The sequence below is a fragment of the Daeguia caeni genome (assembly GCF_042653845.1).
Classification (GTDB): domain Bacteria; phylum Pseudomonadota; class Alphaproteobacteria; order Rhizobiales; family Rhizobiaceae; genus Brucella; species Brucella caeni.
Genome location: NZ_JBHSEL010000017.1, coordinates 1 through 57,671, shown reverse-complemented (window position 1 = coordinate 57,671; position 57,671 = coordinate 1). Strand labels below are relative to the sequence as shown.

Sequence of the window (57,671 nt, the reverse complement as noted above, 5' to 3'; positions counted from 1 at the left end):
ACGCGACGAGCGAGCGCGCCGACGATCTCGCCTTCTCCGATCGCTGCAAGGACGACCGGCATCATTTCCGCTTCATCGTCTCGCCCGAAGACGCCGGCGACATGACCGACCTGCGCGAATTCACCCGCGACCTCGTCTGCCAGATGGAATCTGATCTCGACACGAAGCTCGACTGGGTGGCCGTCGATCACTGGAACACCGACAATCCCCATGTTCATTTGCTGGTGCGCGGCGTCGATCAGACCGGCGCCGATCTGGTGATCTCCCGCGACTATATCAGCCGAGGCCTGCGCTCGCGCGCCGAGGACCTGGTCTCGCTCGAACTCGGTCGCAAGCCCGAGCAGGAAATCCGCAACGCGCTGGAGAAGGAGGTCACAGCCGAACGCTGGACGCGCCTCGATGTCGAGATCCGCATCGCTGCCGACGAGACCGGCTTCATCGACCTGCGCCCCGAGGCCAATGGCAAATCCGATCCTTCACTCCGCCGCCTGATGGTCGGTCGGCTCCAGCATCTCGAAAAGATGGAGCTGGCTGCACAAGGCGCCCCCGGCGAATGGACCGTCGGGCTCCAGGCCGAACGCACGCTCCGCGATCTCGGCATGCGCGGCGACATCATCAAGACCATGCACCGCGCCTTCACCGAACGCGGGCAGGACCGCGGCTTCAGCGACTATGTGATCGACAGCGGCGGCGCGGGCTCTCCCATCATCGGCCGTCTTGTTGATCGAGGCCTGCACGATGAGCTGACCGGCGAGGCCTATGCCGTGATCGATGGCACGGACGGCCGCGCCCATCACGTCCGCTTCCGCGGCATCGAGGCCTTCGAGCATTCCCCGCCGATCGGCGGCATCGTCGAGGTGCGGCGGTTTGGCGGCGAGGACGACAAGCGCCCGACGCTCGTGCTCGCCAATCGATCCGATTTTGATCTCAACCGGCAGGCCACGGCGCCGGGCGCGACCTGGCTAGATCATCGCCTTGTCGAGCGCGAGGCGATGCCCATGTCGAGCGGTGGCTTCGGCGCAGAGGTGCGTGACGCCATGAAGGCCCGCGCCGAACATTTGGCTGAAGAAGGTCTCGCACGCCGGCAGGGCCAGCGCATCATTCTGCAGCGCGATCTCCTCAACACCCTGCGACAGCGTGAGCTCGATGCAGTCGGCGTAAAGCTACAGGCAGAAACCGGTCTTCCTTTCCAGAAGGCGCAGGCCGGCGAACATGTCGCCGGTCTCTATCGCCAGCGCGTCACGCTGACCTCTGGCCGCTTCGCCATGATCGACAACGGGCTGGGCTTCCAACTCGTGCCCTGGACCCCGCCACTCGAGAAGAAACTCGGCCAACACATTGCCGGCGTCACCAAGGGCAACGGCGGCATCGAGTGGAGCCTCGGCCGCCAGCGGGGACTCGGCCTGTGACCACCCCAATCAACAAGAAAGGACCTTGATAATGTCCGCGACCAAAATCCTCTGGGGGCAGATCCTCACCGTCTTCCTGATCGTTCTGTTCACGACATGGGGTGCGACCCAGTATGTAGCCTGGAGCCTCGGCTTTCAGGCACAGCTCGGCGCCCCCTGGTTCGTGCTTGGCGGCATGCCGATTTACTACCCGCCCTCGATCTTCTGGTGGTGGTATTTCTTCGACGCCTATGCCCCCGGCATCTTCGCAAAGGGCGGAATGATCGCCGCATCCGGAGGCTTCATCGCTATCGCAGTAGCCATCGGCATGTCGGTCTGGCGGGCTCGTGAAGCGAAGAACATTGCGACCTATGGCTCAGCCCGCTGGGCAAAGCCACAGGAGGTCAAAGCCGCGGGCCTGCTCAATCCAGATGGCGTGGTGCTTGGCAAGCTCGACCAGGATTATCTTCGCCACGATGGGCCGGAGCATGTCCTGTGCTTCGCGCCGACCCGATCCGGCAAGGGCGTCGGGCTCGTCGTTCCGACCCTGTTGACCTGGCCCGGCTCCGTCGTCGTTCACGACATCAAAGGCGAGAACTGGCAGCTCACCGCCGGCTTCCGCTCAAAGTACGGCCGCGTGCTCCTCTTCGATCCGACCAATCCGAAATCGGCGGCCTACAACCCGCTGCTTGAGGTGCGCCGCGGCGAATGGGAAGTGCGTGACGTCCAGAACGTCGCCGACGTGCTCGTCGATCCCGAAGGCTCGCTGGAGAAACGCAATCACTGGGAGAAGACCAGCCACTCCCTGCTGGTCGGTGCGATCCTGCACGTCCTCTATGCCGAGAAGCACAAGACGCTCGCCGGTGTCGCCAGTTTCCTATCCGATCCGAAACGCCCGATTGAAACGACGCTTGCGGCGATGATGACCACGCCACATCTGGGCGAAGCCGGTCCGCATCCCGTCATCGCCTCGACCGCGCGCGAGCTCCTCAACAAATCCGACAATGAACGCTCGGGCGTGCTTTCAACCGCCATGTCGTTCCTCGGTCTCTATCGTGATCCCGTCGTCGCCGAAGTGACCCGGCGCTGCGACTGGCGCATCGCCGATCTCATTGAAGACCAGCAGCCGGCGACGCTATACCTCGTGGTGCCGCCTTCGGACATCTCCCGCACCAAGCCACTGATCCGGCTTGTGCTGAACCAGATCGGCCGACGTCTCACGGAGGACCTGCACACAAAGAGCCGCCGTCATCGCGTCCTGATGATGCTTGACGAGTTTCCGGCGCTCGGCCGCCTCGACTTCTTCGAGAGCGCGCTCGCCTTCATGGCCGGCTACGGCATGAAGGCCTTTCTCATCGCCCAGTCGCTCAATCAGATCGAGAAGGCCTACGGCGCCAACAACTCCATCCTCGACAACTGCCATGTGCGCGTGAGCTTCGCCACGAACGACGAACGCACCGCCAAACGTGTCTCCGACGCCCTCGGCACCGCCACCGAGATGAAGGCGATGAAGAACTATGCCGGGCATCGACTGTCACCTTGGTTGGGTCACCTCATGGTCTCGCGCTCCGAGACCGCGCGTCCGCTGCTGACGCCCGGCGAAATCATGCAGCTTCCGCCCAACGACGAAATCGTCATGCTTGCCGCCACCCCGCCCATCAGGGCCAACAAGGCGCGCTATTTCGAGGACAAGCGTTTCAACGAGCGCGTGCTGCCGCCGCCCGATCCGACCAAGACCAGCCTGACCAAGCGGAAGGACGCCTGGACTGAACTGGAACCAAAAGGCCCAGACACCGCATTGCTGGCCGAGATCCAGAAGGCGGAACAGGACGCCGCCAATAGCGGCCTGCGCCGCGAGCCCGAACTTCCCGACCACGTCGCCATCGTCAAGGAAACAAGCGACCCGAACCCGGCCGAAGAGTTCGCCGCACTGCTCAATGATGAACCGGAAGATGCAGCGCGGCAGCGACAGGCGCTTCGCCGCCGGATGAGCGGCATCGCCCGTCAGGTCTCCATGAACCCCAACGACAATATGGATCTTTAAGCCATGCGCGACCGGATGAATGTATATTTCCCACCCGACATGCTGCGCCAGATCGCTGATCTCGCCGACCGAAAGAAAATCTCGCGCTCGGCGATCGTGGAGGCGGCCGTTGCATCCTTTCTCTCACCCGATGGGGCCGACAAGCGCGAGGCTGCGCTGACCCGGCGTCTCGACCGGATGACGAGGCAGATCCAGCGGATTGAACGCGACCTCGGCATCACCGCCGAGACACTCGCACTGTTCGTCCGCTTCTGGCTATCCGTTACGCCGCCGCTCCCCGGCGATGCCAATGCCGCTGCACAGGCCAAGGGCCGCGAGCGCTACGAAGGTTTCATCGAGACGGTCGGGCGTCGCCTGCAGCAGGGACAGAGCTTCCTGCGCGAGATTCCTGATGATGTGGTTCCCGCCCCAGATATCGGTACAGCTGATTCGTCTGAAGTTGATCGATAGTTATTGCCCTGCCCAGATCAAGCGGAAGCCCCCACCGCCGTTCTCCTGTATTTGCACGCCACGCTACTACTACGACAAAGACTTGTTGAATCAGCCCAATTTCGGGCTCTTTTAATCGTCCCCGATCCAGGGCCGGCTGAACGGTCCCTGACCGCAAGGGGACGACATGGCGGCATCTCACCAGAAAACAGAAGCAATAACACGCGGCGCGCGCATGCTGCGCACGGCCCTTGGGCCGGCGATCGCCCGCTTTCTGGAAGACCCGTCGATCGTCGAGGTGATGCTCAATCCCGACGGCCGGCTCTGGATCGACCGGTTATCCGAAGGACTCTCCGATACAGGTGAGCTTCTGTCCCCAGCCGATGGCGAGCGCATCGTTCGGCTGGTCGCCCACCATGTCGGGGCCGAAGTCCATCCTGGAAGCCCGCGCGTCTCGGCAGAACTGCCCGAGACGGGGGAGCGATTTGAAGGATTGCTGCCGCCCGTTGTCGCTGCGCCGGCTTTCGCGATCCGCAAGCCCGCCGTCGCTGTGTTCACGCTCGACGACTATGTCGCGGCCGGCATCATGTCGGCGGACCAGGCCGAGACGCTGCGCACAGCCGTCGCCTCGCGTGCCAACATTCTCGTCGCCGGTGGCACCTCGACCGGCAAGACCACGCTCACCAACGCCCTTCTCGCCGAGGTCTCCAAGACCACGGATCGCGTCGTCATCATCGAGGACACGCGCGAGCTGCAATGCACCGCGCCCAACCTCGTCGCCATGCGCACCAAGGACGGCGTCGCGACGCTCTCCGATCTCGTGCGCTCCTCGCTGCGCCTTCGCCCTGACCGAATCCCCATTGGCGAGGTGCGCGGCGCCGAAGCGCTCGACCTGCTCAAAGCCTGGGGCACCGGCCATCCCGGCGGCATCGGCACCATTCACGCCGGCACCGGCATCGGGGCGCTGCGCCGCCTCGAGCAACTGATCCAGGAAGCCGTCATCACCGTCCCCCGAGCATTGATCGCCGAGACCATCGATCTCGTCGCCGTCCTCGCCGGGCGCGGATCACAACGCCGGCTCGCCGAACTCGCCCGCGTCGAGGGCCTCGGCGCCGATGGCGACTATCGCACCACCCCCGCCACCACAGAACCCAACCCCACAGGAGCCCCCTCATGATTCGCCTTCTATCCCGCGGCCGCCAACGCATTACGACCGCTGTAACCGCCGCCACCATCAGTCTCATGCTTACGCCGGCCGCACATGCTTCCGGTTCGTCCATGCCCTGGGAAGCGCCGCTGCAATCGATCCTTCAGTCGATCGAGGGGCCCGTCGCCAAGATCGTCGCCGTCATCATCATCATCGTCACCGGTCTGACGCTCGCCTTCGGCGACAGCTCCGGCGGCTTCCGACGCCTGATCCAGATCGTATTTGGTCTCAGCATCGCCTTCGCGGCCAGCTCGTTCTTCCTGAGCTTCTTCTCGTTCGGCGGCGGGGCGCTCGTCTGATGGCGGGCAGTTTCGAACAGCTCGACGCGGTGCCTGGTTTCACCGTTCAGGTCCACAGGGCGTTGACCGAGCACATCCTGCTCGGCGGCGCCCCGCGCTCCATCGCCATCATGAACGGAACGCTGGCCGGGGCCGTCGGTCTCGGTCTGCGCCTCTGGCTGGTAGGCCTCGCCATCTGGGTCATCGGCCACTTTGCCGCCGTCTGGGCCGCCAAGCGCGACCCGCTCTTCGTCGAGGTCGGCCGCAGGCATCTGCGCATCCCGGCGTTCCTGTCGGTCTGAGGGCGCAAAACATGATGAACCTTGCCGAATATCGCCGCACCGCCGCTCGTCTCGCCGATTACCTGCCTTGGGTCGCCTTGGTCGGACAGGGCGCCGTGCTCAACAAGGACGGCTCGTTCCAGCGCACAGCGAAATTCCGGGGGCCGGATCTCGACAGCGCCGTCGCCGCCGAGCTGGTCGCCGTCGCCGGCCGCCTCAATAACGCCTTCCGTCGTCTCGGCTCTGGCTGGGCGATCTTCGTCGAGGCGCAGCGCCATGAAGCCTCGACCTACCCCGAGAGCCGTTTTCCCGATCCGGCCTCGGCTTTGCTTGATGCCGAGCGCAAGGCCGCCTTCGAGGAGGCCGACGCGCATTACATCTCCAGCTATTTCCTGACCTTCGCCTTCCTGCCCCCGGCGGAAGAAGCTGCACGCACCGAAACCTGGCTCTACGAAGGGCGAGACCGTACCGGCGTCGATCCGCACGAGGTTCTGCGCGGCTTCATCGACCGTACCGATCGCGTGCTGGCGCTGCTTGATGGCTTCATGCCGGAATGCGCCTGGCTCGATGACGCCGAAACGCTGACCTATCTGCATTCGACCGTCTCGACCAACCGGCATCGCGTTCGCGTTCCGGAAACCCCGATCTATCTCGACGCGCTGCTCGCCGACCAGCCGCTCACCGGCGGGCTTGAGCCGCGTCTCGGCAACGCGCATCTGCGCATCCTCACGATCGTCGGCTTCCCGACCGCGACCACTCCAGGAATCCTCGACGATCTCAACCGCCTGGCCTTTCCCTACCGCTGGTCGACACGGGCGATCCTGCTCGACAAGACCGACGCCACCAAACTGCTCACCAAGATCAGGCGGCAATGGTTCGCCAAGCGCAAGTCGATCGGCGCGATCATCAAGGAGGTGATGACCAACGAGGCCTCGGCCCTCGTCGACACCGACGCCGCCAACAAGGCCGCCGATGCCGATATGGCGCTTCAGGAGCTGGGCGCCGATTATGCCGGACAGGCCTATGTGACGGCGACTATCGCGGTTTGGGACGCCGATCCCCGCATCGCCGACGAAAAGCTTCGCCTCGTCGAGAAGGTCATTCAGGGCCGCGACTTCACGGCAATGGCCGAGACCATCAATGCGGTGGATGCCTGGCTCGGCTCCTTGCCGGGCCATGTGTACGCCAATGTCCGGCAACCGCCGATCTCCACGCTCAATCTCGCCCACATGATCCCGCTTTCAGCGGTGTGGGCGGGGCCGGAACGGGATGAGCACTTCGGGTCGCCCCCCTTGCTTTACGGCAAGACCGAGGGAAGCACCCCGTTCCGGTTTTCCCTTCATGTCGGCGACGTCGGCCATACCCTCGTTGTGGGGCCGACCGGCGCCGGCAAATCCGTGCTGCTCGCCCTCATGGCCTTGCAGTTCCGGCGCTATGAGAATTCCCAGGTCTTCGCCTTCGATTTCGGCGGCTCGATCCGAGCAGCGGCACTCGCCATGGGTGGCGACTGGCACGATCTCGGCGGTGACCTGACCGAAGGTTCGGACGTCTCCGTCTCCCTCCAGCCGCTCGCGCGCATCCATGACGTACCCGAGCGCGCCTGGGCGGCCGACTGGCTCGTCGCCATCCTGATGCGCGAAGGCATCCAGATCACGCCGGAGGTGAAGGAACATCTCTGGTCGGCGCTGACTTCGCTCGCTTCCGCGCCGGTCGAGGAACGGACCATCACCGGCCTCTGCGTCCTCCTCCAGTCCAACGATCTGAAGCAGGCGCTGCGTTCTTATTGCGTCGGCGGCCCTTATGGCCGGCTGCTCGACGCCGAGACCGAGCATCTTGGTCACAGTTCGGTGCAGGCATTCGAGATCGAGGGCCTTGTCGGCACGGGTTCCGCACCGGCCGTGCTCGCCTATCTCTTCCATCGCATCGGTGATCGCCTCGACGGCTCGCCCACGCTGCTCATCATTGACGAGGGATGGCTGGCGCTGGACGACGAAGGGTTCGCCGGCCAGCTCCGTGAATGGCTGAAGACGCTGCGCAAGAAGAACGCCAGCGTCATCTTCGCTACCCAGTCGCTCAGCGACATCGATGGATCAGCGATCGCGCCGGCCATCATCGAAAGCTGCCCGACACGGCTTCTGCTACCGAACGAGCGCGCCATCGAGCCGCAGATCACCGCGATCTATCGCCGCTTCGGTCTCAACGACCGGCAGATCGAGATCCTCGCGCGGGCGACGCCCAAGCGCGACTATTACTGTCAGTCGCGGCGTGGCAATCGCCTGTTCGAGCTAGGGCTGTCCGAAGTCGGCCTCGCCCTCACCGCCGCATCCTCGAAGTCCGATCAGGCGGCAATCGCCCGCATCTGCGCCGAGCACGGCCCAGAGGGCTTTCTCGACGCCTGGCTGCGCCTGCGCGGCGTCGATTGGGCGGCCGATCTGATCCCCGATCTCTCCAACCTCACCCCCCAGGCCACCAAGGAGGCTAAGTCATGACTATCCATCGTTCCCGTACGCGAGCGGTTTTGCTCGCCGCCACCATGCTGGCGGCTCCGCTGGCGCTATCGCCGATCCTCACCGCACCTGCCTACGCGCAGTTCGGTTTCGGCCGGATCGTTTTCGACCCCTCCAACTACGCCGAAAACGTGCTCACGGCCGCGCGCACGCTGGAGCAGATCAACAATCAGATCACCTCGCTCCAGAACGAGGCCCAGATGCTGATCAACCAGGCGCGCAATCTTGCGAGCCTGCCGCATTCCTCGCTCCAGCAAATCCAGCAGAGCGTCCAGCGAACGCAGCAGCTTCTCGGCCAGGCCCAGAACATCGCTTTCGACGTTCAGCGCATCGACCAGATCTTTCAGCAACAATACGGCAACGTCTCACTGTCGACGACCGATCAGCAGCTCGTCGCCGACGCACGCTCGCGCTGGCAAAACACCGTCGGCGGATTGCAGGATGCCATGCGCGTCCAAGCCGGCGTGGTTGGCAACATCGACACGAACCGTGCCGAGATGTCGGCGCTGGTGGGCCAGAGCCAGGGCGCGACGGGTGCACTTCAAGCGACGCAGGCCGGCAACCAGCTCCTCGCCCTGCAATCCCAGCAGCTCTCCGACCTGATCGCGCTGATGTCAGCAAACGGCCGCGCCGGTGCGCTCACGGAAGCCGAACGCGCTGCTGCGGCCGAACAGGGGCGCGAACAGCGGCGCCGCTTCCTGACGCCCGGCTCCGGCTACCAGCCGGGCAACGCGCAGATGTTCAACAACGGCAACTGACAAAGCGGGAGGGGGCCATGGACGGCAAGATGCTGGCCCGGCTGGGCGCGGTCGTTTTCGTCGCCATCGCGATCACCGCGACGGCGATCGAAATGACCCGCAAAGAAGAAGCTCCGAGAACGGAGCCGGTGCGCCTGACGGAGCCCGTGCGCGATCCGCTGCGCGAGGCGCAGCGCCAGTGCCAGCAGCTTGGACAGACCGCGGCCAGCGACCCCGACTGCATGCGCGTCTGGGCCGAAACCCGTGACCGCTTCCTCGGCCGCCCTCCCGCGCCCGCCGTGCCACCCGTGAACGAGGGACAGTAATCATGGGCGGCACCGGCGTCATAGATACATTCCTCGGCACCTTCACCCGTTACATCGACTCAGGCTTCGGCCTGCTCGGCGGCGAGGTCGCCTTCATCGCCACCACGCTGATCGTCATCGATGTGACGCTCGCAGCTCTCTTCTGGTCCTGGGGCGCTGACGACGACATCATCGCGCGCCTCGTGAAGAAAACGCTGTTCGTCGGCGTCTTCGCCTACATCATCGGCAACTGGAACAATCTGGCCAATATTGTCTTCGACAGCTTTGCCGGCCTCGGCCTGAAAGGCTCCGGCACCAGCTTTACCGTTCAGGACCTTCTGCGTCCCGGCAAGGTCGCACAGACCGGCCTCGACGCCGCGCGTCCATTGCTGGAATCCATTTCCGATCTCATGGGCTGGATCGCCTTCTTCGAGAACTTCATCCAGATCGCCTGCCTGCTCTTCGCCTGGGCGCTCGTCCTGCTCGCCTTCTTCATCCTGGCCGTGCAGCTCTTCGTAACGCTCATAGAATTCAAGCTCACGACGCTCGCCGGTTTCGTGCTGATCCCCTTTGGCCTCTTCGGCAAGACCGCCTTCATGGCCGAGCGCGTGCTGGGCAATGTCGTCTCCTCTGGCATCAAGGTGCTGGTGCTCGCCGTCATCATCGGCATCGGCTCGACCCTGTTCTCGCAGTTCACGGCAGGTTTCGGTGGCCAGACACCCTCCATCGATGACGCCATGGCTGTCGTTCTGGCGGCGCTTTCCCTGCTCGGTCTTGGCATCTTCGGACCCGGCATCGCCAGCGGCCTCGTCTCAGGCGGACCGCAACTGGGCGCCGGCGCTGCTGTCGGGACCGGCCTCGCGGTCGGTGGCGCCGCACTTGCCGCCGGCGGGGCTGCCAGTCTTGCCGTGAAGGGAGGAGGAGCGGCTCTTTCCGGTGGTGCTGCCGCTGTTCGCGGTGGCGCGGCCGCAGCGGGCGCTGCTTCGTCAGCCTACAGCCTTGGCTCGCTGGGTCAGTCCGGCGCCGTTGGCGTCGCATCCGGTCTCGGCGGTGTCGCGCGCGCCGCAGGATCTGCCGCCGTATCGCCGCTCAAGCGCGCAGCCTCAAAAGCCGGCGAAAGCGTCAAATCGAGCTTCTCCGATGGCGCAAAGGCCGGCTTCGGCGTGACCGGCGGTTCCTCGACCATGGGAACCATTGGCGGCGGAGATGCCGCCGAGGCCGCCACCAGTACGCAGCGCGACGGTGCTCCCGACTGGGCAAAGCGCATGAAACGCAGCCAGGCCCTCAGCCACGGCGTTTCCGCCGCCGGCCACGCGGTCCGCTCCGGCGACAGCCATGGCGGCGGCTCCTCCGTCAACCTTTCTGAAAGTGATCGCTCATGAGCCTCTTCAAGAGACCCGCAACCCACTACGGCAAGACGCCGGAACCCGAAACACCCTACCAGAAAGCCGCGCAGATCTGGGACGAACGCATCGGATCGGCCCGCGTGCAGGCCAAGAACTGGCGTTACATGGCCTTCGGCAGCCTGATCCTGTCCGCAGGATTTGCCGCCGCTCTGGTATGGCAATCGGCCACAGGGACGGTCGTTCCATGGGTGGTGCAGGTCGACAATCTCGGCCAGGCGCAGACGGTTGCACCAGCTTCCGCCGACTACCAGCCGACCGACCCACAGGTCGCCTGGCATCTCGCGCGCTTCATCGAGCAGACGCGCTCGATCCCGGCCGATCCCATCATCGTGCGTCAGAACTGGCTCAGGGCCTATGAATGGACCACCGATCGTGGCGCGGCGGCGCTCAATGACCATGCCCGCGCCAATGATCCGTTCACGCGCGTTGGCCGTCAGCAGATCGCCGTGGAGGTGTCGAGTGTCATCCGCGCATCGCCCGACTCGTTCCGCGTCGCCTGGACCGAGCGCCATTACGAAAACGGCCAGCTCTCCCGAACAGAACGGTGGACCGCTATCCTGACCATTGTGATCCAGACGCCGCGCGACGCGGAGCGTCTGCGCGCCAATCCGCTGGGCATCTACGTCAATGCGATCAACTGGTCGCGGGAGATGAGCCAATGAGCCCCGCGATGATCAGCAAAGCCGCGTTTCAGGGTTTCCGTAAACCCGCCTTGGCGATTGTCCTGCTTTCCGCGACCATGCTGGCCGGCTGCGCGACCAATCGGCCGCCCCAGATCAGCTATGATGCCGATGTCCCGCCACTCCCGGCCGTGCCGGCTATCGTAACCGATCAGGCGCCCCGTCCCTTGCACGTGCCGCCGGCCTGGACGCCGGCGCGCGGAGGCACCGCTGCCAGTACCCCAGAAGGGCGTGTCGAGAACGCCAACGCCGCCGCCCGCGTACAGCCGCGCCGTGAAGGCTATTTCAACTCAATTCAGATCTACCCCTGGAGCGAAGGCGCCCTTTATCAGGTCTACGCCGCGCCCGGTCAGATCACCAACATTGCGCTCGAACCCGGAGAAAGCCTCACCGGCGCCGGGCCCATCGCCGCAGGAGACACCGCACGATGGATCATCGGCGACACCGAAAGCGGCAGCGGTGCGACGCGTCGCGTCCATATCCTCGTCAAACCCAGCCGCGCCGACATCACGACCAATCTCGTTATTACGACCGACCGCCGCGTCTACATGATCGAGCTGCGGTCTGGCGAAGCGCCCTACATGCCCGCAGTCGCCTGGGCCTACCCCCAGCCACCAGCAAGCCAACGCCAAAGCGTTCCGGCCACCCCTGTCATTCCCGTCGCTTCGGCGCGCAACTATCGTTACGGCTTGACGGGCGACACGCCGCCCTGGCGGCCGGTCTCCGTTTATGACGATGGTCGCCGGGTCTATGTCGAATTCCCGCGCGGCATCGTCCAAGGCGAAATGCCGCCGCTCTTTGTCATTGGATCGGATGGCGAACCTCAGATCGTCAACAGCCGCATCTACCAGAACATCCTGATCGTCGATCGTCTCTTCGGCGCGGCCGAACTTCGCCTCGGTGGCGGCAATCGCCAGCAGACCGTCAGGATTGTCCGTACCGACGGGAGACCCGCGTCATGAGCAATCACGAAGACAATAAAGAGGACCGCGAAGATGGCGCTCCGCTCACCGGCGCTCCTGCCGATTCCGTATCCACCATGCGGCTGCGCGCCGACGCGCCGCGCGTCACCCGGCTGTCCCGCAAGGTGCTGGCCAGCGTCGGCCTCGTCGCCAGTATCGGTATCGGCGGCGCACTGATCTACGCTCTCCAGACCCGCGACGGCGGTACGGGAAACGAAGAGCTCTATTCCACGGATAACCGGGCGACCGCCGATGGGCTTGCCGGCTTGCCGCGCGACTATACCGGCCCCGTGCTCGGCCCGCCGCTGCCCGGTGACCTTGGCGGTCCCATACTTGACGCCCAAAACCGCGGTCAGCCGGTCGTGCCGCCAACGATGGCGACACCCCAGGTCGATCCCGAGGAGCAACGCCGCCTTGCCGAGGAGGAAGCCGCACGCACAAGCCGCGTCTTTTTCCAGTCCGGGCCGGGAGCGGGAGGAGCCGCAGGAGGGTCTCCGGGCAGCGCCGGTCCAAATCTCGCCGGCCTCGGCCTGCCGGGACAGACAGGAACGCCGACGGCTCAGGATCGGCAGAATGCCTTCCTCAACGCCGGTGTCGATCGCCGCACCGTCGCCTCGGATCGTGTCATGGCTCCCGCGTCGCCATATGTGCTTCAGGCCGGCGCAGTCATCTCCGCCGCGCTCATCACCGGCATCCGCTCCGATCTGCCCGGCCAGATCACTGCGCAGGTCACCGAGCATATCTATGACAGCCCGACTGGCCGAATCCTTCTCGTACCCCAGGGCACCCGCATTATCGGCGAATACAGCAACGATGTCGGCTTCGGACAGCGCCGCGTGCTGCTGGTCTGGAACCGCCTGATCCTGCCGAACGGCCGCTCGATCGTGCTCGAACGCCAGCCTGGCGCTGACACGCAAGGCTATGCCGGCCTCGAAGACGGCGTGGATTATCACTGGTGGGATATCGCCAAGGCCGCCGGTCTCTCGACCCTTCTCGCCGTCGGCACGGAACTGGCCGTCGATGACGAGGACCGCCTGGTGAGCGCTATTCGCGATGGAGCCCAGGACACCATCAACGACGCCGGCCAGCAGATCATCCGCCGTCAGTTGCAGGTCGCGCCGACGTTGACGATCCGGCCGGGGTTCCCGGTCCGCGTCATCGTCACCCGCGATCTCGTCCTCGAGCCTTACGGAGCTACCCAATGACAAAACTGAAGCTTGGCCCAATCATCGAGGATAAGTCGGTGAAGATAACGCTGGATCTACCCGGCGCTCTGCACCGCGACCTCAGTTCGTACGCAGAGGCGCTCGCCCGTGAATCCGGCCAGCCAGTCGACGACCCCAAGAAGCTCATTGTTCCGATGCTTGAACGGTTCATGGCAACCGACCGAGGGTTCGCCAAGGCGCGCCGAAATCGCGAATGAGCGAGATCCCGACTGCCGTCCGGCACGATCAGATGGACCGATGCAGACGCCCTCTAGCGCCTTTGGCCGCCAGACTCGACGCCAGCGAAAGAAAACGCCGAAGTGACGGGTTATCCCGGCCGGGCGCCCAAACCGCGCTGAACGGTACTATGTCTTCGTCCTCGACCAGAGGTCGGAGCATGAGCCGAGGGACGGAGACAGAGCGCCAGCCGGCCGACACAACGGTTATGCCTCGGCCGATCGCTACCATGTTCATCAAGGTTTCCTGGTTGCATGGCATGATTTTGACGGTGGGATACGTACTGTAATCCGCTAGTCGGCGAACGATATAATGGTGGACTTCGAGGCCAGGCGCGCATTTCGTCACCAGAAATTTCTGATCGCGAAGCCATGGCCATTCAATCGCTTCTCGTTCGGCCAAAGGATGGTCTGCCGATAGCGCTACATGAACCCGCTCCTGCCAGAGCTCAGCCGTCTCAAATCCCGCGATCGCACCACTGCCTGTGAAGAAAGCGATATCCAGTTGACGGGACCGTAGCGCGGCGATGTGCTCTATCCGTCCTCCATTCCTGATCTCTATGGCCACCTTTGGATGTAGAAGCGCATACTTTTCGATCAGCTCTCTAAGAAACCCGCCCGCAAGCGATGTGAGAACTCCAATACTCAAACTACCGTTTTCGCCGCGGCCGGCCGCTCCCGCAGTTCGCGTCGCCTGCATGATCAAGTCGATGGCTGGGCGGACGGTGGCGACAAATTGCTCTCCCGCATTTGTAAGGCGGATACCCGACGGGCAGCGCTCGAAAAACGAAACCCCCACCACATCCTCAACGCGCTGCACGCCTCGGCTCACGGTCGCCGGATACTGACCGAGGGCATCCGCAGCACGCCGAAAACTGCGATGCTCAGCCGCCGCTACGACAAACTGGAGCGAACTCAAATCAAAAGGGATCTTCGTGGGCCCTGGAGGAGAAGTTGGGTCCTCACAGTGCAAATTCTCCTCATCCATCCGCTCGCCTCAATCAATCGGCGGAGGAAGTGATAATTGCCTCAAGATCAATACGTTATGGCAACTACAGAACTGGCATGATGCTGGGATGGTCAGCCCGGCCAATCCCATCCCAGAAATGCATTCAGCCTCTACGACTTCTGCAGCCGCACGTACGAGACCCCTCATCCCGGCTGCTCAACCAAAATAGAATAAGCGGCATGCTCTGACTTGGCGCCGCGCAAGATTTTCATGACCTGCTCATCGCGCATCCTACGGGCAACTGCTGCGAGTATCTTCAGATACTCGTTACTGCTTTCGGGGGACGACAGAAGCAAAAAGACAACGTCGACCGGAAGGTCGTCCACTGCCTCGAAATCGATCGGCTTCTTCAGCACCATCAGCGCCGCAAAGGATGTCTCGAGCCCCGGAACTGGCGCATGAGGCATGGCGACCCCATGTCCGATGCCCGTCGACCCAAGCCGCTCCCGGCCTAGCAGAGCTGTGAGTATCGATTCCTCGGTTAGGCCCGTCCGAGCGGCCGCATGTGCAGCCAGCTTCTTGATCAAGACGGCTTTTGTCGAGATTGATAGATCAAGGATCACGTCCTCTGGTGCGATAGCAGATGACAAGTTCATAGGGATACTCACGTTAAGTCGCCCGCCCGTAGACGAGCGCGCGCAGTCACTGCTCCGGCTCACGGAGGCGGTAACCGACACCTGTTTCAGTCAGGATATATTGCGGCTGATCGGGTGTGGCCTCGATCTTCTGCCGCAACTGGCGGACATAAACCCGCAGATATTGGACATCGGTAGCGCCGCCCCACACATGCTTCAGAATGTGCTGGTGCGTGATGACCTTGCCCGCGTGCTGCACGAGGACGCGCAGAATGTCGTATTCCTTGGGTGAGAGCTTCACCTCCTTGTCTGCGACCTTCACGATCCGCTTCACCAGGTCGACCGAGAGATCGCCGACCTGGAAAATCGGGCGTTCGCCCTGTTGCTGAAGCTTGTGCCTCAGCGCCACCCGAATGCGCGCCGCCAACTCGCGCATCCCGAATGGTTTGGTGAGATAATCGTCGGCGCCCAGTTCCAGCGCCTTTACGATGCCCATTTCATCGGTCCGGCTGGAGAGGACGACGATCGGCAGCTCGATGAGTTCGGCACGCCACCTCTCAAGAAGGTCATGGCCCGAGATGTCGGGCAGTCCAAGATCGAGCAGAATCAGATCGGGCTTCTCCTCGGCAATGAGCGCGACGGCTTCCTCGCCATTTGCGGCCTCGACCATGGCGTAGCCCTCGGCCGTCAGCCCAACGCGCAGGAGTTTCCTGATCGGCGGCTCGTCGTCGACGACGAGAATCTTGACTACGGACGTACTCATATCCTTCCTTCCAAAGTCGAGGGCTCCGGTCCGATCGGAAACCGCAGCGTGAAAATGGCGCCATGTCTGTCGGCCCGATTGGTTGCGAAAATCGTCCCGCCCATCGCCTCGACAAATCCCTTGCAGATAGACAGACCAAGCCCCGTCCCAGCCTGGACGTGGTCCTTCTTCCGGACGCGATAGAAGCTGTCGAAAATCCTTGCCAGATCGTCGGGCGGAATACCGGGCCCCTGATCGACGATTTGCAGCACAACTTGACTGTCTTCGGCCCATGCCCTGATCGAAATCAGCGAGCCAGGCGGCGCGTACTTGCGAGCATTATCGAGAAGATTGAAGAGCACCTGCTCGAACAGGACCGGATCGAGCCGGACCATCGGCAGATCGGACGGCACCGCAAGGTCGACCTTGTGGAGAGCCAGTATCTTCTCAGCTCGCCGCAGGGCGCTGCCGACACTATCGCCTATGAAAAGCGGCGTCAGCGAAACAGCCGCAGCGCCGGATTCCAGCCGCGTCATATCGAGAAGATTGGCGATGAAACGGTTGAGTCGCTCGGCCTCTTCGACGATCGTCGTCAGCAGTTCGACCCGTCCGGACTCCGTCAAGGAAGTCGTGTAATCCCGTAGCGCTCCCGCAGATCCGAGTATTGACGCTAGAGGTGTCTTGAGATCATGCGACAGCGACGTCAGCAGCGCAGATCGCAGCTTGTCTGCTTCGGCAGCCAGACGGGCGTTATCGACGTCCGCCACAAGCTGAATTCGTTCGATCGCTAGAGCCGCCTGATCGGCGAGCGAGTCGAAAAGTCGCTGTTCAACCGGCGTCAGAACCGGCCCCTGTTTGTCATTGTCCAGCCCAATGACGCCGACCTGCGTTCGGCCGGTTTTCAACGGCAGGTAAAGGCGCTTGGCGCCCGGCAGCGTATCCGCCCCGCGTCCTGCGGGCTTGTCATGCTCCCAGGCCCATTGGGCCGCGGCAATGTCGGCATCGTCCAGCGTGTCATCGGGCGGAAAACCCGCCTGGACCGCGATGCGGCCATTCTCCGGCAACAGGGCGACGACCCTGACCTGCAACATGGATGCGATCTGGTACACCGTTGCCCAAAGCACGTCGCCCAGCGTACCGGCACCGGCGAGTTTCTTGCTGAAGAGATACAGGCCCTCGGTCGTTTTGGCCCGCTGGCGCGCCGTCACGGCTTGCCGTTGAACCCGGCCCGCCAGATTGCTGGCGATAACTGCGACGCCGAGAAAAAATGCAAAGGCGACGACGCTTTCCGGATCGCCGATATCCAGCGTGTAGCGAGGTTCGAGGAAGAAGAAGTTAAAGACCAGCGCGCCGACCACGGATGCGAACAAAGCTGGCCAAAGGCCGCCGCCCATCGCCGAGGCCAGCACGGCCATCAGAAAGACGAGGGCGATGTTGCGTACATCCAAAAAGCGCGAAAGCGCCATTCCGATGCCCAACGCCATGGCGACGTAAAGCGAACTCCACAGATAGTGGCCGAAGTCGATACGTCGTTTGGGCCGCGCGCTGACTGTCGCTGGAGATCGCGTTTCCTCGCCATTGCCCGGCGAGATGACATGCACGCTGACATCCGTTTTAGCGCGGATCAGGTCATGCGAAACGGAGCCTACGAAAATCTCCCGCCACCTCGGCGAGGTCGGCATGCCGACGATGACGTGTGTGTAGTTGTTGGTGGATGCGTAGGTCAGAATTTCTTGCGCAACATTCTCGCCGGGTAAGGTGATCGCTTCGGCCCCGAGCTGTTCAGCGAGACGCAGGGCGCTGGCAATCTTGTCCTTATCCTGCTCAGAGAGTCGGGCATCCTTGCTCGTCTCGACGTGAACCGCAGCCCATGGCGCACGAAAGCGGTCCGCCTGACGGCGGCCATAGCGGACAAGCGCCATCGCTCCGGGGCGTTCGTTGATGCAAACCAAGACGCGTTCGCCGGCCGACCACGGCCCGGCGATCGCATGCGCCTGCATATGAGTGACCAACTGGTCATCGACCCGTTGCGCTGTGCGCCGCAGCGCTAACTCACGAAGGGCCGTCAGGTTGCTCGGCGAAAAGTAGTTCTGTGTCGCGCGCTTGGCTGTCTTGGGCAGGTAGACCTTGCCCTCGTTCAAGCGCTTGATCAGGTCGCCCGGCGTGATGTCGATGATCTCTATGTCGTCAGCGCGGTCGATGATGGAGTCCGGAACGGTCTCCCGCACCCGGATCCGTGTGATCTGGGCCACAACGTCGTTGAGGCTCTCGACGTGTTGGATGTTGAGCGTGCTGTAGACGTCTATGCCGTTGGCAAGCAGTTCCTCGACATCGAGATAGCGCTTGGGGTGGCGACTGCCGGGGGCGTTGGTATGGGCGAGTTCATCCACCAGAACGAGCGCCGGCTTACGCGCCAGGATCGCGTCAATGTCCATTTCATCGAGCACATGCCCTCGATAGGGCACCGTTCGGCGCGGAATGATCTCGAACCCTTCCACCAGAGCTTCGGTCTCGGCCCGCCCGTGGGTCTCGACAACCCCGATGACCACGTCGACGCCATCGGCCCGCTGAGCCCGGCCCGACATGAGCATCTCATATGTCTTGCCCACACCCGGCGCCGCCCCCAGAAAGATCTTGAGGTGGCCGCGCGTCTCACGCTGCGCGCTTTCCAGCAACGCATCGGGCGATGGTCGGCTCTGCTCTCGTATTGGGTCGTCAGACACTTATTGGCTCCAGATCAACGGTCAGGACGGCTATTATAGCCGTCCTGACATCTTCATTCAGCCTCTATTGGCGCCGTCGAGCGCCAGATTCAGCTTGAGAACATTGACCACGGGTTCGCCCAGGAAGCCGAGTATGCGCGGCTCGACGTGCTGATCGACCAGTGCGCGCACCGCGGCCTGATCGATGCCGCGCGCTCTGGCGACACGGCCCACCTGGAAGTAGGCGGCCTCAGGCGTAATATGGGGATCGAGGCCACTACCAGAGGCCGTAACAAGGTCCATGGGGACCGCTGCGCCACCGTTCTCCGCGCGTGATGCCTCGGTATCCGCAGCGACACGATCGCGAAGCGCCTGGCTGGTGGGACCAAGATTGGAGCCGCTGGAGGCGCCAGCATCGTAGCCATCTGAACCGGCTGCAGAGGGACGGGGGTGGAAGTAACGCTCGCTGGCAAAATTCTGGCCGATCAGTTCGGAGCCTATGACCACGCCTTCACGTTCGATCAGGCTCCCATTTGCCTGTTGGGGAAAAATAGCTTGCGCGATACCGGTCACGGTAAGGGGGTAGATGAGTCCGGTAATGACGGTTAGTGCGACAATAAAGAAAATCGCGGGTCTGATTTGCTTGAGCATCGTTTCTGTCCTGAATGGTCCGCTGCTGGTAGATGTCGCTTCGCGGATTGTGTCTCTGGTGACCGCTTTCGACTAAACGAGGCCAGCGGCTGTGATGGCCATGTCAATGAGCTTGATGCCGGCGAAGGGCACGAGAATGCCGCCCAGTCCGTAAATCAGAAGATTCCGGGACAGCAGCGACCCGGCTCCGATCGCTCGATATTTCACGCCTTTCAGCGACAGCGGGATCAGCGCCACGATGATGAGGGCATTGAAGATGATCGCGGACAGGATAGCACTCTGCGGCGAAGCTAGGCCCATGATGTTGAGCGCACCAAGCTGCGGATAGAACGCCAGGAACATCGCCGGGATGATCGCGAAGTACTTCGCGATATCGTTGGCGATCGAGAAGGTCGTCAGCGCGCCGCGGGTCATCAGCAGTTGCTTGCCGATTTCCACGATCTCGATCAGCTTGGTCGGATCGCTGTCGAGATCCACCATATTGCCGGCCTCGCGGGCTGCGACCGTGCCGGTGTTCATGGCCACACCCACATCCGCCTGGGCAAGCGCCGGAGCGTCGTTGGTGCCGTCGCCGCACATGGCGACCAGCTTGCCCTTGGCCTGTTCCTCGCGGATCAGCGCCAGCTTGTTCTCCGGCGTCGCCTGCGCCAGGAAGTCATCGACCCCAGCCTCGGCGGCGATAGCAGCCGCGGTCATCGGATTGTCGCCGGTGATCATCACCGTACGAATGCCCATGCGGCGCAGCTCGGCAAAGCGCTCCTTGATGCCGCCCTTGACGATGTCCTTGAGATAGATGACGCCGAGGAGGCGGCCATCCTTCACCACGGCGAGCGGCGTGCCGCCTGCCTTAGCGATCTCGTCGGCGATGCCCTGGAGCTCACGGACGCTTTCAGCGGAAGCACGCGGGCTGCCGGTCGCGACCGTGGCGAGTTCCACATGCTTCAAGACCGCATCGACCGCGCCTTTACGGACTGACGAGCCCTCCAGGTCGACACCGCTCATACGGGTCTGCGCTGTGAACGGGACGAAAGTCGCGTTCAGGCTGGCCATGTCGCGTGCGCGAATGCCGTATTTTTCCTTGGCGAGCACGACGATCGAACGACCTTCCGGCGTTTCGTCGGCAAGCGAAGCAAGCTGAGCTGCATCGGCGAGCTCCTTTTCAGTGACGCCCCGGATCGGCCGGAACTCGCTCGCCTGACGGTTGCCGAGCGTGATCGTGCCGGTCTTGTCGAGTAGCAGCGTGTCGACGTCGCCGGCGGCTTCAACGGCACGGCCGGACATGGCGAGTACATTGAAGCGGACCAGCCGGTCCATACCGGCAATGCCGATGGCCGACAGCAGCGCGCCAATGGTCGTCGGAATCAGCGTGACGAACAGGGCGACCAGAACGATGATGGGAACATACCCACCCGCATAGGTCGCGAAGCTCGGGATGGTCACCACGGCCAATACGAAGATCAACGTCATCCCTGCAAGCAGGATGTTGAGCGCGATCTCGTTCGGCGTCTTCTGGCGTTCGGCGCCTTCGACCAGAGCGATCATCTTGTCGATGAAGGTCGAGCCGGCCGCAGCCGTGATCCGGACCTTGATCCAGTCGGAAAGGACCTGGGTGCCACCAGTGACGGCAGAGCGATCCCCGCCAGACTCGCGGATGACCGGAGCTGACTCGCCCGTAATCGCCGCTTCGTTCACCGAGGCCACACCCTCGATGACTTCGCCATCAGAGGGGATGATGTCGCCCGGTTCGACGAGAACAACGTCACCGACCTTTAGCGTGGCGCCCGGCACCATTTTGTAGTCGGAGCCGCCGTTCGAGAGCAGCTTGGCCTGGGTCTCCGTGCGGGTACGCCGAAGCGATTCAGCCTGCGCCTTGCCGCGCCCTTCGGCCACGGCCTCTGCGAAATTGGCAAACAGCACGGTGAACCATAGCCACAACACGATCTGCAGAGAGAAGCCGACGCTTTCGGCTCCTGTAGCAATGTCCTTGAGTAGAAGCACCGTCGTCAGGACCGACACGACGGCGACGACGAACATGACCGGGTTTTTAGCGAGGCTTTTCGGATTCAGTTTCCGAAACGCATCCCCTATGGCCGGAACGAGTATGCGAGCGTCCAGCATGCTCGCGGATTTGGACTGGTTCATAAGAAACTCCAGCGAGTTTGTTCTTGGGGGCCAACCACTCGGTCACGCCGCCGCGAGCAATTCAGTGATAAGTTTGGCGAGGAGCACCACGCCCCCCAAAGCCAGTGTCATGCCGAGAATGATCGTCGATGCTCTAAGCGGTCTGGCCGCCCCTCGCTCCTGAAACAAGGAGCGAGGGTTCACGACAAACCGGATCGATCTCAGCCATTTGGCCGTCATCGCGGTTCTCAGAAAGTCTGGCCCGCCAACATGGCGAAGTGCTCGACGATCGGACCCAGCGCCAAGGCAGGGAAGAACGTCAGGCCGCCGACGATCAGGATCACGCCCACCAGAAGACCGACAAACAGAGGCCCGGTCGTAGGTAGGGTGCCGCTGGACTCGGGAACCGTTTTCTTGGCGGCCAAGGAGCCAGCGATAGCCAGCGCCGGAACGATCACCATGAAGCGTCCCATCAACATCGCCAGGCCAATGGTGATGTTGTACCAGGGCGTGTTGGCGGAAAGACCTGCAAAGGCCGATCCATTGTTCGCGGTGCCGGAAGTGTAGGCGTAAAGGACCTCGGAGAATCCGTGTGGACCTGCGTTCGCCATCGAGGCCACGCCCGTGTCGAGCACTACGGCAATCGCGGTGAAACCAAGTATCGAAAGAGGCAGGCACAAGACGGCCAGCATGGCCATCTTCACTTCCTTCGCCTCAATCTTCTTGCCGAGATACTCGGGTGTACGCCCGACCATGAGCCCTGCAACGAAGATCGCGACGACGACGAACAGGATGATGCCGTAGAAACCTGCGCCGACACCGCCAATAATGATCTCGCCGAGCATCATGTTGATGATCGGGATCATCCCGCCCAGCGGCATAAAGCTGTCGTGCATGGCTATGACCGCGCCGCACGACGCAGCGGTCGTAACGACTGCAAAGAGCGCCGACGTGACGATACCGAAACGGGTTTCCTTTCCTTCCATGTTGCCGCCCTCAAGGCCAAGCGAATGGAGAATCGGATTGCCGGCAGCCTCGGCCCAATAGGTAATTGCGACACCGGCGAGGAACAGGACGCCCATGGCGGTGAAGATAGCCCAGCCTTTCTTCTCACTGCCGACCATGCGACCAAACACGTTGGTCAGAGCAGCGCCGATAGCAAAGATCGAGACCATGTGGATGAGGTTGGTGAAGGCATTCGGGTTTTCGAACGGGTGCGAAGCGTTGACGTTGAAGAAGCCGCCGCCGTTCGTTCCCAGATGCTTGATCATCATCTGCGACGCGACCGGACCCTGAGCGATGGTTTGCTGCGCGCCCTCGACGGTTGTTGCGATGGTGTATGGGTTGAGGTTCTGCGGAACGCCCTGCCAGACCAGAACCAGGCTGCCGACAAAGCAGATCGGCAACAAGACGTAGAGCGTGATGCGGGTTAGATCGACCCAGAAATTGCCCACCGTTTTGCCGGATGCCCGAGAGAACCCGCGGATCAACGCGACCGCAATCGCAATGCCTGTCGCTGCCGACACGAAGTTCTGCACGGTAAGCCCCGCCATCTGGGTCAAATAGCTCATGGTGGTTTCGCCGCCATAGCCCTGCCAGTTGGTATTGGTCATGAAGCTGACAGCGGTATTGAAAGCGCTGGTCGGCTCAATCGCTCCCAGTCCCTGAGGGTTGAACGGCAACCCTCCCTGGAGGCGTTGAACGAGGTAGAGAACCGTGAAGCCCGCGAGGTTGAAGAGCAGCATGGCCAGCGCATAGGTCGTCCAATGCTGCTCCTCTTTCTCATTCGTTCCAGCGACACGGTACAGTCCCCGTTCGAGTGGCCCCATAATGGCCGAAAGGATTGTACGCTCGCCGTTCAAGACGCGGGTGAGATAGCCGCCGAGCGGCTTCACCAGCGCGATGATGATCCCGGCAAAGACCAGGATCTGTATCCATCCATTTATTGTCATCGGTGGTTTCTTTCCGAGCTACTATCTTGATCAGAACCGCTCGGGACGAGCGAGGGCATAGAGCAGATAGCCAGTCACAAAGACCGCAACGGCTGCTCCGAGGAAGTATTCTAAGATCATGATTGATTTCTCCCGGTCAGAGCTTTTCGCAAATTCTGATGTATCCAAACATCAGAGCGAAAAATCCAACACCTATTGCCAGCACAATAACGTCCATTGCTTTCGCCTCCGGCGCCGAAGTTGATACGAATGGCCAGCCAAGACGGAAAACCTGGCAAGCCACAGCTATAATTCTTCCAGCGCTCCCGTGCGTAGGCGCGGGTGCCGGAGGAGGAATTTGGCGGGAATATGGACGCGAACCGCATATAGGTTCGAGAGAGGGCAAGGCCCCAAGAAATATGAATCTAATAGTAATTTCGGCCCAGGATATAAAAAATCCATAGGATCTAGTCGATATCTAGTCGTGAACCGTCGCTGACCAAAAAGTTAGCCCGCCGACTCAGCCCAGTCGGCGGGCTTTGCATCCTTCGTTTCGAGACGCTGTTATTGAAGCCTGATTGGCCCGCTAACGCGACACCATCGGGTGAGCAATGCGGGGCAACGCGGCCCCCGTCGGCTAAGCGGCAGCGCGGTGCCCAAACAGTGGATCAAGGCTCAGGCGCTGGTTGTCGCTCATGCAGATCACGGCGCCTGGCACATTGTTGCTTTCCTGGCGGGCGAAATGAATCGCTGCATCCTTGCTGACGAAGCAGCCGCCGACGAGGTTGCGCTCATCGCGGACGGTCCAGCATCCTCGTTTGTCCTGCCCGACAAAGAAATGATTCAGAGGTTGAGGAGGCTCTTTCGGTTGAATGGCGCTTGCCATGGTGGATGATCCTGATTGTTCGTTGAAGACGGAGCTGTGGGCGTCGTGGCGCGTTAGCCGGACAGTGAGGTCACCATGGCGACAGCCGCGATCACGACCGCCATCACGGCTCCGAGCCGCAGGAACATTCCGACATCCGCCATCGGCTCATCCGAGCGCACGATGGCCTTGACCTCGCCATCCGCTTGACGAGCGCCCGGCTTGTTCAGTTGTTGCATTGCATAGAAATAGTAGCCACGAGGGTACATCGCAAAGATCCTTTCTTGGTATCGGCAGGCGCTCCAATTTGTTGAGTCAGAGACTATCTTTGCCGATACGTTGAATTTAGCGATCTCGGTATTTGTTCTCCATTTTACGGAAAGCTGAATTCCATAGTATTTTCATTGGAGAACACAGCATCGTCATGCTGTTGGTATAGGGGAAGCCTGCCTAGGCCGAGAGGGGGCGAGAGACCGCTCGGCGACCAGAGAGGTATCGATCGTCAGAGCGTCGATATCGGCCATAGCAGCGCGAATTCTCTCTGCCGTACTTTCGCTCACTTCCACCAATGGTAGTCGGACAGCAGGAGAATAGCCTCGCGCGCAGTGCAACGCGAGCTTGACCGGGCATGGATTGGTTTCAAGCTCCAGCGCCTCGAACAACGGGTAGAGATGGGCGTTGATCCGCCGAGCTTCGAGGTAATCACCACGTCGTACCGCGCCGATCATCGCCGCGGTCAGCATCGGAGCGACGTTCGAAACGACCGAAATCGCGCCATCGCCGCCAGTCGTCATGAAAGCCAGCATCGATCGATCATGTCCGGAAAGTTGGGTGAAACGATCGCCAAAGCGGAGGGCCATCGTGCTTACCCGCGTCGGATCTCCGCTTGCGTCCTTGATGCCGACAAGACCGGCCAGGTGCGCAAGGCGGTCAAGCGTTTCGATCCTGATATCGACGGCCGTCCGGGAAGGCACGTTATAGATGATGATCGGCAGCTCCGCGGATTGCGCGACGCTTTCGAAATGCCGGAACAGGCCTTCCTGGCTCGGCCGACTATAGTAAGGCGTTACCACCAAAGCACCGTCTGCGCCAAGACGACCTGCCTCGTGGGTCAACTCCACGGTACGCCGGGTGTCGTTTGTCCCCGAGCCGGCGATCACCGGCACACGGCCATTGGAGACCTCGACGCATAACCGGATCACCGCCGCCCATTCCGAATGAGACAGTGTCGGCGACTCGCCCGTGGTGCCGCACGCGACAAGGCCCCGCGCGCCCTGGTCAATCTGCCAGTTGGCAAGCTCGGCCAAAGCCTCAAAATCGATAGCTTCGCCTTTATATGGGGTGACAAGTGCGGTCATCAGACCGCCGAATAGCGGAGGGTCGCCATTGGGCCTCATGCTGCCTCTTCTCCACCTTTCGAGAGTTCTTTTGGGCGGCGCTGGCGACGATCGAGGGAGCCCAGCAAGGCGATCAGCATGGCAGCCGCCAGATCGTCGTGTCGGCCCATGCACCTGCGCAAATTACCTCGGTCGTTCCACGCCACGCGACAGCACCAACGATCTCCCGAGCGGCCCATCGACCAGGGGCGCCGTGTTGGCTGCAGATGAGTTCCAAGTTCGATAACCGTTTCAAGCAAGGCATCTGCTTCGAGCAGATCACGGAGCCTGCGGTACCGTCGAAACTGCGGCTGGTCTTCGCGCTCCTCGATAATCCTCACAGCCAGCCAGATGTGGTGTTCCTTGAGAACTCGAGCCATCGCCAATTGAGTCCTCAGGCTTGCCAGCGCATTCAGAGGACTTTCGCCCAAACCAAGTCTTGGGTCGTCGGGTTGGAAAGCGGGAGCAGCAGGGCGTGTCATCATGCCGCTCTCAGAAAAACTATGGCTACGACCTGCACCGCGGCACAGCTCGCAGCAAACATCAGGAGCAGGTATTCTGATCTACGGCGTCGCTCGCGTTTGCTGAACTTCGGTTTCGACCGCCGCAATCTGGGGTGAGCGGGACGACCTGCAAATCTGCATTCAGCCGCCATTGCTGAGCACCAGATAGATGCTGGGGCCTGCGGCAGCAAAAACAGCGCAACCGGCGATTACCACCAGAACGATGATTTCCACACCGCAGCGGATGAGGTGACGGGAGACTTGGCGCTTGCTTAGTACAGCCTGACTCAATTTTCGCCCTCACGTGTGTCAACCTGGCGCGGTTCGCGCCGTCGACTGAGGTTCATCATCTCCTGGCAGAAGCGGCCGTCTGACAGCTGCAGATAGAGACGATAGCAGCCGTAACTCTCGCCTATCAGCCTTGCTGCACCGACCGCATCATTGCGCGTGGGGTGGCACCATTCGGAGTCTTCGCCTTCAAGATGCACAGTCCAGCGATCATCATAGTTCCGATAGACCCAGAGAACGGGCAGGACCGGATACACAGTCGCTGCGGCCTGAGGCGCCTCCAGTTTCGAGTTGATCTGTTCCAAACCCATATTTCACCTACGCAAGCAGAGCGTTTGCGGAGCCGATGGCTCCGCATTTCCGCCCGCGCCCGTCCTAGAAAAGCACCCCAGTCTCGAACATCCCGCGAACCTGGTCGCGCTTGTCGAAATTGGACCCAAAGCCATAGCCCTCGGCGACCCGATCAATGCGGGTGTACGAGAGCTCTGTGCGCGCGAAGAAGATCCCGCGCTGGTAGGTCGGCGTCACTGTCAGCGACCATGCCCTGCTTTTCGGCCCGTAAAGCAGATTGGTGGGGGCGCAGTCTGTGGCGACGCCGCAATCTCCTCCGCTTGAAGCGATATACTCGGCGCGTCCAGCGATCGAGAAATTCTCATTGATGGCATATCGAGCCAGCAGCGCTCCGCCGAATGTTTCCGCCGAGCGGTCGATCCCGATGTCCCTGTCCGAGCGGACCGTTGTGTATTGCAGGTAGGGCTGGAGCGTCAGCGGGCCGTCGGCATAGGTGTAGATCACATTGAAGATGCTGCTGTTGTTCTGCGCCAGAGGCGTCGCCGCGCCGGTCTTGCCGGACTCTGCAAAATTGCCTGCGGCGACCAGCGTGATCGTGCTCGACGGCGTCGCCGCATAAGACAACAGACCGGATACCCAGTTGTAATCCCCTGAGTAGAAACCATCGTTGACCGACACCGAGGCGTTGAGCGGTCCATTGCCATAGTTCACCTGCACACCGCGGCTGATGGCCGGCTCCTGATTCCAGAGCAGGCCGCGCGCGATATTCATATTCTGGAACGTGAAGGTCGATTCCGCGCCGATCAACGTCGGCAGCAAACCCGCCTGCACCGAGAAATTCGGTGACAGCTCGAGCTTGCCATAGGCAACTGGCACGGGCCCGTACAACTGATCGGTGACGTCGGTTGCGCGGGTATAGGCCGAGCCCAAAGAAGGCAGCGAGTAGACACCGCCCTGGACGAAGAACGTCAAGGGCGCCCCGGTTGTCTGCACCTGAATTTGGGCATTGCCGATATCGACGAGGGGATCCGTCGTTCGGGGATCGACGCCAGGAATGCCGTTCATCTGCGCATTACCGATGCCTGTGAGCTGGCCGGTGATATGAAGGCGACCAAACATGCCCGCATCCGTACTCATCGGATCGAAGTTCGGGCGCAGAGGGCCACCAAAGCTCGGAGCACTCAGGGGTTCAGCCGCTGACTGGCCAAGACCCATCACCGAACCGGCCATGATCGCGACCGCACCAACTGCGCCCCGGCAAAGCGTCCTCCGACGCTCAGACCGCGGTCTTGTTGAACGACCGGCCTCGGCTGTGGCCGTAGCGGCGGGTGCGAGGGACGGTTTAAGCGGCTTCATACCTTCAGATCCTTCCGGTTTGGCGGGACCCTCAAGCTAAATAGAGCCGTATATTATTTCGACGGGAGCTCAGCCGCGCTGCGATAGTATTTTCATAAGAAAAAGCCCTGACAAAAATATACGTACTCATATAGCCGGATTTTTATTTGACTGATCACGACTTTGCGCCCTCTCTCGCACGGGAGTGTGCTTCTATGATTGACCAGAACCTCGATTATCTCGCTAACTTGCTTTGCCAAAACCGTCGGCAGGGAATTACCTCAGGCATCCCGTTCGATCTGCTTCGAAGCGAGGATGACGCCTGGGTGGTGCAGTCAGCAGCAATCTCAGCCTTCGCCAATGACGCGGTAGGCTACGCCCTGATAGGCACTTGCCCCGCCATCCGCGGCACGCTTGGCCTTACCAGTCCCATCTACTGCCCGATCCCTGTGGGATCAGTTCTTCAGGACTCCCACGGGCCGTTTCGGCTTCCCCAAGGCTTCATCGGGGCACAATGCGAAATCGTCTTCACGATAGGAGGCCCCCTGGGCGCTGACCATTGGCCCATCACCCGCGATCAGTTTTGCAAGGCAGTCCTGAGCTACCAACCCGCTATTGGTCTTGTTGGGCGACGTGGTCACCTGACTGGGCAACCACACCTGGCCGCGATCGCTGACTACGCGTTTCATGTTTCGACGATCGTCGACAAATATCATGAGCCAACAGGCCTGGAGGCCATGGACAGAATCGACATGCGAGCGTCGATCAACAACGTTCCAGTGTTTCAGTCGGCATCGGGAGAGGGGCTGGTTGATCCGATTAACTCTGCGCTCTGGCTCGTGAATGACCTGATCGCCAGAGGCAATTATCTCAGCGCCGGCGATATCGTAGCAACCGGATCGATCATCCCGATGCTGCTGCAAATTCTTCCCGGTCAGGAACTGAAGATCGAGTTGTCAGGCGTTGGCGACGCAGCCGCACGATTTCTTTGAACCAAGAGATGCAGCCGATTACACCGTCGCCTGATGACCACTGAAAATATAGAGGCCTAGTGCGGTCGCTGCCAACCAGAGTGCTTCATCCCAGTAGGTGAAGCTGGTCTTGCCGAACCGCTCGCCACGATGAATGGCGTACGCGACGGCCATTACGCCGTATATGCCGATCCACAATGAGAAGCTCGCGAGAAAATTCTCGCTCTTCAGAATATGAGCGATTGCCGCGGCGACCACCAGCTTGATGCCGTAGCGCCCAATATGCTCTCGCGACTGCTCGTCTAACCGCATGACGCGCCGGGATCGTTAGTCAGATCAGGCCGAAGACGAGCGTCAGCCGGTAGCCAACGTACCCGACGCCGATCGCCGTGATTGCCAGGATAAGCAGCAAGCCAAGCCCGCCGCTATTTGGCTCCTTCTGAGAGCGCGGCGACCTATTCTGCTCTTTTTTACCCCGATCATTTCCAGTCATCCCCGACGAGCGCTCCCTTTGCGCTCCAGCGCGCAGCCATTTCTAGGATGCAGCTGCATAGGAATTCGAGAGGGACGACCTTCAAGCTATATAGCCGGTTTTTATTTGCGGACGCTCGAAATGCGCTATTTCTGGGTGCGTAGGCGTATCGTCTGCTGGATAGTGCCGGCGATAACGTCCGTAGTGATGTGTCGGCGCAGACTGTACTGACACTTGACCAGAAGTCTCCAGACAAGTGTCTTTTATCTAAGGGAACTTCAAGCACTCGCTCCGCCGCCGCGACTGGAACGAAGTATTAGCCCGCTCTTGTCCACTTTGCTACAACCTCGGCGAAGGGAGATGTCGTTACATCCGGCCCTTCTTCATCTCCCAAGCGCTTGGGCCGACGATGCACGCAAATGACTGTGAGGTAGTGTGTGGTCCCATCGTGGCGGGCTGCGATCCGGTCGCCTGGCGAGGGAAGTGGGAAGGTGATATGAATCCGTAGTCGCCCCAATCTTGCGGCGCCTCTCGGACTGCTCCTGGCGATTTGAAGTTAGGCTGCTTTTGATGGGGAGCGACCGCTCGACCCTGAGCCATTAAGAGGAAGATGGCGCACCCGACAGGATTCGAACCTGTGACCTTTGGCTTCGGAGGCCAACACTCTATCCAGCTGAGCTACGGGTGCATGCTCTATTTTGCCTAGCCCGAACGACCACTGAAGGTCAACGGATTCGGCCGACATCATCATCGCTTCGCCAACAGATCAACGCCGCATCTCAACCGTGCGCTACGTCATCCGTTTTCCCGCCACCGTTTCCTCTAAACTGCTTACGCGCTGCTTACGTGGAAATTTTCGCCATCTCGGTGGTTTGTGGCTCGGCTCTTAAACTCCTGTATTCACTTCATTTTTTTCGTCTTCAGTTCACGCGTGCACCCTTGACAGCAGCCTTCGGAGGGCAGCACTCTATCCAACTGAGCTACGGGTGCATAAACGATGCCATGAAATGCGCAGTCACCCGCTATCTAAACGAAGCACGCTGTCGCTTCAATGGTTTATTTCCCATATCCAAACGGAATCTGTGCCAAAGTCTATCTGCGCTCATGAGTCCAGATGATGGCCAGTTGCAAGAGGCAGAGTTTCCGTTCTCATAGCAGATGTCTCTTTGCGGTGGCTGTCATCTTCTTTCTGACGATACCGTCTCCCGCCACATCAAGGCTGATGAGCCTCGTTCTGATCATGGGTTTTCACCCAGTCGACCAGTTCATGCATTTTCGTACTGTTCGAGCCTTTGAACAATACAGCATCGTCCGTGCTTAAATTCGCAATCAACTGCAGTTTCAGTGCATCGAGATTTTCTGCGTAATGGCCACGTTTCCGTTCATCAAGGGCCTGCCAGAAATCCGCATAAAGAGCGCCAACAACGTAAATGCGGTCTATCGAGCTCTTGTTGATCCTGTCTGCCAGACTCTTGTGCAGCTCTTGCGCCTTTGGTCCAAGTTCCGCCATTTCTCCCAATACAGCAATGCGCCGTTTTGCGGATTTTTCATGATCAAGACGCTCAAGGGCAACCCGCATGGAGTCGGGATTGGCATTATATGCGTCATCAATAATATCAATCGCTTGGCCGCAGAACACAATCCGGCTTTTTTCACCACGGCCGGCCAAAGGCGTAAAACTGGCAAGTTGCGCCAGGGCTTTTTCAATATCAAGTCCAAAGGATTCAACAGTGGCAATGACTGACAGCGCATTCAATGCCATATGTTTGCCTGCTGCCTTCAGGTGAATCTGGTATTGTCCGGTTGGTGTTTTGATCAGGCTCAGATTGCTGGTCTCATTATAGGCGACGAGCTGATAATCAACCCCTTCAGACTGGCCGTAGGTGATGACTTTAAGGCCAGCCTTTAATGCAGCATCATGGACAGTATCCCACTCCTGCATGTCGCGGTTCAGGACTGCGACTTCACCCGGTGTCATGCCTGAAAATATCGCCGCCTTGGTTCTGGCAATGTCACGCAGAGTCGTATTTTCGCCGAGATGCGCAGCCGAAACATTCATGAAGACTGCAACCGTCGGCCGCACAATACGCGCAGTCAGCCCCATGCGGCCTATGGCCATTTCCGAGACAAAAAAATCCGCAGCCGGGTCGAAGGAAGCGAGATTCCACGATGCACCATGTGGAAGATTGGCGTTGTTGCGCGTGCTTTCAACCTTGCCAAAAGCCTTGAGAACATGCGCCATCATTGCAACCGTCGTTGTCTTGCCGGAACTTCCGGTGATGCCAATGACTGGCCCGGCAAAACGATCACGTGCATGCTTGCCGAGCGCAAGAATGGCATTGCCGGTATCTGCAACCTTTAAAACAGGGACGCCTAGGGAAACGATCTTTTCGTCGATCTTGCTTGTGACAATTGCGGCTGGCTTCGGTGTGAGGCCAGTAACTGTATATAAGATCATGCCTTTTTCATTTGGCCCATGCCGCAATACGGCTACATTGCCAGGCTGGTAACTCTTGCCGTAAATGCACAGTCCGGTCGCCGACCAGTTTTCCTGTGGTGCGACCTGCCATTCTCCACCTGTGACGGTTTGCAACGTCCTGGCATCCCATACCGGCATACCAGACTTAACGGCGCCTGTTTCTGATAGATTTTCCAACTCTACTTCAGCTTCAGCCTTGCGATATTTATAATAGGCAACAAGGCCGGACAAATAGTGCTCGACATCGTCAATACGCACGCGAAAAGCATGATGGCGGATAAAGAAACTGCCCTCCATGCGCTGCGGATTGGCAAAGAACATGGCAAATTCCGGCCAGAAATGGCCGTTGAGCAGATAATGCGCGCGTGCTTCGCGCGCAGCATGGAATTTTTCCAGATCAAGCTGGTCAAGCAGAGGGGCATAATCCGGATCCGCCGCAATGCGCGACACCATGGCGGTGGCGGCCATCATCAGTTCCAGAAGCGTCGGGAAAGTGGTGATGCGATTGGCGACAAAATCCAGATAATCCTTAAAATTATCAATGCCGAACTGATAATATTCGCGTTTCGGACGGTAGCGCGTCAGTTCGTTCACGGCATAAGACAGCCAGTGATCATGCGCCTTCCAGTGCTCAGCCTTGATGAAATGGCCAAAAGCCTTTTCCACCAGATCGAGCCAACGTTGATCCCCGGTCAGATTATAGAGCCGCATCATGCCGAAGGCTGCTTCGCCATCATAATAAATGATGCGAAATTTCTGTTTCAGTTTGAAATCCGGATAGGAATAGACATGTGAAAAGGCGCCCGTTTCCGGGTCCTGCATGGCAGAAATGGCTAACGCCAATTTCTCCAGCAGCGGATGATAGGCTGTGGTGCCTGTAACGGCACTGTATTTGCTGAGCGCCAGCAGGCAAACGGCATTGCCGCCAAGCTTGATCTCGCCATCGGCCTCAACGAGAACGGCAATCTCTCCGCCCTCAACCTGCAATGGCTTGATCAATGTCGTGGTCAGATAATGCAGACCGCGGTCGATCGCCTGTTTGAGCGCCGGATCCTGCGTGATCTCCCAAGCCTCTATCATCGAATAGAGCGTGCTGGTATGGCGCAGACTGTTATAAAACGGGATTTCCCGGTCAAAACAGGGATGCCAGCCATAGATGAAGCGCCCCTCATCATTGACCTGAGTCGCAAGATATTGGCTGCCCTTGCGGATCAGCTGCAATATGTCATCCGGTTGAAGTTTCTTTATGATACGCCGGCCAGCCTCCCGCCCTGCCCCGGCAATATGATAGACTTCCTCGTCATCGCGTGACGTATAGGCGGCAAGGGTTGAAAAGCGGATGACTTCCCCGTCATCTGGGCGGTCTAGCCTTGTCAGGCCATAACGCATGCGGGCATAGCGCAAGAAATTGCCTTCATTGATCGTTGCCTGACCAATCTTGACCCCACCATAAAGCATGGCATTGGCGTTGAGTTCCGTTTCGAGAAAGGCATGGCGGAAGCTGCGGTCAAGCGTCAGGCCATAGCGGAAATAATTGCGCTTGGTGCGGCTCATGCGCAAGGCCAGCTCTGCCCAGCTCATAGGCTCGACATATTCAACCCAATCCACACGCAAATCCTGAATGGGGTTTGAAAAGCTTTGATCCTCCGCGACGATTTTCTGAAGACCGTTCCAGCAGGTCTCGAAATCATCGCCAGTAACGTGGTGGGTTACGGCCCTTCGTGTCCGATCCGTAAACGAGACAAACAGAACACAGGGCGGAAAATCCTCCGGTAGCGGCCGGATCAAAGGCTGGATTGCCTGTTTGAGACGTGTGAACAAAGGCGACAGATGATCCATCTTTCGATCCGGTCTTTATGTCTTCATGTGTGTCCGGCCAATGCAGGCCGGCAAAGCTTCCCTTGAGGGGACCATGGCACGGAAGTGCGCCATCTTTCGTGTGTTATTGTTTAAATCAACGCTCACGCAGTGCCTCGGCGGCGCGATTGAAAGGCTTGATGAGATATTCAAGCACCGTCTTGCTGCCGGTATGAATATCGACGGTGGCAACCATGCCGGGGCTGATTTCAAACCGGTCGCCATCCTTGTTGAACAGGGCATCCGTGTCTGTCTTGATATAGACGCGGTAGTAGAAATTCTTCGGATCCGTCTCATCCTGGATGGTATCCGGCGAAATACTGACCACCTTTCCATCCAGGTCACCATAGATGGCATAATCATATGCGGTGATCTTGACACTTGCGGGCTGTGACGGACGAATATAGGCAATGTCGCGCGGAGAAATTTCCGCCTCGATCATCAGCTGATCTCCCACCGGAACAATATCCATCAGCTTGCCATTTGGCGGAACGACACCACCAATGGTTGAAACCTCGATATTCTTGACGATACCACGTACCGGAGAACGCAATGTGGTGCGGGTGAGCGTGTCGGATTTGCCTCTGATGACAGAAGACAATGACTCGACTTCCTCATTGGCCTTGGCGAGCTCCTCACGTGCCTTCACATAATAATCGGTCCTGATTTCCGTCTCTTTAAGCTGCAGCTCGGAGCGCTCGCGTTTCAGGCGGATGACATCCACATTGCTGGCTGCCCCTGCCTTGGCCAGCTTTTCATTGATCTTCAGTTCCTCCTCGATCAGCTCTTTGGTTTCCCTGATCCCGCGCAGCGCATCTTCGAAGGATTGCCTGCGCGTTTCATAGAGCTTGCGTTCAGAAGCGATCAGTTCCGGATATTTCTCCAGCTGTTCAGGGAATACCAGCTCCGTATTGTTAACCTCAGCCTTGAGGCGGGTCGCACTGGCAAGGGCTGCGCGATATTTCGCCTCGGTTTCGCCAACGGCAGATTCCGTGACTGTCGGATCAAGCTGTGCCAGCACCTGCCCTGCTTCAACCAGATCATCCTCTCGAACGAAGATCTTGGCCAGCACGCCGCCTTCAAGTGACTGGATCACCTGTTCCTTGGAGATCGGAACCACCTTGCCAGATCCGGATGATACCTCATCCAGTTCCGCAAAATATGACCACACCAGAAGGACAAGCAGCAAAAGGCCAAGCAGGCGAACAAACCGTCTGGCATGCATATAGTTGCTGTCGCGTCTGTTGCTCTCAAGCCAGAGATCGGTTGACTGGCTGTCCTCTTCCCCCCGGCCAAAGATTGCCGCACAGAACTGTTTCACACCTTTCAGTTTCATGACCGATCGCCCTCTTGTGCCTGAGGCTTGACAGCTGACGGCTTCACACGATTGATGGCAGCCAACATTTTCAGACCGCGCTCCTTCTCATCGTCCAGAGCCACCTGACCATTTTCAAGGACAATCAAACGGTTGGCCAGTTCGAGCATTTTCATGCGATGTGTCGCAAAAATGACGGTGCGGCCTGCACTCCATTTGGCAAAGTTCTGAATGAAATGATGTTCGGTTGCTTCATCCATGGCAGCGGTCGGCTCATCCAGCAGCACGACCTGCGGATTGCGGATCAATAAGCGTGCCAGAAGAATGGCTTGGCGCTGGCCGCCGGAAAGGCCAAGCCCACCTTCCTGGATCTGGTGATCCAGTCCCTTGGCAAGCTTGCGGATAAAGCCATCCGCGCCCACCATGACGAGCACGTCCTGAATCTGCTCATCCGTTACAAAAGGCGCGCCCATGCAGATATTGTCGCGGATCGTACCGTAAAACAGTCTTGAATTCTGGGTGAGCAGTCCAACATCCCGGCGAATATCTGCCGGATCAATATGCTGCATGTTGAGATCATCAAGCACGACCTCACCGGATACGGGTTCCATGAGACCGGCCAATGCCTGAAGCAAGGTGGATTTGCCCGCACCATTGCGACCAATGACGGCAATATGATCGCCACTGGAAATATTGATCTGGCGCACCTGCAGGGCCGGTATGGCATTGTCGCCACCATAGCTGAAAACAGCACTTTTCACGGCATAATTGCCGTTAATGCGCGGACAATGGATGCGCGTTTCCACTTCCGGGTGATCGACGGGCAGACGCATGAGATTGTCGAGACCAGCTTTTGCAATACCGGCCTGCTGGATACGCGCGGCAATCTGCGACAACTGTCCCATGGGGGCGAGCATGCGTGAGCCAAGAATGGAGACGCCGACAAGCGCACCCGTGGTAAGATCGCCGGCAATGACAAGCGGCGCACCAATGAAAATGGTCACGGCATAAACAAGCGCCTGCACGCTATGCGTCCAGACATTCAGCCCGCCTGATATGGAACGCAGCTTGAGCTGCGCATCACCTGTAACGGCGTTGTAATAATTCCACTGCTGCTGGAACCGGCTTTCCGCCTGCAGCATCTTGATGTCTTCAATGCCGTGAATGCTTTCCACCAGCATGGCATTGCGCAAGGAAGCCTCGCGCATAGCCGTGGTGGCATATTTTTTCAATCGTCCCTGCAGCAACAGGCCCGGCGTGATCAGAACGAACAGGGCAATGACCGGAATGAAGACCAGACTGCCGGCAAGCCACCAGTAAAGTACCAGAAAGACAAGATAAAATGGCAGATCGGCAAGGACTGCGAGCGTAGTGGACGTCAGGACATCACGCACCTGCTCAATATCGCGCAACTGGGCGATGAATGATCCGGTTGACGTTGGCCGGGCGCTGTTCTTGACCCGCAAGGCATGGCCATAGACAATATCCGAAATTTTCAGGTCTGCCTTTTTGCCAAATCCATCGATGATATGCGTTCTGGCGCGCCTGATCAGAAAATCAAACAGGATGGCCAGAACAACACCGCTGAACAGTACATAAAGCGTGTTGAAGGATTGGGCCGGAATGACGCGGTCATAGACCTGCATGGAAAAGATGATGCCCGCCAGCCCCAGGAGATTGGCAATCAGCGAGGCGATCATCACATAGCCGTAAACAGACTTGTCCTGAAGGATAATCCTGTAGAGCCAGTTTTCCTTATACGGCCTGATATAGGTATCGACACGCGCATCAGGCACTGTCCTTGCCGGACGCGCAATGAGTGCACGCACAGAATGGCTGATCAGCGTATCAATATGAAACTGGTTGTTGAGATTCTCACTGCCGCTGATCCAGACACTGGCCATGCCATCCGGCGCGATCACATGCACGATCGCCAGTTCGCCATTGTCCAGTTGCAGAATGAAAGGCAGATGCCATGCCGTCAGCCTTAACTCACCGGGCGCGACGGCGCGCGTTTCGAGCCCCATCTGATGGCTGATCGCCACGATCTGTTCCGGCAGGCTGATACCCGTGCGCGACAAGGCAGCCTGCAGCACTGCCTGTTGCGAAATGGACAGATTATAGTGCTTTGCGATGAAACCAAGGGCCGCGACCCAGTTTTCAACCGAGGCCTTGTTCATATTCTGGCTTGCGTCAACACTCACAATGTGATCCTCATAGGGTCGCAACTTACCGCCATCGGCCCCTGTTACATCTGTCTGACTGGCGTTTTGAGGTTGAATTTCGTACGCAGCAGTCCGGAATTATAAAGACAGCCGACCTGCAGCCGTCTGGTATCGTATTTGGCATTGGCGATCTGGAAACGCGCCTGATGCAGTTCCTGTTCAGCATTGAGCAGATCAAGCAGTGTGCGGGTGCCAAGCGACACATATTGTTCGCGATAGAGATCCCGTGTTTTCTCCATCGCCTTGACGCGTGCCTGAAGCGGCACGATCAGACGCTCCATCGCGGCGATCTGGCCACGCGACTCCATCAGCCCCCGTTGCAGATCAAGCCGCGCAGCATTGATGGCTGCATCCGCAGACTTGACTGCATGAGTTGCTGCCCTGCGATTTGCTGCCGTCTGCCCACCATTATAGAGTGGGGCAGAAACATTGACGCCAATCGAATATTGCCCCTGATTGCTCGTTGCGGTGGAATTGCCCAGATCATATCCTGCCGTTGCTTCAAGATTGACAGTTGGCAAGCCTGCCGCTTTGCTTGCCGCGAGCTGGGCTTCGGCTTCCTGTTTGCGCGCCTCAGCCTCAAGAATGGCCGGCGCCTTGTTCCAGTCCGGCACGGAAACAGTACATGCGCCATCCAGCCAGGGCGGTACGGAATCCGCGACTGCAAACGAGGCATTGTCCAGCCCTGTCAACGAAGCCAGCGTCGTGCGCCAGAGATTATATTCCGACTGATACTGCAGCTTTGTCGCCTCAGCCTGATCGACACGCGCCTGTGCCTGCACCAGATCGGAAGCGGATGTTGCCCCCTCATCCGTTCTCTGCTTGACAAGCTCGGCTATCTTCCTGACGCCCGCAATCTGCGCCTCGGCCAGATCAAGCAGGCTTTTATAGCGCTGCACCTCAATCACGGCATGCGCGACATCACGGCCAAGGCTTTCCATGCGCAACAGATATTGCGCAGCAGAAATATTCCTGCCTGCCCTTTCTGTTTCAACTGCACTCGATACTTTGCCAAAATCATAAAGCATCTGGGTTGCACTCACAGAAGCCTGAGGATGCCAGCCCCTGTCATTGTAATTCTTGTAGCCTCCCCCCAACCCGGCATTCACCTTTGGCAGATAACCGCCTTCCGCCGATTTTATCCGCTCATCATACTGGTAGATCTTGCCTTCAGCCTCGGCCATGGACGGATACCAGGAAACAGCCCGTTGCACGGCCGCCTCCATGGTCAAGCCATGCTCGGAAGATTTCTGGGTAATGGGCAAAGTGATGTCATGACCTGAGGGCCCAGCAGGTGGCGACATGCTACGGCCAGACAAAGGGGAAAGCGTGGGTGGGCTTTTGACAGCCTGCACCTCTCCCTGCCCCCTGCACGCAGTCAGCATACTGGCGATACAACATGCCATGAGTAATCGCTGCACTTTATCAATTTCAAGCATCGATTATCCAAACTGCTTGCAGAGTCGACAACTCACTGGACGCGAGTCCAGTGAGTTGTGTCAAGTTAGATGATGCTTGAATTCTCATTAATCTCGTCGTCATCTAGTGGATTATCCACCAAATATTCGACTGATGGCAAGGACAAGCCACTATTTGTTGTATCGTCGGCATTTGAGCTCATGCCGGTATTGTCCAGACCGGTTGCATCAGAGCCATCATCAGCCCCACCACCAAGCAGGTTTTCCAGATCATCCGACTGATCGGTCGCAAAAAGCATCCTGCTTGCCGACATCAGCATGGTCTGCTGTGCATCAATGCCCAGCATTCCATATTTGAGATCATCCAGTGTGAGCTGGACATTCTCAAGCCGCAGCAGATCCTGATAGTTGGTGCCAGCACCATCAGCATCCACCGCAATGACGGTATCAGTCTGACCAGTCGACGTGTTGAATACCTGACGGACATCAACATAATCATTGATGTTATCAATGGTCATATCGGTGAGCCAGCCGGAAAGACTGATCTTGTCGCCATTGGCAAGATTGAAATCTTTCCAGACGTCCGTACCGTGCCCCTGATCATTGGCATCATAGACCAGCGTATCTGCACCATTGCCAAGGGTGAAGACATCATCTGCGGCAGAGCTGTATGCCGTATCGTCATAAGCCGTGCCGGACAGGTTGGCACCGACATTGATGACCAATTGCGACGTCGAGGACGTTCCGGCAACCGATGTCAGCGTATAGTCAAAGACTTCAACGCCATATCCGCTGCCATTGGCCTTGTAGATATAGGTGCCATCCTTGTTGATGGTGAGCGTACCATATTGCCCCTGAATGTCGACCGATGCCGCGCCAATATTACCCTGCGTGAAGACAGACTTGCCTTCAACCGTAATATAGGACAACGCCTTGGTGCTGATCAGATCGGCAACGCCGAACGAGCCCTGAACCTGCGGCAAGGATGCCTGCGTTCCATCAAACGCATATTGATCCAGATGGGTAACGTTGACAGCCAGATTGACGCTCCAGGTATAGATATATGCTGTCGGCCTGGTCACCGTCACGACGAGTTCATAATCACCCGGCGCAAGCTCGCCAAAATCCCAGGACTGGCTTGCATCCTTGCGATCATCCTTGGTCGAGGTCTTGACCGTTTCACCTGTCGTTTTGTTGATCAGCGTATAGGTGCTGATAATGTGATTTAAGCTGTTGCCAACATCAAGTACCGCACCCAATGTGAGCGTCGCCGATACACGCGTGTTCTCATCAATGGTGAACGAATAGGTTTCGCTGAGGTTTTCGTTCACCCTGTCACTTGGTGAACCAACACTGATGGTCTCAACCGCATTCTTCATTGCCAAGCTGATATCCGCCTCCAGAGCGTTGGCCTCAACCATGTCAATGTTGATCCTCAACGTGGAAACGGATGCCTGACCATTTGGCGAGATCGTGACATAGGAGAAGGTCTCAACCTTGCCATAAGGCGGCGTCGAGCCGGACTGCCCAGCCATGACCGTATAGGTATAGGTGCCATCCCGGTTGATGAGCAGAGTACCATAATCACCAACGATGGTCGTTGAGCCGCTTTCATTAAGAATGAAACCATTGACGCTCTTGACGACATCACCGGCATGATCATCCGTGGTGATGTCCCCCTGTGTGGTCCCCGTCAGTGATTGCGGTGCATTGTAGTCGTACAGGACATCCTTATCCACACGCAATTCCGAACCGCTCAGCAAACCAACGGCCTGCGTGCCAGCCAACAGAACCTTATACTCGCCTTCCGTAAAGCGCAGGGTCAGGGCATCGGCGGTACCAACCAGAGCAATCACACGGAACCAGTCATCCTGCATATGATACTGAACATATTGACCCGTCAGTGCATCCAGTTTGTAGATGATCAGGTCATAGCTGCCGCCAATCTGGACACCCGCAGAATAGGCATCAAATGTCAGTTCACGAACCGTATTTTCGGATACGGTAAACGACATGGCATTCTGGAATGCCAAGGCGTTTGCATCGAGAATTGGATTCAGCAGCCCCAGTTCCAGAACAGTGAAGTTCGACTTCGTGTCGATCGACTGATCCGTTCCCGTCAGTTCGGTCATGGTCGGGGTGACAGACAGCACAACCGTATCGTCACTGGCGACAAAGGTGTCGCCTTCTCCCATTGTCAATGTAAGCCGGAGATGACCCGTATCATAGCTGCCGTTCGGTGTTTTTATCGTATAGGTAAATTCATCAACCGCACCGTAATTGCCCGTGAAACCTGGTTTCAGAGTATAGACGTATTGACCATTTGCCTGGATTGACAAGGTTCCAAAGAGGCCATCGATTTCCGTATAGCCAACAGCTGCTACATCCGTGCCATTGACACTGGCAATGACTGTTCCTTCCGGAACATTATCGCTGCCATGATGGACATCGATATCGGTGATGACATTACCGCGATATTCACCGCTCGCGTCTACCGGATGATTGTAATCATAAATGACATCGCTGACTATCTTGAGCGTGTAGCCTGTCAGCAGGTCGATGCCTGCCTCACCAGACAGGAACAATGCATATTTGCCTTCTCCGAGTGTCAGATCCAGCTGTTCGGACACGCCACCCAGCAGGTAAACCTCAAGCCAGCTTTCTTCCGTACGATAGATCTTCCACACCTGGTCGATCTCATCATACTTGTAGACACTCAACGAGAAGTCAGCGAGAGCCGATATACCGCCCGCCTGACCAACCAAGCCGAGCTGGCGAACAGTGTTTTCGTCAACATCAATCCTGATCGCCTTGTTCAGATCAACCGCTGACAGATTGAGCACATCCCCCAGACCGACAGAAGCGACAACAAATCCCGTCTGAGATGTTGCGGCGTTTTCAATTACGCTTGGGGTAACTTCCAGCCTTACCGTCTCGTCATTATCAGCGACAACCAGATCTGCATCGGCATCGGAATCTGCATCAGCGTCAGCGTCTGCATCGGCGTCCGCATCAGCATCAGCGTCGGCATCTGCGTCAGCGTCAGCATCGGCATCGGCGTCAGCATCAGCATCAGCGTCCGCATCTGCATCAGCGTCAGCATCGGCATCAGCGTCTGCATCGGCGTCAGCATCAGCGTCCGCGTCTGCATCGGCGTCAGCATCTGCGTCTGCATCGGCGTCAGCGTCCGCATCGGCGTCAGCGTCAGCGTCCGCATCCGCATCAGCATCTGCGTCGGCGTCCGCATCCGCATCAGCATCGGCATCCGCGTCTGCATCGGCGTCAGCATCTGCGTCTGCATCGGCGTCAGCGTCCGCGTCTGCATCGGCGTCCGCATCCGCATCAGCATCTGCGTCGGCGTCCGCATCCGCATCAGCATCTGCATCGGCGTCAGCGTCTGCATCTGCATCGGCGTCAGCATCGGCGTCCGCATCCGCGTCCGCATCTGCGTCAGCGTCAGCGTCCGCGTCTGCATCGGCGTCCGCATCCGCATCAGCATCTGCGTCGGCGTCCGCATCCGCATCAGCATCTGCATCGGCGTCAGCGTCAGCGTCTGCATCTGCATCGGCGTCAGCATCGGCGTCCGCATCCGCGTCCGCATCTGCGTCAGCATCGGCGTCCGCATCCGCGTCCGCGTCCGCATCTGCGTCAGCATCGGCATCCGCATCAGCGTCAGCATCGGCATCAGCGTCAGCATCGGCATCTGCATCAGCGTCCGCATCGGCGTCAGCGTCCGCATCTGCATCTGCATCGGCATCGGCATCAGCGTCTGCATCGGCATCAGCATCTGCGTCGGCGTCCGCATCAGCATCTGCATCGGCGTCAGCATCTGCATCAGCATCTGCGTCGGCGTCCGCATCCGCATCGGCATCAGCGTCTGCATCGGCATCAGCATCTGCATCGGCGTCAGCATCTGCATCGGCATCAGCATCTGCATCGGCATCAGCGTCTGCATCTGCGTCGGCATCCGCATCGGCATCAGCGTCTGCATCGGCATCGGCGTCGGCGTCAGCATCAGCGTCTGCATCGGCGTCCGCATCCGCATCTGCATCAGCGTCTGCATCGGCATCAGCATCGGCATCAGCGTCTGCATCTGCGTCGGNTCGGCGTCCGCATCCGCATCTGCATCAGCGTCTGCATCGGCATCAGCATCTGCATCAGCGTCCGCATCTGCATCCGCATCGGCGTCAGCATCTGCATCGGCATCAGCATCTGCATCAGCATCTGCGTCGGCGTCCGCATCCGCATCGGCATCAGCGTCTGCATCGGCATCAGCGTCTGCATCTGCGTCGGCATCTGCGTCGGCATCCGCATCGGCATCGGCGTCCGCATCCGCATCTGCATCAGCGTCTGCATCGGCATCAGCATCTGCATCAGCGTCCGCATCCGCATCGGCATCAGCGTCTGCATCGGCATCAGCGTCTGCATCTGCGTCGGCATCTGCATCGGCATCAGCGTCTGCATCTGCGTCGGCATCCGCATCGGCATCGGCGTCCGCATCCGCATCTGCATCAGCGTCTGCATCGGCATCAGCATCTGCATCAGCGTCCGCATCTGCATCCGCATCGGCGTCAGCATCTGCATCGGCATCAGCATCTGCGTCGGCGTCCGCATCAGCATCTGCATCGGCGTCAGCATCTGCGTCGGCGTCCGCATCCGCATCGGCATCAGCGTCTGCATCGGCATCAGCGTCTGCATCGGCGTCAGCATCTGCATCGGCATCAGCATCTGCATCGGCATCAGCGTCTGCATCTGCGTCGGCATCCGCATCGGCATCAGCGTCTGCATCGGCGTCGGCGTCAGCATCAGCGTCCGCGTCTGCATCGGCGTCCGCATCCGCATCTGCATCAGCGTCTGCATCGGCATCAGCATCTGCATCAGCGTCCGCATCTGCATCCGCATCGGCGTCAGCATCTGCATCTGCATCAGCATCTGCGTCGGCGTCCGCATCCGCATCGGCATCAGCGTCTGCATCTGCGTCGGCATCTGCATCGGCATCAGCGTCTGCATCGGCATCGGCGTCAGCATCAGCATCAGCGTCTGTATCATCCACTATGGGAGCAATTACAAATCCAGGTTCAGAGCGATTTTGTGCAGCATCCTGTTGATGGACACGGAACTGTTCGCCGTCCAGATAATTTCCTTGCAGATCAATGCTGAAGCTGCCGTCATCAGCGACATCGCCTTCAGCGATGAGATTACCAGCATCATCATAGACAAGAACATGCGCGTTGGGTTCCCCAATGCCCGTCAGCACTGCTCCCGTATCATCGATGGCAAGATTTGAAGGCGCATCCGGCGCCAAACTGTCCGGAACCGTTACATCAGTACCGTCAGATACATTCCCGGCGTCATCCGTCAACGTAACGACATAATCATCGCCATTGCTCTTTTCCAGAACATAAGTCGCCGTGCCGGTATCAGACAGCTCAACCTCGCCAATCAGCCGGTTCTGATCATCATAAATCCTGGCGATAGTGTTCCTCTCGCCCTCAATGGTCAGCGTGACACCATCAGAACCAACCGTGACAACTGGCGCATCCGGCGGCGTAGTATCCCGCGAATCCCCACCGCCGCCAAGGCCACCTCCAGCAGCAACAGCAAGACCACCGCCAAGCAGACCAAGACCAACAAGTATCAGACCCCAATTGTCATCACTGGCAGCCGCCGTTCCCTGAATTTCGGTGAAATTAAAATCGGTCAGACCATCACTGTGTTTGCCCAACCAGAGTTCACCATTCTCGTCCTGAAGAACAAGATCGCTTTCAACTCCCTGATTATCTTTAACATAGAAATTTTTTATACGAATGACCTGACCATTGCGCTGCACCAGCACAAGATCAAAACCATCTCTTTGAAATTCCCTGACTGCTGAACGCGACAAAGATAGACGCACAACACAAGGTTCGTGTAGATTTATCAGATTTCCATGCACAACCTCAGAGGCATGATCATCCTTGTGTACGACTACCGCTTTCATTTTTTTACCTTGTTAATTTCAGCAATCAAGCGGCACCGACACAACCAGCCGTATGCAAGATTAGCAGCCAATCTGGCTAAAATTTACGCATCAATCCCGCACAATTTAGTGAATATATGAATATATTCACGTTCCCCTAATACATCTCCCACGATTTCAGTATAGGAAAAACAGTGCGATTTTTGTCAAAAACGAGCATCATGAAGGAAATTTAATAAAATTATTCAATCGCGATATCCATCACAGAAAATGCACTTTCAAGCAAAAATACAATAATTTACAAATAAAATTGACATCAATTAAATTCAATTATTGTATTTATAATCCTACTTCATGTTTATTTTTTATAAAAATATTTTATATTTTAGTAAATACAAATAAGAAACCTTTGCTTAATGCTTTCGAAAGCAAAGTGGTTTTCGCCGCCATAAAGATTGAACAAAGACGGAATTCGCGCCAGAAAACTTAACTTGTTCTTGATCTCCGATAGGCGGCAGGACTGGTTCCAACGAGCCTGCTGAAGCATTTTGTCAAATGCATCTGATCGGAAAAACCACATTCTTGCGCTATGACTGCGATAGATGCATCTGTCGCCATGAGAAGTTTCTTGGCTGTATCCACTCGACGGCGAATGATGTATTGGTGTGGCGTTATATTCATTGCACACTTGAACAGGCGTACAAACTGCGCCCCACTCAAACCAGCCATATCCGCCAATTGTCCTACAAATATATTTTTATCAATATTATCATCTATATGAATTAATATTTTTTCATCTTATAAACACTGATTTTTTTATCAATATCTACATTGCTGTATTCCACTACTGAATAATTTGATATTATTTTACCTACAACAGTCCTGGTAAGAAGCTGAACATTCATCAATGAAAAATTATCTATACATTCAGTTATTTTCTTCATCTCAAAAATAATAGTGGCCAGAAAATCATCCCGGACATGGGGATTATACTCAATACTATAAAACAATGCGCCTGAAGTGGAATATTTTACAAACAGTTCTTTCAAAATATTCTGGCCGACATAAAGGGCCAACAATTTGCACTCACTGACGATATCGACCGAAAAATAAACATCCGGCGGAACAATCAAGAGTTCACCGGGCGCCAGATTGATGTCCGATGTTTCGCCATCCAGGATCCACTTTCCTGCCATGACCCCATCGACCACCATCAGGATCAGCAAATTATTGACCGGAGCAAACTCACCCTTGAATGGCGACATTGCTGCCGATATGATTAGTAAATTCGGCCAGGAAAGACTTTCGGTCGTGTACTCGACCTTGATAGCAGAATATCGAAATATATCGTGCGGTTTAATATTTTCTGAGGCTGCTTTTTTCTTGATGTTGTTTTTCATCGGTGCACTTTATGGCTCATCTCAAGCAATAAGGCATCAGCAATATTAAATACTGATGATTTGCGCACATGCTTTAACCGGGTTGGGAATACAAACCCCAGCCAAATCAAGCCCTCACCACTTGCCGAGTCGCAAACGATGAATATGTCGGCTCGAATTTTTGAACAATATAAATAACGGGAATTTACCCTTTTTGAAAATAAGCTTTTGCTTAGCAAATGTCGATACGCAATTTTCTATCGTGACCTGATGCATTCGCGTCATCCATGAATTGCATCGACTTCGAGTGAATTCGAAGTTTGTACAATCAGGTCATATGCCCCATAAATGGCCTATTGCTGTCAGCGACCCCAACCTTGCCCCGTTCTGCAAGCAGTGGATATAGATTGCCATGGCGAGGCAAACCGGCAGAGCTGACACCAACAGGCAAACGTTTACCCGTGATCCTTTTCCATTTATGTTCATTTTCACCAAAAACCGCGCCAAGGGTCTTGCGTCATCAACCTTTATAAACTACGGGTTTTACCGGTTCGGAGCGTAGCGCAGCCCGGTAGCGCACTTGACTGGGGGTCAAGGGGTCGCTGGTTCGAGTCCAGTCGCTCCGACCATTTTCCATCAGACGGCTGAATTCGCATGTCTGACCGCAAGGCGGCACGAAACTTTACAGCCAGACTCCCCTATATCAGCCGTCCTTGATCCCAGATGATGGGGAGCCTGAAGCCCCAGTCTGTTTTCTGCGCAGGGCTGATTCCCTTATGCGCAAGGCGATGCGCTCCCGATTCAGTGCGATAGCCTCTGCGGTTGGCTGCCAGTCACCACACCATTCATCAGGCATATCCAAGGCAAGCTCTTTCATATTCGTAAAAGTCGGCGCGTAGCCGCGCTTTTGCATTTCAGCAACAAGTGCTTCCTGACGTTTTACGAGAAATTTCAGGCGCGGATAAAAGAAGCGCACATGGCCCTTACCAAGCGTATAATGTTCGGGATTGCGTTTATCCGTTGGCGTTTCCCCACGCGCTATTGCGGCTCGAACAAGGGCAAAAATGCGCGGTAATTCCCTATATTCCGCAAGCAGGTGTGGACCAGTCAGCTCTGCGGGTGGGATACAATTAATCCTGGTCACTGAAACACCAGCTTTCCTGACAAACTATCGGATCATATCTCTTGAGCGGCCATGGACGCTTCTACGCGACGGGACAGCCAGCGCATTACCGCAGAAGCAAAGGAGGCATCCATCAGTCCGCCTGTTTGACTTATCCGCCTTGCCCACGTTATGCAATGGCCGGTCCATGACGCCAAAGACCAGCCAGGGCAAGCAGCAAGATATGCAATTGATTTCATCACTCGCAATTTATCTCGGTGCTGCCGTTGCAGAAATTGCCGGCTGCTTTGCCTTTTGGCTATGGTCAAGACTGGACAAATCGGTTCTCTGGCTTGTTCCCGGCCTTGTTTCACTCATCACCTTCGCCTGGTTGCTGACGCGCATTGAAGTCGATTTTGCCGGTCGTGCCTATGCCGCCTATGGTGGTATCTATATTGTCGCTTCGCTCGGTTGGTTGTGGATGGTGGAAGGACAAATCCCCTCCCGCACAGATGCTGCAGGCGCAGCACTCTGCCTCGCCGGCATGGCAACAATTCTGATCGGGGCTCTGAGCCGCTAAACGGGCTTTCACTGCATATCGCCTTGATGAAGGCAAAGATGACAATTTTGCCGCCAATCTTCCGACAAGTGTCAGGTTGTACGCTGAAATCCCTACCTTCGAAGGCTATCGTTGCAACGTACATGCATATATCACCCAATGACGGCAGTATTTATTTATTAATAATAAGTATATTTTTACAGTAAACAATATATTAATAAGCATACATCAATTTACCAGTCCTTAATCATAAACGCTTTTAAATCGAATTATGCCTGCCGTGAAATTAATTGTGACTTTTGAGTTACAGACATTTTCGATAAACCTTGTTAAAAGCGAGACAACAGTTGATTTACGCTTACCAACATTTGGAGCATCCTATGAATATCAAGTCGATCCTTCTTGCATCCGCAACTGTCTTTGCTGTTGCAAATGGAGCACTTGCCGCTGACGCCATTTCTTATGAAGAACCGGTTCCGGCAATTTCTGGCCCGATCTTTACCTGGACCGGTGGCTACGTTGGTGGTCAGGTTGGTTACGGCTGGGGTCGCTCCAAGATTGGCAGCGATGATGCTACTTTCAAGGTTGATCCGGACGGATTCCTGATGGGTATTTATGGCGGCTACAACTACGATCTGGGCAACAGCATCGTTGTGGGCGTTGACGCCGACCTGACGCATAACTGGATGAAAAAGAGCGAGCATTTCTCCAACCAGTCACTGAGCGCTGATGTTGAAAGCAAGCTGCGTTGGTCGGGCGCTGCCCGTGCACGCGTCGGCGTTGCCGTTGACCGCATGCTGCCTTATGTCGCCGGCGGTCTTGCTCTGGGCAATGTCAAGAGCAGTGCAACCATCGTCAAGGGTAGCGACACGGTCATCGCCACCAAGAGCGATACGCAGACCGGCTGGACTCTTGGCGCCGGCATTGACTATGCCGCAACCGACAACATCATTGTCCGCGGCGAATATCGCTACACCGACTACGGCACCAACAATTACGGTGTTGGCGATGATCACTTCAGCACCAAGATGAAGACCCATGATCTGCGCCTGGGTGCAGCCTACAAGTTCTAATCACTTGCAACATTCAATAAAAACGCCCGGTTTCCCGGGCGTTTTTTGTGACGCGTTTATCCATACCATCATATCCGCTAAAGGTTCGTCGAGCCACCAGAAAAATCAACCTCTAACGAATGGGTTATATCAAGGCGTCCTGTTCCCCCCCATACTGTTCAGCTTGGCAAAGCCCCATATGACTGCCATCAAAACCAACAGTGCGATAACAAACCCAGTTAATGACATTGCTCATCCTCCCCGACTAAAGTATGAGCAGCATCACTGACATTGTCCAGAGCATTTCAAGACTTGAAAAGATTATTTTATTTCTGAAAATTCTGAAAACTATAATAAATTATACCTTTGAAAAATATACACACGCATTCAATCAGTAAAACCGGGCATGAATTACAATTCCCCCTTTCCTCCCACTGAAACAGTGCTGCAAGTCAAGAAAACAGCCTGGAGACCATTCCATCAGAGTAATACCGTTACACACAAACAACGTCGCATATCTGACAGGAATATGCAGCGCTGCATGTGTGTCATCATGTATCCATCTGCTCATCGCGCTTGATCAATCCGCGGCAACTATATGGCAGCAAGGCGTGAAGCGGCTGTTTTCTCAAAAGCCTTCTGCAAAGCGGAATCCCGATTATACACATCACCATAATAATGAATGGTTCCGTTCTCATCAGGCCAGGCGGTAAAATAGGCAATATAGATTGGCACCGGCTCCTTGACCTTGATGCCGCGCTCATTGCCGCCAAAATACTTGTTCAGTTCAGCAACCTTCGCTCCCATCACGGCCGCAGCCATTTCACGGGGACGTTCAAGACGTATGCAGCCATGGCTCAAGGCACGCATATCGCGGGCAAAATAGGATTTTGCCGGCGTATCATGCATGTAAATGTCATGCGCATTGGGAAACAGGATCTTCAATTCACCCAAGGCATTATCCAGACTTGGTTTCTGGCGTATACCAACATGCGCCTTTCCGGCTGCGACCGCACTCCAGTTGACCGCGTTTGCAGAAACCTTTTTCCCGTTCTGATAGACCTCATAACCATTACGATCGAGATAGCTGCGATCACGCATGATTCGCGGCAGCATTTCATTCACAACGATCGACCGCGGCACGCCCCATGATGGGTTGAAAACCACCATCTGAACCTTGTTGTAGAAAAAATAGGTCTGATTGGTCGGCGAACCGATCACCACATTCATGCCGAGCTTCAGCCTACCGTCTTCAAAATATTCGGCACGAAAGGCAGGCTGATTGACAAAGACATAGCGGTTACCAAAATCATGCGGCAACCAACGCAGCCGTTCCATCGCATAAAGAATGCGATCACGCTTGATGGATGACTGTTCTCCGTGCAGGGAAGCCAGTGTCGCCTTGCCGATAATGCCATCGGGCGCACTGCCGGACAGCTTCTGATAGCTCTTGATGGCTGATACCAGTTCAGGCGAATAAATCTGCGCATCGGCATGCGCGCGCAGCACATCGCCATGCTTGGCCAAATAACTGGCTGGCGCATGCCGGGTGATGAGCGTAACGATTTTTGCAAGATGCTCGCTCCGGTCACCGGGACGAATGACGCCATCAAGAGCAATCCGGATCGTCTCGCCGGAATCAGGCGCCATTTCTGCAAGCGCACGCTTCAGAGCCCTATATTGTTCATTCTGCGGCTGATAGCTGTAGAGAACAGCAGCAGGATCTGCCGTCTCCGCCAACCTGTTCAGCACGTCGAGCAGATCGACCCGGCCTCGTGGCAAGTCATGAAAGCCGCTCAGCCGGTTGGCGATGATCCGCCCCTCACCGGCATCCAGCGCATAGCGCAGTGCCCGCGCGGAAAGCAGTATTTCAAACTCGGCCAGTTTGCGCAGACGCGCCTCCCGATCCATCACACCATAGGTTTCAGATGGAATGGTGACCGCATATTCTTCCGGATTAAGCCCATCCTCGTCAGCGCTGGCAAAAAAGCCTACCAGAGACTTCGCCTTGTCAAGCGCCTGATCATCGGCAACCCAGATGAAGTGGCGCTTGTTGGTGTAATAGCTGACAATCGCGTCAGCTATGGCCTTTTCAGCATAAACTTGCGTCTCCTTGAGATAGTCTTCAGCTTCATTGAAGCTTTTCTGCCCTGCCCCGATTGCAGGCTCATCGACACCAATGGCTGACATGCCCTCTGTCAATGCATCCGTGGCAGACGGTCGTTGCGGATCAACTGCGTTAAAATCAATGCGCACCAGCTTTTCAGGCTTGTAGTCATAGACCTGCGACGCCTGGACTTTTGCCCGTCTGGCAAGCGCATCAGGATTGGCTGGTGCAGTTGTTGCGGCGACTGGCTTGGCACGTTCGGGACTGGTCGCTGGCTTCTTTACAGGTGCGGGCGCAGGAGTGGGCGCAACTTCAGCCTGTTTTTGTCTGCGCTGTTGAAACAGTTCCAGCAGAGTGTTTGCAGCATGGGCCTGATCAGAAGCAATCAGCGCCATAGCCGAGAAAGCAAGAAGGAAAGCCTTCCTCCTTATGAATTTACCATCATGCATCTGCCTTGCCCATCCCGAGACGTCTGGAAAACTGCATTTCAACTGCCAACTCATTGCATCCGCCATAAGCGGATCACCAATCTATCGATGCTGACAATGTATCAATCCCGTTTAGAAACTTTTAACGTTAACCATCGCGTACCAAATTATTGTCCGTTGAATTATGACCGCCTGTCAATTATCTCCTCAGCGCCAGAAAAGTCGCACAAGAACAATGTGCCGCAGTGGCTTTGTGGCACCATCGCGTTAAAAGCGCCCAGATCAGATTTTCCGCGCCAGCAGAAATCGCCCAATATTCGAGCGTCGTTTCGGCCGGTGCAGTCACAGCAAGCGAGGAACCGACAATGGCAGATGCAAGCGCCGCCGATCTTTTCCCCCTGGGTAAGGACGACACGCCTTATCGTAAACTGACTTCGGACTATGTCTCCGTCGACACGTTTAAAGGCCAGGAAATCCTGACCGTGGAAAAGGAAGGGTTGCGCCTCCTGTCGGAAGCCGCCTTTGCCGACATCAACCATCTGCTGCGCCCAAGTCATCTGCAGCAGCTTGCCAATATTCTGAAAGACCCGGAGGCAACCGACAATGACCGCTTTGTTGCCTACGACCTGCTGAAGAATGCCAATATTGCAGCTGGCGGCATTCTGCCCATGTGCCAGGACACGGGCACGGCCATCATCATGGGCAAGAAGGGCCGTCGCGTCTGGACAGAAGGCGGCGACGCTGACGCACTGGCGGCAGGCGTGCTCGACACCTATACCAAGAAGAACCTGCGTTATTCGCAGCTTGCACCACTCTCGATGTTCGATGAGCGCAATACGCGCAACAATCTGCCCGCCCAGATCGAAATCTATGAGGAAGGCGAAGATGCCTACAAGTTCTTGTTCATCGCCAAGGGCGGCGGCTCGGCCAACAAGACCTATCTCTATCAGGGCACCCCGTCACTCCTGACGCATGACCGCCTGATCAACTTCCTGAAAGACAAGATCCTGAGCCTCGGCACGGCAGCCTGCCCGCCCTACCATCTGGCAATCGTCATTGGCGGCACCTCGGCCGAGCTAAACCTGAAGACGGTCAAGCTTGCCTCCACCCGCTATCTCGACACACTGCCCACGCAAGGCTCGGAAGCCGGTCACGCTTTCCGCGACCTGGAAATGGAAGCCGAAATCCACAAACTTACCCAGTCGCTTGGGGTTGGCGCCCAGTTTGGCGGCAAATATTTCTGCCATGACGTGCGCGTCATCCGCCTGCCGCGTCACGGCGCTTCGCTGCCGATCGGCATTGGCGTTTCCTGCTCGGCCGACCGTCAGGCACTCGGAAAGATCACCAGGGAAGGTATCTTCCTTGAACAGCTCGAAACCAATCCGGCCCAATATATGCCAGACATTGATGAGGAAAAGCTGTCGGCACATGTGGTCAAGATTGACCTCAACCTGCCCATGAGCGAAATCCTCAAGGAGCTGACCAAACATCCGGTCAAGACCCGTCTTTCCCTGTCCGGCCCCATTATCGTTGCCCGCGATCTGGCCCATGCCAGGATCCGCGAGCGCCTCGAAAATGGTGAACCCATGCCGGATTATTTCAAGAATCACCCGATCTATTATGCTGGCCCGGCCAAGACACCTGTCGGTTATGCATCGGGCTCGTTCGGCCCGACCACGGCAGGTCGTATGGACTCCTATGTTGATCAGTTCCAGTCCTTTGGCGGTTCGATGGTCATGCTGGCCAAGGGCAACCGTTCGCGTCAGGTGCGTGATGCCTGCGCCAAGCATGGCGGCTTCTATCTTGGCTCGATTGGCGGTCCAGCCGCCCGCCTGGCACAGGACTGCATCAAGAAGGTCGAGGTCGTCGAATATCCGGAACTCGGCATGGAAGCCATCTGGCGCATCGAGGTGGAAGACTTCCCGGCCTTCATCGTCATTGACGACAAGGGCAATGACTTCTTCAAGGAATTCAATCTCGAATAAACAAGAAGGGCGGCTTCGAGCCGCCCTTTCCCTTTAGGCCGCTACATTCCCTACCGAACCGGATCGCGTGACAGCCCCTTTTCATTGAGCTCATCCAGATAGTTTTGCCACAGGGTAGCCCTTTCGCTGCCAAGCTTATAAAGATAGACCCAGGAATACAGGCCGGTATCGTGCATGTCGTCAAAGGTGATGCGTACCGCATAATGGCCGATCGGATCCATTTTCATGATAGCCACATTGCGTTTACCGCCCACGGTAATGCGCTGATCTGGCGAATGGCCCTGCACTTCCGCCGAGGGGGACAGAACACGCAACATTTCGGCTGAAAGTTCAAACCGCTCATCATTGTCAAATGTGATGGTCAGCAATTTGCGATCCGGTGAAACCCGCAATTCCTTCGGCCAGCGTTCGCTCATGGCGCTTCTCCATTGTCAGATCTCATGCAGCACAGATAAAGCCGGATCTGGCTGCTGCCCAGAAATTTCTGCACTTATTGACAGACAGGATCGGCAAGCCTGCATCAAACTGACGCGGGCCCACAAGCCCCGGCTCAATCGGCTTTGTCTCAAGCGTCACGATCACCCGACAAGCACCGGCCGTGACTTCATATTTGTCATCTTCGACAAATTGCACCTTGTCCACCAGCCTGTCAGGAAAGGCAGAAGCAACCGCCTCGATCACTGCCGTCAATTCACGGGCACGCTGATAATTGGGCGACAAGGCTGCCTGAGCCTGCGTTGAAAGCATCAGCAGGCCCGAAAGCCAGATTGCCGTTTTCATTCCGATCCGTCTCCAAACCCGTTTCCATTTGAGCACATCTCTTATACTGGACAACAAGCCCACTTACACCTACCCTCCTGTTTATTGTGAGGCGGAACAGATTCAGAATCAAATGTGAGGAGCGTCTTCCATGTTTAGCGTAACAGACAATGTTCTGCCGCCGCGCAAGACAGCCTCAGGCACAACGCCCATGATTGACCCGTTCGGACGCGTGGTGAGCTATCTGCGCGTATCGGTCACGGACCGCTGTGATTTCCGTTGCACCTATTGTATGGCCGAACATATGACCTTCCTGCCCAAACAGGATCTGCTGACGCTGGAAGAGCTCGATCGGCTGTGTACCGCCTTCATCCATAAGGGTGTGCGCAAGCTGCGGCTTACCGGTGGCGAACCCCTGGTGCGCAAGAATGTCATGCACCTGATCCGCCAGTTGGCGCGCCATCTTGAGTCTGGCGCGCTGGAAGAGCTGACCTTGACCACCAATGGCTCGCAACTTGCGCGTTTTGCCGATGAACTGGCCCAACTCGGTATCAAACGCATCAATGTGTCACTTGATACGCTCGATCCTGACAAATTTCGAGCCATCACACGTTGGGGGGATCTTTCCCGGGTACTGGAAGGCATTGATGCGGCGCAACGCGCCGGCATCCATATCAAGATCAATACGGTTGCACTCAAAAATTTCAATCAGGCCGAAATCCCGGACATTCTGCGTTGGGCGCATGGGCGGGGCATGGATCTCACCCTGATTGAAACCATGCCATTGGGCGAGATTGATGAGGACCGAACCGAGCAATATCTGCCCTTGTCCGAGGTGCGCGCTGCCCTTGGCCGTCAGTTCACGCTTGAGGACATTGCTTACCGCACAGGTGGTCCTGCCCGCTATCTGACCGTCAAGGAAACAGGCGGCCGTCTTGGCCTGATTACCCCTTTGACGCATAATTTCTGCGAAAGCTGCAACCGTGTACGACTGACCTGCACCGGCAAGCTTTACATGTGTCTTGGCCAGAATGACGAGGCCGATTTGCGCAAGGTCTTGCGGGCAGGCGATGATGACAGGCTGCTTTCTGACGCCATTGACAAGGCCATAGCACGCAAGCCCAAAGGCCATGATTTCGTCATCGACCGCGAGCATCTTCGCCCGGCCGTGGCACGACACATGAGCATGACCGGCGGCTGATCACGCGGCAGCTACATTGTGATCAAAAATGTTACTGTTTGTAACTATACTTTAAATACCGAAATCGAAAATACATTCGCTATATTGGCAGAGAACCAGTATGAAATTTTAAACTGGGATATTTATTGTGCCGCATTCTGCAAATTTTCGGGCAAGCGTGTATATGCTGCTTGCCATGGGGACATTCACTTTCGGGGACTCCATTACCAAATATCTCTCTGAAGAGATGGGCGTTGGCCAATATATATTCCTGCGTGGTCTGTTCGCAACCACGCTGATTGGTCTGTTCGCACTCAAGAAAGGCGCGCTCTTTCACCCCTCCCTCGACGGCAAGACCATTATCCGCGTGCTCAGTGAAGTCTTTGCCTCAGTCAGCTATATCTATTCTCTGGCGCATCTGTCCCAGGCCTTCTGTTCCGCGGTTTTTCAGGCCAATCCGCTGGTGGTCACGCTGGGAGCAGCCCTGTTTCTGCGGGAAAAGGTTGGCTGGCGACGCTGGCTCTGCATCATCATCGGGCTGATGGGCGTGTTGATCATCATTCGTCCTGGCGCAAGTGGTTCGGAAAGCTTGCTCGCCATCACAATTCTTCTCGCCAGCATCATCTTTGCCGCCAGCCGCGATCTGGTTACCCGCCAGATTTCGCCGCAAGTGCCGGCACTTTATATTTCAACCCTGACCGCCGCCGTCATTACCATCACAGGCGCGATCCTGATCAAGCCCATGGGGGGCTGGCAGCCGCTCTCCCTTACCGCCATCGCAATAACGGCCATTGCTGCCCTTCTGTTGATTGTTGGCTATCATTTCATCATTCTGGCAATGCGCGAAGGTGAAGTGTCCTTTGTCTCGCCCTTCCGTTATTCGTCCCTGCTGTGGGCGATGATCCTCAGTACCCTTGTGTTCCAGCAGGCACCCGATTTTTACACCATTGTCGGCGCATTGATCATTGTCGCAAGCGGCATCTACATGGTCTATCGGGAAAGCGTGCTGAAAAAGATGGCAGAAGCAAAAAGCACACTTGCAACGATTCCAACTGGTGTTGATCCATCATGACACAGCCAGTGCCGAAAATAGCCGGCGCCATTATTGCAGGCGGCAAGTCCAGCCGGATGCAGCAGGATGGCGTGGCTGGCGACAAATTCCTGCTGCCCCTCGGCAAGCAGCCGATCATCGCGCATGTCGCGGAACGACTCTTGGCTCAGTTGGATACTGTCTTTATCAATGCGAACAGGGAAATGCCCATCCTTGATACGCTGCCATGCGATGTGGTGCGTGACAGTTTCAGCGCTTGCGGCCCGCTGGCCGGCATTCTTGCCGCAATACAGGCTGCACAAGACCATCAGTTTCTTGTCACGGTTGCAGCCGACACGCCGTTTTTCCCGGCCGATCTCGTGGCCCGTCTCGTAGCACGGCAGGCTGAAACGCAAGTCCCGATCATACTGGCCCAGTCAAACGCAAGGCTCCACCCGCTGTTTGGCTTATGGCGCACGGATCTGGCGGGCGCGCTCAACAGATGGCTGGAAAGCTCGGCAAGCAAAAGTGTTCTCGCCTTTGCCATGCATATCGGCTTTGAAAGTGCTGTGTTTCCACTGCTGCAGCTTGGCGAAGAAACTTATGATCCCTTTTTCAACATCAACCACCGTGCTGACTATATTGAAGCACAGCGTCTCCAGAAGGTCATGACATGACACAGAAACTGTTTGGTATCATCGGCTGGAAGAATTCAGGCAAAACCACCATGACCGAGCGGCTGGTACGCAATCTGACCGGGCGCGGCTATCGCATCGCAACCGTCAAACATGCGCATCATGACTTTGACATTGATCACGAAGGCAAGGATTCATGGCGTCACCGCAAGGCCGGTGCGGCAGAGGTGGCCGTTGTCTCAGCAAAACGCTATGCCATCATTCATGAAAATGGCAATGAACCAGAACCGCCCCTGACAGACATTCTCGCCAGATTGTCCCCCTGTGATCTTGTGCTGATCGAAGGCTACAAGCGCGATTCACATAAAAAGATCGAACTGCGCCGCAATGAAAGTGCGAAGACAGAGCGGCTGTCCCCCACTGATGCGAACATCGTTGCCATAGCCAGCGATCAACCACAAACCGACGAATCCCTGCCAGTCTTTCATCTGGATGATATCGATGCGATTGCAGACTTCATCGTACAGGAGCTTGAACTGCACAAAACCACCTGAATAATCTGCTTGCCTCTCGCTTTTGTGGAACAGTCATATCTGTCTGTTCCATAAGGGCATTTCAGAATATTAGAGCCCGACCGAAAATTAAGTTGAGCGATTTCAGTAGTTTATGATTCTCTATGTTTGCAAAAACTACGGAGGATCAGAT

The 57,671-nt window shown here is 57.4% G+C and carries 51 protein-coding genes, 2 tRNA genes and 1 pseudogene (1 of these 54 running past the window's edge); 23 read left to right on the top strand and 31 right to left on the bottom strand.

Translation table 11 applies throughout. The annotated features are described in order from the left end of the window. The 14 genes from ACFO1V_RS01485 to ACFO1V_RS01420 form a co-directional block, all read left to right on the top strand. A protein-coding gene (locus tag ACFO1V_RS01485; protein WP_374832020.1) for a relaxase/mobilization nuclease domain-containing protein crosses the window boundary here: on the top strand, positions 1–1,409 show its 3' portion. Its footprint begins 358 nt before the window's first position; the window shows 1,409 of its 1,767 coding nt (coding positions 359–1,767); its start codon lies beyond the left edge, outside the window; its stop codon occupies positions 1,407–1,409. A 31-nt stretch (positions 1,410–1,440) separates the two neighbouring features. After that, the gene (locus tag ACFO1V_RS01480; protein ID WP_374832022.1) at positions 1,441–3,432 is read left to right on the top strand and encodes a conjugal transfer protein TraG; all 1,992 of its coding nucleotides are present in this window, start codon (positions 1,441–1,443) and stop codon (positions 3,430–3,432) included. A 3-nt stretch (positions 3,433–3,435) separates the two neighbouring features. Then, the gene (locus tag ACFO1V_RS01475; protein WP_374832024.1) at positions 3,436–3,882 is read left to right on the top strand and encodes a CopG family transcriptional regulator; all 447 of its coding nucleotides are present in this window, start codon (positions 3,436–3,438) and stop codon (positions 3,880–3,882) included. 166 nt (positions 3,883–4,048) lie between these two features. Next, positions 4,049–5,038 carry a P-type conjugative transfer ATPase TrbB gene (gene trbB, locus ACFO1V_RS01470; RefSeq protein WP_374832026.1) on the top strand — a complete coding sequence of 330 codons (990 nt, stop codon included), beginning with the start codon at positions 4,049–4,051 and terminating at the stop codon, positions 5,036–5,038. Beyond that, on the top strand, positions 5,035–5,367 hold the full coding sequence (locus tag ACFO1V_RS01465; RefSeq protein WP_374832028.1) for a TrbC/VirB2 family type IV secretion system protein: 333 nt from the start codon (positions 5,035–5,037) through the stop codon (positions 5,365–5,367). The genes trbB and ACFO1V_RS01465 overlap by 4 nt, the downstream gene beginning before the upstream one ends. After that, complete coding sequence (locus ACFO1V_RS01460; protein WP_374832030.1) at positions 5,367–5,648, top strand: VirB3 family type IV secretion system protein; 282 nt, start codon at positions 5,367–5,369, stop codon at positions 5,646–5,648. Before ACFO1V_RS01465 ends, ACFO1V_RS01460 begins: the two co-directional genes overlap by 1 nt. An 11-nt stretch (positions 5,649–5,659) precedes the next feature. Continuing rightward, positions 5,660–8,116, top strand: coding sequence for a conjugal transfer protein TrbE (gene trbE, locus ACFO1V_RS01455; protein ID WP_374832032.1), 2,457 nt, complete (start codon positions 5,660–5,662; stop codon positions 8,114–8,116). Next, positions 8,113–8,892, top strand: a complete 780-nt coding sequence (trbJ, locus tag ACFO1V_RS01450) for a P-type conjugative transfer protein TrbJ (RefSeq protein ID WP_374832034.1) — start codon at positions 8,113–8,115, stop codon at positions 8,890–8,892. The genes trbE and trbJ overlap by 4 nt, the downstream gene beginning before the upstream one ends. Before the next feature lie 17 nt (positions 8,893–8,909). Further along, entirely contained in the window at positions 8,910–9,197 is a 288-nt protein-coding gene (trbK-alt, locus tag ACFO1V_RS01445) for a putative entry exclusion protein TrbK-alt (protein WP_374832036.1), read from the top strand. A 2-nt stretch (positions 9,198–9,199) separates the two neighbouring features. Further along, positions 9,200–10,558, top strand: coding sequence for a P-type conjugative transfer protein TrbL (gene trbL, locus ACFO1V_RS01440; protein ID WP_374832038.1), 1,359 nt, complete (start codon positions 9,200–9,202; stop codon positions 10,556–10,558). Beyond that, complete coding sequence (gene trbF, locus ACFO1V_RS01435) at positions 10,555–11,244, top strand: conjugal transfer protein TrbF (protein WP_374832040.1); 690 nt, start codon at positions 10,555–10,557, stop codon at positions 11,242–11,244. The genes trbL and trbF overlap by 4 nt, the downstream gene beginning before the upstream one ends. A gap of 8 nt (positions 11,245–11,252) precedes the next feature. After that, a complete protein-coding gene (gene trbG, locus ACFO1V_RS01430) occupies positions 11,253–12,224 on the top strand; it encodes a P-type conjugative transfer protein TrbG (RefSeq protein WP_374832042.1) in 972 nt (323 codons plus the stop codon). Next, positions 12,221–13,429: a TraB/TrbI/VirB10 family type IV secretion system protein gene (locus tag ACFO1V_RS01425; protein ID WP_374832044.1), complete on the top strand. Its 1,209-nt coding sequence runs from the start codon at positions 12,221–12,223 to the stop codon at positions 13,427–13,429. The genes trbG and ACFO1V_RS01425 overlap by 4 nt, the downstream gene beginning before the upstream one ends. Then, complete coding sequence (locus ACFO1V_RS01420; protein WP_374832046.1) at positions 13,426–13,647, top strand: DUF2274 domain-containing protein; 222 nt, start codon at positions 13,426–13,428, stop codon at positions 13,645–13,647. The genes ACFO1V_RS01425 and ACFO1V_RS01420 overlap by 4 nt, the downstream gene beginning before the upstream one ends. A 28-nt stretch (positions 13,648–13,675) precedes the next feature. Here the strand turns inward: ACFO1V_RS01420 and ACFO1V_RS01415 are convergent, their stop codons facing one another. The 15 genes from ACFO1V_RS01415 to ACFO1V_RS01345 form a co-directional block, all read right to left on the bottom strand. Further along, on the bottom strand, positions 13,676–14,653 hold the full coding sequence (locus ACFO1V_RS01415) for a LysR family transcriptional regulator (protein WP_374832048.1): 978 nt from the start codon (positions 14,651–14,653) through the stop codon (positions 13,676–13,678). Between the two features lie 164 nt (positions 14,654–14,817). Further along, the gene (locus tag ACFO1V_RS01410) at positions 14,818–15,270 is read right to left on the bottom strand and encodes a PTS sugar transporter subunit IIA (RefSeq protein WP_374832050.1); all 453 of its coding nucleotides are present in this window, start codon (positions 15,268–15,270) and stop codon (positions 14,818–14,820) included. 46 nt (positions 15,271–15,316) lie between these two features. After that, the gene (locus ACFO1V_RS01405; RefSeq protein ID WP_374832052.1) at positions 15,317–16,012 is read right to left on the bottom strand and encodes a response regulator transcription factor; all 696 of its coding nucleotides are present in this window, start codon (positions 16,010–16,012) and stop codon (positions 15,317–15,319) included. Beyond that, complete coding sequence (locus tag ACFO1V_RS01400; RefSeq protein WP_374832054.1) at positions 16,009–18,714, bottom strand: DUF4118 domain-containing protein; 2,706 nt, start codon at positions 18,712–18,714, stop codon at positions 16,009–16,011. Before ACFO1V_RS01400 ends, ACFO1V_RS01405 begins: the two co-directional genes overlap by 4 nt. 57 nt (positions 18,715–18,771) lie before the next feature. Further along, positions 18,772–19,344, bottom strand: a complete 573-nt coding sequence (gene kdpC, locus ACFO1V_RS01395) for a potassium-transporting ATPase subunit KdpC (protein WP_374832056.1) — start codon at positions 19,342–19,344, stop codon at positions 18,772–18,774. 72 nt (positions 19,345–19,416) lie between these two features. Continuing rightward, positions 19,417–21,486: a potassium-transporting ATPase subunit KdpB gene (gene kdpB, locus ACFO1V_RS01390; protein WP_374832058.1), complete on the bottom strand. Its 2,070-nt coding sequence runs from the start codon at positions 21,484–21,486 to the stop codon at positions 19,417–19,419. Between the two features lie 227 nt (positions 21,487–21,713). Then, positions 21,714–23,417: a potassium-transporting ATPase subunit KdpA gene (gene kdpA, locus ACFO1V_RS01385; protein WP_374832060.1), complete on the bottom strand. Its 1,704-nt coding sequence runs from the start codon at positions 23,415–23,417 to the stop codon at positions 21,714–21,716. Between the two features lie 30 nt (positions 23,418–23,447). Then, positions 23,448–23,537: a K(+)-transporting ATPase subunit F gene (gene kdpF / locus ACFO1V_RS01380; RefSeq protein WP_067179871.1), complete on the bottom strand. Its 90-nt coding sequence runs from the start codon at positions 23,535–23,537 to the stop codon at positions 23,448–23,450. A 496-nt stretch (positions 23,538–24,033) separates the two neighbouring features. Beyond that, positions 24,034–24,282 carry a hypothetical protein gene (locus tag ACFO1V_RS01375; protein WP_374832063.1) on the bottom strand — a complete coding sequence of 83 codons (249 nt, stop codon included), beginning with the start codon at positions 24,280–24,282 and terminating at the stop codon, positions 24,034–24,036. A 53-nt stretch (positions 24,283–24,335) separates the two neighbouring features. Continuing rightward, entirely contained in the window at positions 24,336–24,530 is a 195-nt protein-coding gene (locus ACFO1V_RS01370) for a hypothetical protein (RefSeq protein ID WP_374832065.1), read from the bottom strand. A 153-nt stretch (positions 24,531–24,683) separates the two neighbouring features. Beyond that, on the bottom strand, positions 24,684–25,619 hold the full coding sequence (gene dapA / locus ACFO1V_RS01365; protein WP_374832067.1) for a 4-hydroxy-tetrahydrodipicolinate synthase: 936 nt from the start codon (positions 25,617–25,619) through the stop codon (positions 24,684–24,686). A 35-nt stretch (positions 25,620–25,654) separates the two neighbouring features. Then, a complete protein-coding gene (locus ACFO1V_RS01360) occupies positions 25,655–26,017 on the bottom strand; it encodes a hypothetical protein (protein WP_374832069.1) in 363 nt (120 codons plus the stop codon). A 264-nt stretch (positions 26,018–26,281) separates the two neighbouring features. Next, entirely contained in the window at positions 26,282–26,431 is a 150-nt protein-coding gene (locus ACFO1V_RS01355) for a hypothetical protein (protein WP_374832071.1), read from the bottom strand. Next, positions 26,428–26,739, bottom strand: coding sequence for a hypothetical protein (locus ACFO1V_RS01350; RefSeq protein ID WP_374832073.1), 312 nt, complete (start codon positions 26,737–26,739; stop codon positions 26,428–26,430). Before ACFO1V_RS01350 ends, ACFO1V_RS01355 begins: the two co-directional genes overlap by 4 nt. A 64-nt stretch (positions 26,740–26,803) precedes the next feature. Next, positions 26,804–27,949: a porin gene (locus tag ACFO1V_RS01345; RefSeq protein ID WP_374832075.1), complete on the bottom strand. Its 1,146-nt coding sequence runs from the start codon at positions 27,947–27,949 to the stop codon at positions 26,804–26,806. 320 nt (positions 27,950–28,269) lie between these two features. Here ACFO1V_RS01345 and ACFO1V_RS01340 point away from each other — a divergent pair, with 320 nt between their 5' ends. Further along, the gene (locus tag ACFO1V_RS01340; RefSeq protein WP_374832077.1) at positions 28,270–29,046 is read left to right on the top strand and encodes a 2-keto-4-pentenoate hydratase; all 777 of its coding nucleotides are present in this window, start codon (positions 28,270–28,272) and stop codon (positions 29,044–29,046) included. Between the two features lie 18 nt (positions 29,047–29,064). On the opposite strand, the gene ACFO1V_RS01335 is transcribed toward ACFO1V_RS01340, so the two are convergent. The 12 genes and pseudogenes from ACFO1V_RS01335 to ACFO1V_RS01280 all read right to left on the bottom strand — a co-directional run bounded on the left by ACFO1V_RS01335 (position 29,065) and on the right by ACFO1V_RS01280 (position 46,150). After that, positions 29,065–29,337 carry a hypothetical protein gene (locus ACFO1V_RS01335; protein ID WP_225082483.1) on the bottom strand — a complete coding sequence of 91 codons (273 nt, stop codon included), beginning with the start codon at positions 29,335–29,337 and terminating at the stop codon, positions 29,065–29,067. A gap of 19 nt (positions 29,338–29,356) precedes the next feature. Continuing rightward, positions 29,357–29,518, bottom strand: a complete 162-nt coding sequence (locus ACFO1V_RS01330) for a hypothetical protein (protein ID WP_374832080.1) — start codon at positions 29,516–29,518, stop codon at positions 29,357–29,359. Positions 29,519–30,108: 590 nt separating this feature from the next. Then, positions 30,109–30,185: transfer RNA gene (locus ACFO1V_RS01325), tRNA-Arg, on the bottom strand. A gap of 525 nt (positions 30,186–30,710) precedes the next feature. Beyond that, positions 30,711–33,815, bottom strand: coding sequence for a Mur ligase family protein (locus ACFO1V_RS01320; protein WP_374832082.1), 3,105 nt, complete (start codon positions 33,813–33,815; stop codon positions 30,711–30,713). 115 nt (positions 33,816–33,930) lie between these two features. Further along, entirely contained in the window at positions 33,931–35,169 is a 1,239-nt protein-coding gene (locus ACFO1V_RS01315) for an HlyD family efflux transporter periplasmic adaptor subunit (RefSeq protein ID WP_374832084.1), read from the bottom strand. Continuing rightward, positions 35,166–37,352 (bottom strand): type I secretion system permease/ATPase, encoded by a 2,187-nt coding sequence (locus tag ACFO1V_RS01310; RefSeq protein ID WP_374832086.1) that lies wholly within the window; start codon positions 37,350–37,352, stop codon positions 35,166–35,168. The genes ACFO1V_RS01315 and ACFO1V_RS01310 overlap by 4 nt, the downstream gene beginning before the upstream one ends. Before the next feature lie 44 nt (positions 37,353–37,396). After that, positions 37,397–38,599, bottom strand: a complete 1,203-nt coding sequence (locus ACFO1V_RS01305) for a TolC family outer membrane protein (protein WP_380075036.1) — start codon at positions 38,597–38,599, stop codon at positions 37,397–37,399. Positions 38,600–38,877: 278 nt separating this feature from the next. Further along, positions 38,878–41,634, bottom strand: a complete 2,757-nt coding sequence (locus ACFO1V_RS01300) for a type I secretion C-terminal target domain-containing protein (protein WP_374832090.1) — start codon at positions 41,632–41,634, stop codon at positions 38,878–38,880. Positions 41,635–41,717: 83 nt separating this feature from the next. Then, a complete protein-coding gene (locus ACFO1V_RS01295) occupies positions 41,718–42,884 on the bottom strand; it encodes a hypothetical protein (RefSeq protein WP_380075037.1) in 1,167 nt (388 codons plus the stop codon). Between the two features lie 1,026 nt (positions 42,885–43,910). Further along, positions 43,911–44,771, bottom strand: a pseudogene (locus tag ACFO1V_RS01290) (Ig-like domain-containing protein); the annotation flags it as partial. A gap of 465 nt (positions 44,772–45,236) precedes the next feature. Continuing rightward, entirely contained in the window at positions 45,237–45,515 is a 279-nt protein-coding gene (locus ACFO1V_RS01285; RefSeq protein WP_380075035.1) for a helix-turn-helix domain-containing protein, read from the bottom strand. Between the two features lie 17 nt (positions 45,516–45,532). Next, positions 45,533–46,150, bottom strand: coding sequence for a hypothetical protein (locus ACFO1V_RS01280; RefSeq protein WP_374834338.1), 618 nt, complete (start codon positions 46,148–46,150; stop codon positions 45,533–45,535). A gap of 531 nt (positions 46,151–46,681) precedes the next feature. Between ACFO1V_RS01280 and ACFO1V_RS01275 the strand changes: the two genes are divergently transcribed. Beyond that, positions 46,682–46,758: transfer RNA gene (locus tag ACFO1V_RS01275), tRNA-Pro, on the top strand. Positions 46,759–46,832: 74 nt separating this feature from the next. Here the strand turns inward: ACFO1V_RS01275 and ACFO1V_RS01270 are convergent. Further along, positions 46,833–47,273: a pyrimidine dimer DNA glycosylase/endonuclease V gene (locus ACFO1V_RS01270; protein WP_374834340.1), complete on the bottom strand. Its 441-nt coding sequence runs from the start codon at positions 47,271–47,273 to the stop codon at positions 46,833–46,835. Between the two features lie 202 nt (positions 47,274–47,475). Here ACFO1V_RS01270 and ACFO1V_RS01265 point away from each other — a divergent pair, with 202 nt between their 5' ends. After that, positions 47,476–47,811: a YnfA family protein gene (locus ACFO1V_RS01265; protein WP_374834342.1), complete on the top strand. Its 336-nt coding sequence runs from the start codon at positions 47,476–47,478 to the stop codon at positions 47,809–47,811. A 359-nt stretch (positions 47,812–48,170) separates the two neighbouring features. Continuing rightward, positions 48,171–48,863 carry an outer membrane protein gene (locus tag ACFO1V_RS01260; protein WP_374834344.1) on the top strand — a complete coding sequence of 231 codons (693 nt, stop codon included), beginning with the start codon at positions 48,171–48,173 and terminating at the stop codon, positions 48,861–48,863. Between the two features lie 573 nt (positions 48,864–49,436). On the opposite strand, the gene ACFO1V_RS01255 is transcribed toward ACFO1V_RS01260, so the two are convergent. Further along, complete coding sequence (locus ACFO1V_RS01255; protein WP_374834346.1) at positions 49,437–51,398, bottom strand: L,D-transpeptidase family protein; 1,962 nt, start codon at positions 51,396–51,398, stop codon at positions 49,437–49,439. Positions 51,399–51,742: 344 nt separating this feature from the next. Between ACFO1V_RS01255 and ACFO1V_RS01250 the strand changes: the two genes are divergently transcribed. After that, positions 51,743–53,362 (top strand): fumarate hydratase, encoded by a 1,620-nt coding sequence (locus tag ACFO1V_RS01250; protein WP_374834348.1) that lies wholly within the window; start codon positions 51,743–51,745, stop codon positions 53,360–53,362. A gap of 50 nt (positions 53,363–53,412) precedes the next feature. Here the strand turns inward: ACFO1V_RS01250 and ACFO1V_RS01245 are convergent, their stop codons facing one another. Beyond that, positions 53,413–53,778 (bottom strand): gamma-butyrobetaine hydroxylase family protein, encoded by a 366-nt coding sequence (locus ACFO1V_RS01245; protein ID WP_374834350.1) that lies wholly within the window; start codon positions 53,776–53,778, stop codon positions 53,413–53,415. A gap of 22 nt (positions 53,779–53,800) precedes the next feature. Further along, positions 53,801–54,142, bottom strand: coding sequence for a hypothetical protein (locus ACFO1V_RS01240; RefSeq protein WP_374834352.1), 342 nt, complete (start codon positions 54,140–54,142; stop codon positions 53,801–53,803). 130 nt (positions 54,143–54,272) lie between these two features. On the opposite strand from ACFO1V_RS01240, the gene moaA reads away from it, so the two are divergent. The 4 genes from moaA to mobB all read left to right on the top strand — a co-directional run bounded on the left by moaA (position 54,273) and on the right by mobB (position 57,520). Next, positions 54,273–55,322: a GTP 3',8-cyclase MoaA gene (gene moaA / locus ACFO1V_RS01235; RefSeq protein ID WP_374834354.1), complete on the top strand. Its 1,050-nt coding sequence runs from the start codon at positions 54,273–54,275 to the stop codon at positions 55,320–55,322. A gap of 127 nt (positions 55,323–55,449) precedes the next feature. Continuing rightward, the gene (locus ACFO1V_RS01230) at positions 55,450–56,373 is read left to right on the top strand and encodes a DMT family transporter (protein WP_380075034.1); all 924 of its coding nucleotides are present in this window, start codon (positions 55,450–55,452) and stop codon (positions 56,371–56,373) included. Then, a complete protein-coding gene (gene mobA / locus ACFO1V_RS01225) occupies positions 56,370–57,008 on the top strand; it encodes a molybdenum cofactor guanylyltransferase (RefSeq protein WP_374834355.1) in 639 nt (212 codons plus the stop codon). Before ACFO1V_RS01230 ends, mobA begins: the two co-directional genes overlap by 4 nt. Further along, positions 57,005–57,520 carry a molybdopterin-guanine dinucleotide biosynthesis protein B gene (mobB, locus tag ACFO1V_RS01220; RefSeq protein ID WP_374834357.1) on the top strand — a complete coding sequence of 172 codons (516 nt, stop codon included), beginning with the start codon at positions 57,005–57,007 and terminating at the stop codon, positions 57,518–57,520. Before mobA ends, mobB begins: the two co-directional genes overlap by 4 nt. Positions 57,521–57,671 lie beyond the last annotated feature (151 nt).

Coding starts and splice junctions, on each gene's coding strand:
- ACFO1V_RS01480 (WP_374832022.1), top strand. CDS start 1,441: ATGTCCGCGACCAAAATCCTCTGGGGGCAGATCCTCACCGTCTTCCTG.
- ACFO1V_RS01475 (WP_374832024.1), top strand. CDS start 3,436: ATGCGCGACCGGATGAATGTATATTTCCCACCCGACATGCTGCGCCAG.
- trbB (WP_374832026.1), top strand. CDS start 4,049: ATGGCGGCATCTCACCAGAAAACAGAAGCAATAACACGCGGCGCGCGC.
- ACFO1V_RS01465 (WP_374832028.1), top strand. CDS start 5,035: ATGATTCGCCTTCTATCCCGCGGCCGCCAACGCATTACGACCGCTGTA.
- ACFO1V_RS01460 (WP_374832030.1), top strand. CDS start 5,367: ATGGCGGGCAGTTTCGAACAGCTCGACGCGGTGCCTGGTTTCACCGTT.
- trbE (WP_374832032.1), top strand. CDS start 5,660: ATGATGAACCTTGCCGAATATCGCCGCACCGCCGCTCGTCTCGCCGAT.
- trbJ (WP_374832034.1), top strand. CDS start 8,113: ATGACTATCCATCGTTCCCGTACGCGAGCGGTTTTGCTCGCCGCCACC.
- trbK-alt (WP_374832036.1), top strand. CDS start 8,910: ATGGACGGCAAGATGCTGGCCCGGCTGGGCGCGGTCGTTTTCGTCGCC.
- trbL (WP_374832038.1), top strand. CDS start 9,200: ATGGGCGGCACCGGCGTCATAGATACATTCCTCGGCACCTTCACCCGT.
- trbF (WP_374832040.1), top strand. CDS start 10,555: ATGAGCCTCTTCAAGAGACCCGCAACCCACTACGGCAAGACGCCGGAA.
- trbG (WP_374832042.1), top strand. CDS start 11,253: ATGATCAGCAAAGCCGCGTTTCAGGGTTTCCGTAAACCCGCCTTGGCG.
- ACFO1V_RS01425 (WP_374832044.1), top strand. CDS start 12,221: ATGAGCAATCACGAAGACAATAAAGAGGACCGCGAAGATGGCGCTCCG.
- ACFO1V_RS01420 (WP_374832046.1), top strand. CDS start 13,426: ATGACAAAACTGAAGCTTGGCCCAATCATCGAGGATAAGTCGGTGAAG.
- ACFO1V_RS01415 (WP_374832048.1), bottom strand. CDS start 14,653: ATGGATGAGGAGAATTTGCACTGTGAGGACCCAACTTCTCCTCCAGGG.
- ACFO1V_RS01410 (WP_374832050.1), bottom strand. CDS start 15,270: ATGAACTTGTCATCTGCTATCGCACCAGAGGACGTGATCCTTGATCTA.
- ACFO1V_RS01405 (WP_374832052.1), bottom strand. CDS start 16,012: ATGAGTACGTCCGTAGTCAAGATTCTCGTCGTCGACGACGAGCCGCCG.
- kdpC (WP_374832056.1), bottom strand. CDS start 19,344: ATGCTCAAGCAAATCAGACCCGCGATTTTCTTTATTGTCGCACTAACC.
- kdpB (WP_374832058.1), bottom strand. CDS start 21,486: ATGAACCAGTCCAAATCCGCGAGCATGCTGGACGCTCGCATACTCGTT.
- kdpA (WP_374832060.1), bottom strand. CDS start 23,417: ATGACAATAAATGGATGGATACAGATCCTGGTCTTTGCCGGGATCATC.
- kdpF (WP_067179871.1), bottom strand. CDS start 23,537: ATGATCTTAGAATACTTCCTCGGAGCAGCCGTTGCGGTCTTTGTGACT.
- ACFO1V_RS01375 (WP_374832063.1), bottom strand. CDS start 24,282: ATGGCAAGCGCCATTCAACCGAAAGAGCCTCCTCAACCTCTGAATCAT.
- ACFO1V_RS01370 (WP_374832065.1), bottom strand. CDS start 24,530: ATGTACCCTCGTGGCTACTATTTCTATGCAATGCAACAACTGAACAAG.
- dapA (WP_374832067.1), bottom strand. CDS start 25,619: ATGACCGCACTTGTCACCCCATATAAAGGCGAAGCTATCGATTTTGAG.
- ACFO1V_RS01360 (WP_374832069.1), bottom strand. CDS start 26,017: ATGGCTCGAGTTCTCAAGGAACACCACATCTGGCTGGCTGTGAGGATT.
- ACFO1V_RS01350 (WP_374832073.1), bottom strand. CDS start 26,739: ATGGGTTTGGAACAGATCAACTCGAAACTGGAGGCGCCTCAGGCCGCA.
- ACFO1V_RS01345 (WP_374832075.1), bottom strand. CDS start 27,949: ATGGCCGGTTCGGTGATGGGTCTTGGCCAGTCAGCGGCTGAACCCCTG.
- ACFO1V_RS01340 (WP_374832077.1), top strand. CDS start 28,270: ATGATTGACCAGAACCTCGATTATCTCGCTAACTTGCTTTGCCAAAAC.
- ACFO1V_RS01335 (WP_225082483.1), bottom strand. CDS start 29,337: ATGCGGTTAGACGAGCAGTCGCGAGAGCATATTGGGCGCTACGGCATC.
- ACFO1V_RS01330 (WP_374832080.1), bottom strand. CDS start 29,518: ATGACTGGAAATGATCGGGGTAAAAAAGAGCAGAATAGGTCGCCGCGC.
- ACFO1V_RS01320 (WP_374832082.1), bottom strand. CDS start 33,815: ATGGATCATCTGTCGCCTTTGTTCACACGTCTCAAACAGGCAATCCAG.
- ACFO1V_RS01315 (WP_374832084.1), bottom strand. CDS start 35,169: ATGAAACTGAAAGGTGTGAAACAGTTCTGTGCGGCAATCTTTGGCCGG.
- ACFO1V_RS01305 (WP_380075036.1), bottom strand. CDS start 38,599: ATGGAGGCGGCCGTGCAACGGGCTGTTTCCTGGTATCCGTCCATGGCC.
- ACFO1V_RS01295 (WP_380075037.1), bottom strand. CDS start 42,884: ATGCAGACGCTGATGCCGATGCTGATGCCGATGCAGACGCTGATGCAG.
- ACFO1V_RS01280 (WP_374834338.1), bottom strand. CDS start 46,150: ATGAAAAACAACATCAAGAAAAAAGCAGCCTCAGAAAATATTAAACCG.
- ACFO1V_RS01265 (WP_374834342.1), top strand. CDS start 47,476: ATGCAATTGATTTCATCACTCGCAATTTATCTCGGTGCTGCCGTTGCA.
- ACFO1V_RS01260 (WP_374834344.1), top strand. CDS start 48,171: ATGAATATCAAGTCGATCCTTCTTGCATCCGCAACTGTCTTTGCTGTT.
- ACFO1V_RS01255 (WP_374834346.1), bottom strand. CDS start 51,398: ATGCATGATGGTAAATTCATAAGGAGGAAGGCTTTCCTTCTTGCTTTC.
- ACFO1V_RS01250 (WP_374834348.1), top strand. CDS start 51,743: ATGGCAGATGCAAGCGCCGCCGATCTTTTCCCCCTGGGTAAGGACGAC.
- ACFO1V_RS01245 (WP_374834350.1), bottom strand. CDS start 53,778: ATGAGCGAACGCTGGCCGAAGGAATTGCGGGTTTCACCGGATCGCAAA.
- ACFO1V_RS01240 (WP_374834352.1), bottom strand. CDS start 54,142: ATGAAAACGGCAATCTGGCTTTCGGGCCTGCTGATGCTTTCAACGCAG.
- moaA (WP_374834354.1), top strand. CDS start 54,273: ATGTTTAGCGTAACAGACAATGTTCTGCCGCCGCGCAAGACAGCCTCA.
- mobA (WP_374834355.1), top strand. CDS start 56,370: ATGACACAGCCAGTGCCGAAAATAGCCGGCGCCATTATTGCAGGCGGC.
- mobB (WP_374834357.1), top strand. CDS start 57,005: ATGACACAGAAACTGTTTGGTATCATCGGCTGGAAGAATTCAGGCAAA.